Here is a 46430-nt window from a genome sequence, read left to right as displayed (position 1 = left end):
GTCGAGCGCAGCCGAGACATCTCGCGTGTGGTAGCAACTCAATCGTTGAACGATGCGAGCGAGATGTCTCGGCTGCGCTCGACATGACGGGCTACTAGTTTAGTTAATAGCATCATTAATCAGTCACCTCAATACTACCATGTCTGACAAGCGCTACGTCCTCAACCCCTCCCCTTTCATCGTGCCCACTACCGACGGCAAGCTCATTGAAGAGCACGTGGGCGGCGCCAGCACCGGCACGTCGGCCTACAGCTTGGCGCATATGGTAGCGCCGCCACATTGGAGCGAGCCCCACCAAACGCCGGAGTTCGATGAATTCACCATCGTGGTGCGGGGCCGCAAGCGGTTCGAAATCGACGGCGACGTGGTGGAACTGCAGGCTGGGCAAGCGTTGCTCATCAAGGGCGGGGCGCGGGTGCGATATTCCAACCCCTTCGATGCCGAATGCGAGTACTGGTCCATCTGCGTGCCGGCCTTCAACCCCGATACCGTGCACCGCGAGGAAGAATAACCCATCCCATGAGCGGAGAAACCAACTTAGCAAGGTTGCTGGCCACCATGCAGCCGGAATTACAGGCGGGAGAGTACGTATTCTGCACGGCTGGGCCGGACGCGGCCGTCTCGGGCGCACTGGGCTGGTTCCGGGAGGCTGAAGGCGTTTCCGTAATTCTGCCTCGCACAGAGGCGGACGCGCAAGGCTTCACCTACAGCTACGTGGCGGCTTGGCTAACCCTGACGGTGCAGTCGTCATTGGAGGCGGTGGGGCTGACGGCGGCCGTGGCCACGGCATTGGCCCGCGAAGGCATCAGCTGCAATGTGGTGGCTGCTTATTACCACGACCACCTGTTTGTAGCTTCGGCCGATGCGGAGCGAGCCTTGCGGGCGTTGCACAAGCTTTCCTCAGAAGCGGCACGGTAACTGTTTCGGCGGGGGACTGTTGCAGCCCCAACTCCCACCTCAAACGCTATATTTAGCCTCATGGACCAACGCATCATCAATCTTTTCGACGAGTACACCCACGCGCCTCTTTCGCGCAAGGACTTCATGGACCGGCTCACCAAGCTGGCCGGCAGTGCCGCCCTGGCCCTTTCGGCCCTCTCGGTGCTGGAGCCCGGCTACGCGGCCGCCGCCACCGTGACGCCCGAAGCCGACGACCTGGAAACCGAGGAAGTGACCTGGCCCGGCGACGGCGCTACCATGAAAGGCTACCTGGTGCACCCCAAGGGTAAAAAGAAGCGCGGGGCGGTGGTGGTCATCCACGAAAACCGGGGCCTGACGCCCCACATCAAGGACGTAACGCGCCGCGTGGCCCAGGCGGGCTATTTGGCGCTGGGCGTCGACGGCCTTTCGCCCCTAGGCGGTACGCCTGCCGACGAGGACAAGGGCCGCGAGCTCATCGGCCAGCTCGACCCGATGAAGAACCTGAACAACTACCTCGCGGCCCTCACCTACCTGCGCGGGCGCCCCGACAGCAACGGCCGGACTGGCGCCGTGGGCTTCTGCTGGGGCGGTGGCCTGGCCAACCAACTGGCCGTGCACGACCCCAAGCTGGACGCCGCCGTGGCGTACTACGGCTCCCAGCCCAAGGCCGAGGACGTGCCCAAAATCAAAAGCAACGTGCTATTGCACTACGGCGGGCTCGACCAGCGCATCAACGCCGGCATTCCGGCCTACGAAGCGGCCCTGAAAGCGGCCGGCACCAAGTACGAACTGTACGTGTACGAGGGCGTGAATCACGCCTTTAACAACGACACATCGCCGGCCCGCTACAACGCCGAGGCCGCCAAGTTGGCCTGGGACCGCACCTTGAAACTTTTCAAGGAAAAACTGGGATAGCTGGGCAACGAAGCGGCGCTGAGTGGCATCTTTGCAGGGTCCACCCGCCCTTCATGTCGAGTAAGAAGCTGCCCATTCTGCTTGCTGCGTTGTTGCTCAAAGCCACAACTAGCCTGGCCCAAAGCGCGTCACCCCCGGCGCGGCCCGCTCCCGCCGACCCCGACTACGAGGAGGTGAGCGTGGAAGTGCCCCGCGCCGTGACGCTGATTACCGACGTGGCCCGCGTGCTTTTCTCGCGCGACGACAGCAAAAGCAAGGTGCAGGCTATCATCGACAAGCGCCGCGCCCGCTCCGAGAAACGCGACCAAACGTTGAAGGTCACGGTTCCTAAAAACAGAATCACCCGGACGCTGGGAATAGTGGAGTAACATTGAGCTTTCACCAAAGAGAAGGCCCGGCCGAGTTTAACTCGGCCGGGCCTTCTCTTTGGATTCGCTTTTTCTGAAGTTGTATCCCTCAACCTTTATGATTTAGGTAGAACGATGTAGAGACGCATACTTGCGTCTCGTCGTTGAACGATGATGGCCTCGACGATTGGCTAATGGCTCTGACGAAGAGACGCAAGTATGCGTCTCTACACCGCTCAAGCATATTTTTTACTGAGCTGGTTTCACTGGCGTGGGCAGCGGCTTGCGGGGCAGTTTCTGGTCGCGCATGGCGGCGTTGTACACGAACGAAGCCACCACGACCGAAGCCTGCTTGAGGTCGTCGGCCACGAGGCGGTCGTAGGTGTCCTGGTTGGAGTGGTGGGTGCGGGAGAAGTAGTCCAGCCCGTCTTGAATGAACTGGAAGCCCGGCAGGCCCACGGCGTCGAAGGCCACGTGGTCGGTGCTGCCGGTGTTGCGCGAAGTCACGGTGCTGGCGCCCATTTCGGCGAAGGGCTGCAGCCAGGCGGTGAAAATTGGCTTCACGGCTTCGTTGCCCTGGGCGTAGATGCCGCGGATTTTGCCGGCGCCGTTGTCGAGGTTGAAGTAGGCCGACAGCTTCTCGTGCTCGGGCTTGAGCTGCATGGTGGCGGGGTCGGCGAAGTGGTTCTTCACGTAGTTGCGCGAGCCGTGCAGGCCCTGCTCCTCCTCACCCCACAGCGCAATGCGGATGGTGCGGCGCGGCTTCAAGCCGGTGGCTTTGAGGATGCGCACGGCTTCCATCATCACGGCGCAGCCGGCGGCGTTGTCGGTGGCGCCGGTGGCGGCGTGCCACGAGTCGAGGTGGCCGCCGAGCATCACCACTTCGCTTTTCAGCTTCTTGTCGGTGCCAGGGATTTCGGCCACCACGTTGTAGCCTTTCAGGTCCTGGGTTTGGAAACGGGTTTTGGTTTCCATTTCCACTTCCACCGGAATGCCGGCTTCCACCAGGCGAATGAGGCGCAGTTGGTCCTCGCTCGACATTTCCAGCTCGGGCAACACCGGCTTGGCATCGGCGGCGTAGGGCGCGCCGTTGGTGGTGAACACCGTGCCATCGGTGCCGCGGCCGGGGCTGAGGACGGCGGCCGCGCCCTCGGTCATCAGCATGGCGGTCATTTTCTGGCGCAGTTCGCGGGCGGCCATCATGGCGGCGCGGCGGGCTTCGGGGTTAGCGTCGGCGGGGCGGTTGGCGGCCGTGGGGGCACCGCCACCCGCGGGGGCTTCGGCTAGCTTGGCCAGGTCTTCGGCGGTGAGGCGCTTGGCGTCGGGCTCGAAGCTAGGCTGCAGCGGGGCAGCCACGGGCAGCAGCACGATTTTATCGCGCAGCTGGCCTTGGTATTTGGCCAGGTCAGCTTCGGTTTTCACGTTCACGTAGGCCACTTGCTTGCGCAGGTTGCCGGGGGTGCCGGGCGTCCAGGCCTTGGGCACGCCGATGAGGGCGTGGTAGTAAGGCGCGGTCATGGCCACGTACGATTTCTCGATGTCCCAGCCGCGGCCGAAGTCGCCCCAGGCCTCAATGTTGGCGTTGGCGAGTCCGTACTGGGTGAGCTGTTTTTTGGTCCACTCGTTGGCGCGCTTCAAGCCGTCGGAGTTGGCAAGGCGCGGGCCGGTCACGTCGGTAAGGTAAAAGGCCGTTTCCATCACCTTGGAGCGGTTCATGCCTTCGTCGCGGATTTTGCCAAGGGCGGCCGCGTCCATTTTTTCGGTGGTTTGGGCCACCGCGGGCGCCGTGCTGGCCAGGGCTCCGGCCAACGTGATGAGCACAAGTTTCTTCATATGAAAAGGGGGTTGCGTGATATTCAGGCACCTAAGGTAGGCGAAATGGCGGACGTGAGAACGGCTCCAGAATAGCCTTGCGGGCAATGAATGGCCGTTTATGGCCCAAACCAGGCGCCTCTGCTTGGGACTCGTCTGCTGATTGAGCCTTTTGGTCGGTTTATCCGGGCTTCCGGTCCAGCTTCTGGCGGTTGGGCAGCTGTGGCCCCGGTTTCGGCCGATGGTTTGCAAATGCCCTGGCAGAACAAGTCGATTCACTTTTTCTGGAGCCCGCTGCCTGCAGCATCCGAGCCCGCCTTCTTCCCAACCCATCCCTCACCCTCCCTCACTTCAGAAACCATGAAAGCTTCCTTGTTTTCCATCCTCGCCGCTGCCGCCCTTTTGGCTTCTTCCACTGCCTCTTTCGCCGCCGCTCCTCCCGTTGCTTTGTTCGGCAGCCACGACCCTTACGACCGCTACAACGACCGCAACAGCAAAGACTTCAACTACGGCTACGACCGCAACCACCGCGTAACTTCCTCGGAGCGCGCCCGCTGGGAAGCTGCTCACAAAAACGACCGCAACGACCGGAAAAATGACCGCAAAGACGACCGTCGGGATTACAAAGACGACCGCCGCGATGACCGCCGGGACTACAAAGACGACCGTCGGGATGACCGCCGCGACGGCCGCGACGACCGCAACAGCCGTGATTTCAACTACGGCTACGACCGCAACCACCGCGTATCGGCCCAAGAGCGGGCCCGTTGGGAAGCCGCTCACCGCTACGACAGCCGCCGCTAGTTTCCTTTCGTAAAGGCCCGGCGCTTAAACCAAGCGCCGGGCCTTTACTCTTACCATTTCATCCCAATTCGTTTATTTTTTCGTCAATGAAAACCTATTTATTGCCCCATTTGGCTGCTTTTGCTCTCACCGTAGGCACGGCCGCCGCCCAAACCACCACCCAAACCGCTCCCACCGTTGGCTCGACTCAGCAGGGACCGGGCCGCGGCTATGGCCGCATGCAGGGCTCGCCCGAGGAAATGGCCAAGCGCCGGAGCGAGCGCATGACCCAGGAACTAGGCCTGAGTGCCGACCAGAGCACCAAAATCCAGCAAATCTTATTGGCTCGTGGCCAAGAAATGCAGTCCATGCGTGGCCAGGCCCGCGACGCTGCGAACCGCGACCAAATGCGCGAGCAAATGCAAGCCAACCGTGCCAAGTACGACGCCCAATTCAAAGAAGTGCTTACCGCCGACCAGTACACCAAGTACACCGCCATGCAGTCTGACCGCATGAACCGCGGCGGTGGCCGTGGCGCCGAGCTGAAAGAAGCCAAGATTAAGACCGAAGACGGCGCCAAGCTGAAAGCCAAAGGCGACAAGAAAATCAAGGTTAAGAAAGCCGACAAGTAATTGTCCTTTCCCTTATTGCACAAAAAAGCCCCAGCCAAATGGCAGGGGCTTTTTCGTTGTTCGGAGATGTTGACTAGCAACAATTCCGCCCGGTCATGCAGCGCGCAGCGAAGCATCTCGCGTGGGGTGGTAATCAATGATTAGTGGTGGCACGCGAGATGCTTCGCTGCGCGCTGCATGACCATTTATGTGTTGACAGCAAGTGGAGTAGAAATGCAAAAGACGTTCCCGCTTCCTCCTAGCTCGTGAGTCCCGCTTTTATTAACTTGTCTGGCGTAATGGGCAATTCTCGAATGCGCTTGCCAGTGGCGTGAAACACGGCATTGGCTACGGCTGCTGCGAAGCCCACCAAGCCAATTTCGCCGAGCCCTTTGGCGCCCATGGGGTCGAGCAGGAAGTCGGGTTTGTCAATGAATTCGACTTCGATGTTGGCGGGCATGTCGGTGTGGACGGGCACGTGGTATTCGGCCAGGTCCTGGTTCACGATGCGGCCGTAGCGGTGGTCAAGCCGGGCATCTTCCATCAGCGCCATGCCGATGCCCCACGTCACTGCCCCATACACTTGGCTGCGGGCGGTTTTGGCGTTCAGCACCCGGCCGGCATCCACTACCGATACCACCCGCGTCACCCGCACCTCACCGCTGAGCGGGTGCACTTGCACTTCTATAAAATTCGCGCAGAAGGACTTGCCCACGTACTCCTTCATTTCCGCCGATTCCTGCGCTTTCTGCGTCACTTCCAAGGCAGGCAGGTTGTGTTGCTTCAGCACCTCAGCGTACGTCAGTTGTTTGCCTTGGCTGCCGGCTGAACTCACTACTCCGTTGGCGGCAGTGAGTTCTCCCGGTTTGGGTTTGCCCAAGACCTTGCTCGGCAGCTGCAACGCCAAGGCCAGCAATTGCTGCTTCACGGCCGCGCATACTTCGTGCACCGCCGTGCCCACCGAAGTGGCCGTGTGCGAGCCCGCCTGCAACGGCGCCTCCGGGTAGGCAGAATCCCCCAGCTCGAAGCGGATGTTGGCAGGTGCCACGCCGCTGGCGTCGGCCGCAATCTGCGTCATGATGGTGCCGGTGCCGGGCCCTGTATCGGCGGTAGCGCTTTGCACCAGCAGCGTGCCGTCGGCCAGCAGGCGGGCGCGGGCACTAGCGGCCTGCCGTTCCGATTTGTAGATGCCGGTGCTCATCCCCCAACCCATCAGCAGGTCACCGGCACGCATTGAGCGGGGTTCGGGCGTGCGTTTGCTCCAGCCGAAACGGGCGGCGCCCCGTTCGTAGCAGTCGCGCAGGTACTTGCTGCTCCACGGCTTGCCGCTTTCGGGGTCCATGTCGGCGTAGTTTTTCAGGCGCAGGGCCAGCGGGTCCATTTTTAGGGCATACGCCAGCTCGTCCATCGCCGACTCCAGGGCGAAGGAGCCACTGGTTTCACCGGGGCCGCGCGTCCAGGCGGGCGTGCTCATGTCCAGCGGCACTAGGCGGTAGCGGGTGTTGAGGTTGGGCGTTTTGTAGGCCGTCTTGGTGGGGTGAATGATGCGTTCGGCGAACTGCTCGTGGCGCGAGGTAAGCCCATACGCCAGGTGCGTAACGCCCACCAGCGTCCCATCGGTCGTCGCACCGAGGCCCATTTTCTGAATGGACTGCGGCCGGTAGCCCACCATATTAAACTCCTGGTCGCGGCGGGCCATCACCTTCACCGGTCGACCCACTTTTTTTGCGCCCAAAAGGGCGGCCACTTCCGGCGGCCAAATGCGCGACGAGCCCCCAAAAGCCCCGCCCACAAACGGCGAATGCACCTGCACATCAGCTGCGGGCAATTGAAACATGCGCATCAGGTCTTGCTGCGCCAGCTTGGGGCCCTGGGTTTTGTTGTACACCGTCAGCCGGTTGCCTTCCCACAGGGCGGTGGCCGCGTGCATCTCCATGGGGTTGTGCACGTGAATGGGCGTGCGGTATTCCTGCTCTATTCGAACTGGGGCCGTTTTGTAGGCATCGGCCTGGCCGCGGGCTTGGTCCTTTTCCTTGGTGGGCGCCACGTTGGCCTGCAGGTTAGCCGCCAAGTCCGTTTTGTGGGCGGCGAGGTCATATTCTACCCGCACCAAGGACGCTGCATGTTGCGCCTGCTCCAGCGTTTCGGCAATGGCCAGCGCCACGGGCTGGTTGTTGTAGTACACCTGGTCGTCGTAGAACACCCGGAACTCCTGGCCTTCCACGCGCGGGTTGTGGTTGGTTTCGGCGCTTTGGTAGCCGGGTACTTTGGGCGCGTTCAAGTGCGAGAGCACCGCCAGCACGCCGGGCACTTGTTCGGCCGCTGCGGTGTCGAGGCGCTTGATGCGGCCCCGAGCAATGGCGCTGGTCACAAGCACGCCGTGCACGCAGGCCGGCAAGCGGTGCTCGGCGGCGTAGCGGGCTCCCCCCGTTACTTTCAGAATGCCATCGACGCGGCCGAGTGGCTGGCCAATGCTGGGGGGTGGCTGGGGCTGCATAGCGGTTGTGCTTAAGGGCTTCACCCTGTACGGCCCCGAAATGCGTGCGTTTCAATGCCCTACTCCTTGCGCGACGGCTCGTCCACTCGGCAAGGCTCATCGCGGCAAAAAATCGGCGCAAAAAAGAAAGGGCTGCCGGCGTACCGGCAGCCCCCTGTCAAGTGCTAGATGAGAGCAGCTTTGCGCTACAGTGTGCCGCGACGCGAACGTGCGAACAAGCCACCTTGCCCCGAAGCGTGCCGCTGGGCACCTCCAATTTTCCGTTGCCGGCCAGGACCCCGGTATGTCTTGTACACGGGCCGGTAGTTGCCGGCCATGGGTTTGCGCTTGTGCAGCGGCCCTTTTGTGATTCCCGCAGACGCGGCATGAACATCGGCGCTGGCAAATCCCAGCAAGCAAACGAAAAGCAAAGCAATACGCAACATAAAAAAGAATTAGGTGACAACTGCAACTGGCTAATTAAGCCCGCCGTAGCAACTCGCTACTCAGTTATTAACCTCAATCACGGCATTATTATTATTAATTCCGAATCCTTTTTTATTAGCTACCGTACTCCGCCCAGCAATAATTATTGCTTTATCATTGATAATAAGATACTTACGTAAGATGTATTTGCTAATAATTAAACTTATTAATGCCCGAATTTTACAACTCATCAGCATTATCACAATTAATTTTCATCTATCAAATTAATACTTATCAACCTGAATATTCAAGTTACTTTCTTCAGCTTCTCTGGTTGCAATCTTAGTTTTGATAGAAAATAAGATGAATAGCCATTGGAATATGCAGTCTTTTTAAGCTTGTCGTAAAGCAGCAATTATTTCACCCAATTAAGCTGTGCAGATAACTAGAATAACAACGGTCATGCTGAACTTGTCGAGCAAATTTCCCGCGCACCGAAGTTGAATTAGTGTTGCAATGGAGATGCTTCGGCAGCGCCCAGCATGACCGGTTTTGCGGCTTTGTGCTGACTATTTACACAACCTCGTCGGGGTCATTTTTCTTAAACAGCAGAGCCAAAATCCGCGGAACAGCCGGGCGGACCTCGTCATCAAACAGCTCCCGCAATTCCACGCATTCCAGGCCAGTACGCTTGGCAGCGCTTATATAATCAGAGACGTGATGGGTGAACGTTTCTAATTCAACCACTGCGCCGCCGGCTGCAGAATTCAACCTAAACCGTTGCCAAAACCACCGCTCGCTACGGCTTAGCTAAGTTTCAAAAGTTCTTTTTTGATTCCATACCGGCCTTTCTGCCGCCCGTATAGCCCTGGCAGCAGTTACTGGAGTGCGGTATGGAAATTCTCATCATCTTGCTACTGGCCGTTCTGAATGGCGTGTTTTCCATGTCGGAAATTGCGCTGGTTTCCTCCCGGAAAAGTAAGCTGGAAACGGAAGCCAAGCAGGGCAATGCCCGGGCGCAAGCGGCTCTGAGCTTGGCCAACGAGCCCAATCGTTTCCTGTCAACGGTTCAAATTGGCATTACGCTCATCGGCATCCTGATGGGGGTATTTAGCGGGGCGGGCCTGACGGCCACGGTGCAACGCTGGATTGCCGGCTTTGAACCGCTCCGTCCCTACAGCCACAGCATCGCCGTGGTGCTCACCGTGGGGCTCATCACCTACCTCTCGGTGGTGGTGGGGGAACTGCTGCCCAAGCGCATCGGCCTCGTCAACCCCGAAGGCATTTCCAAGGCGATGACCAGGCCCATGTCGATGCTGGCGCGCGTGGCGGCCCCGTTCATTTGGCTGCTCGAAACGTCCAGCGACCTGCTGATGCGCCTGCTGCCCATCAAGCCCAACGAAAACAACGCCGTGACGCAGGACGAAATCCGGTCGATGGTGCGGGAAGGGGCCTCCGAGGGCACCATCCAGGAAGTAGAGCACAACATTGTCAACAACGTTTTCAACCTGGGCGAGCGGCGCGTGGGCTCGCTCATGACCGCCCGCCAAGACATGGTGTGGCTCAACCTGAACGACGACGTGGCCACCAACAAGCAAAAGGTGTTGGCGCGGGTTTCGTCGATGTACCCGGTTTGCCGGGGCACCCTGGACGACATGCAGGGCGTGGTCTACCTGGCCGATTTGCTCCAGCCCAGCCTCGAGGAGCAGCTGGGCCGGCTGCCCGAGTTGAAGCGCGACCCGCTCTACTTGCCCACCAACAGCAAAGCCTACCAAGCGCTGGAGCAGTTCAAAGAAGCCCGCACGCACCAGGGCATCGTGGTGAACGAGTTTGGCGACGTCATGGGCCTGGTCACCATCAACGACCTGTTTGATGCCCTGGTGGGCGACGTGCCCCTGCCCGACGAAGACGAGCCGGACATTGTGCAGCGCGAAGACGGCAGTTACCTCATCGACGCGCAACTGCCCTTTGAGGAGTTTGTGGAGCGGTTCGACGTTCCGGGCCCCGAGCGGGAAGGGCTCGCGGGTTTCCACACGCTGGGCGGCTTTGTGCTGCACGTGCTGAGCGCCGTGCCCAAAGCCGGCGAACAATTCACCTGGCAGGGCCACCAGTTCGAAATCATCGACATCGACAAAGGACGGATTGACAAAATTCTGTTTCGGGAGAAAGCCGAGGCGCCCGCTTTGGCAGTTGCCAAGGAATCCGCCAAGGCCACTTCCTAGCGCGCGGTGGTGAGTTTAGTAAGTCCCATCAGCCCGTCCTGCTCATGGGGCGTCCACTTGTTGATGCCTCTCTTTTGCGCCACTAATCAGGTTCAGGATTGCGGGAGATATGCTTCAACAAGCGGGTGTCAGATGAGCAGGACCTTGAATGGCTTTCGGTTGTTGACATAAATTGGGCTGCGCTAAACTTGCGTCATACCTGCCGATAACCGTTCCTCCCGCCTTGCCGTGGCCACCCTCGCCGACGCCCAACGCCCAATTAATGACTTTCTCATAGCCCGCTTAAAAGAGGCGGGCTGCGTGCGCGGCCGTTTTGCCGTGACCGGCGCAGCAGCCCAGTTCAGCCTGAGCGGCGAGCGGGCCGACGGCAAGTCCATGTTCTTCTGGGATTTCAACGACCGCCTCTTCAACCGCCTCGTGGGCGACTACCTCGAAGCCGGCTACCCCGCCGGCACCGCCCGCCTCACCGTGGATGTGGACGTGGCCACCGGCGGCTGCACTTACCAGCTCACCACCGAAACCCAGCAGGCCACGGCCTTGCTTAGCAAGCAAGAAAAGGAGCTACGCGCCAAAAAGAACCGCCGCCGCCCCCGCGCCCCTTACGGCCCCGAGCTGGCCGAGCAAGTAGCCGACGCCGTGGCCCAGGGCCGCACGCTGGCGCCCTACCACCGCGACTATTGCGGCATGGGCTTCGAGTACCGAAACCACGAATTCCGCTACGGCGAGGTCTGGGACGGCCACTACATGGAAGAGGCCAAGCTGGTTTTTGCCAGCCGTGCCGCCTTTGTGCAATGGCTGGCTCAGCAGTCGGACCAGTCCTTGGCGCGGGTGGAGGAAGCCGACCCGTGGTATTGGGACAACCAAACCGTGACCCGCGACCGGCTCCTGACGCTGGTGGGCCGCTTAGAATAGCAGGTTTCTGGGCAGCCCCTTGGCCCGGTAGCAGCAGCCCGGAGCGGGCCGATGCGAGGACGACTCAGGGGGCAATGTCACGTCGAGCCGGCGAGGTCCTGGCCGGGCAGAGGGGGCTACTATCTTCGGCTCATGCTACTTGTTCTACTCTGGCTGGGAATGGGCCGGCCGCCCGAGCCACCCACGGGCCCGTTCGGCCCGGCCACAACATATGCCGTGGGCCGCCAGCCCCGGGCCCTCGCGCTGGCCTACGCCAACGGCTACGGCCGCCCCGACCTGGTGGTGCTGGACCGCAACCTGAGCAGGGTGTCGGTGCTGCTAGGACAGTAGCGAAGTAGCGCGGACTTTGCAGTCCGCGTCCCCGGCGGGAACCTGAACGATGCCCGAACGGCGCGGGGACGCGGACTGCAAAGTCCGCGCTACGCTCGCATCAACGGGACGTTCTGCTGGGTTGTCTCAACCCTTTCCCTCGTCCTAACGTGAGCTCAGCGCAGCGTAACTGACTTGCCATAGCCTGTGCCTTGCCACAGCAGCGGTATAGCGAACCTCAGGTGCCCATGTACTGGTCGCTCTACGCTAGCACAGGCTCTCCTAGATGGTTCGTCACGAGTTGCGCTGCGCTAAACCCGCGCCAGCAAGGGCGTACGACTCAGAGAAGCCAATTGCTTCGCTAGATTTAAAGCATTATCCAACAGCGCTATTGCCATGAGCCTTTCGTCTGAAACCAAACCCGTGCCCACGCTCTACGAGTGGGCCGGCGGCATGCCCGCTTTCGAAAACCTGACGGCGGCTTTTTACAAGAAAGTGTTTCAGGACGAGCTGCTGGAACCCATTTTCCGGCACATGGCGCCCAGCCATTCGGTGCACGTGGCGCATTTTCTGGCCGAAGTATTTGGCGGGCCCGCGCAATACAGCGCCCACGAGGGCAGCCACTTTCTCATGATTCAAAAGCACTTCTCGCGCCACCTCACCGAGCAGCACCGGCGGCGCTGGGTGCACCTGCTGCTGGAAACCGCCGACGAGCTGCAACTGCCCGACGACCCCGAATTCCGCTCCGCCTTTGTGGCCTACCTGGAATGGGGCACCCGAATTGCCGTCATCAACTCCAATACCACCGGCGAAGTCGGCGTGGCGCCCGACGCGCCCATGCCCCGCTGGGGCTGGGGCGAGCCCGGCGGCCCGTATCAGGGCTGAAATTGAGTTGGTCACTGGCGCGCGTCGGCGTCGCGCGCCAGCGGAAGCGCCGCCACCAATCGCCCCATTTGCACTACAACGCCAGCAACGCGGCCAGCGCGGTGGCCTCTTCCTCCAGCAGCCGGAGGCACAGCTCCAGCAACCGGCGCGCCACGGGCGTGGGCCCGGCAGCGGCGGCGGTGTCGGCTTCCAGCCACGCCAGGCACTGGGCGTCTTTTATGGCGTTGCGGGGCGGAAAGGCGGCCAGCACGGGCAGCAGCGCGGCGTCCGGCTCCGGCAACAGCGCGGCCCGCAACACCCCCGCTGCCCACGCCTACCGGCGCTGCGCCGCGCCCCCCTGCTCTTTCAGAGTTGCACTCTGAAAGTGGCGTTGTAGCGGAGTTATACTCCGCTCGTTCGGCGTTCATCGTTCAACGAATGGAGACTGAAAGTCTCCAGCAGCCGTAGCTTCCGGAGTTGCACTCCGGAAGAGCGCGAAGACGAGGACCTGAACGCCAGCATCCGCCGCTGGGTCCAGACCCTGGCCCGCCGGTTCGGGCCCAGCCACGCGGCCCAATACCACCTGCTCCGCCTCCAAGCCGAAGCCTACGAAACCGAAGCCGCGGCGCTGGCGGAGTTGCTGGGTCGCGAGTAGCGCGGACTTTGTAGTCCGCGTCCCCACGCCGTTCGGGTGGATTTAACGGCGCGAGGACGCGAACTACAAAGTTCGCGTTACTCTCGTGCTGCCGGGGCGTCGCAGAAGGGCGCCAGCGGAACCTATTTTCGTTACCTTACCCCTAACAAACGTGCCTATTATGAATTGGGAAGAATTGAAAAAATACGTTTACTACACCGATGGCTCGCTACGTGACATCTATGTAGCTGACACAACTCGTGAAGATTGGAAAATATGGGCGGAGTATGTTAATAGTAGTTACCGTGTAGTTTCTTCTACAGAGTTAGGAAATGACGATGAAAAAGTAGCTTTCACAGCAGTAATGAAATACTGGGACAGCAACAATGAACAATCCAGTATGCCGCTAGCAACTATTTCTGTTGGAGCATTGTGCCTAGAGTGCTTTTTCTTTACCGCCGACGAAATTCAAAACACGGTTAATCCTAAGTACATTAATTCAATTGATGACCATAACCAACTGATTAAGTTTATGACCGACCTCTCTTACCTCCTTGACAAAGATGTAAAATTGATAATAGAGGAAGACATTAGGAACAATTCATTAATTACTGTTAGCAAAGACATAATCGAAATCAATCCTTATTATCAGCACTGTGATAATAAGGATTGATTTCTCGCCAAAACAACCCCGCCCCCGCCCTACTCGTCTAACCGGCTCCACCCACCGCCCCGCTTAGATGAGCCTCTGGCAGATTATCCAACGCCTCCTGCCCTTCGTGCGGCCCTACCGGCCGCTCGTCATTGCCACGCTGCTGCTCACGCTGGTGGGCTCGCTGGCCGCGCAGGTCACCCCCTTCGTGCTGCGCTACACCGTGGACACCGTGCAGGGCCTGCTCGACCGCAACCTGGGCCTGAACGCCGGCTGGACCATGCTAGCCTGGGTGAGCGGCATCCTGCTGGGCAAGGAAATCGTGAACACCTTCATCACCTTCGGGCAGAAGTACTACGGCGAGAAAATCCGCATCAATATTTCCAGCACCTTGTCGCAGACGGCGGTGAGCAAGATTCTGAGCTATGAACTCGGCTTTTTCTCCGACGAGGGCAACCAGACCGGCAAGCTCCAAACCCGCATCGACCGCGGCGTGGAGAGCCTCATGAAGCTGGTGCAAAACTTCTTCATCGACATCCTGCCGCTGTTTGCCAACGCCATTGTGGCCTTAGTGGTGATGTTCGTGGCCAACAAATGGGTGGGCATGGTGGCGCTGGCCATCCTGCCGGTGTACTTCTGGCTGAGCTTCCGGCAGGCCGACCGCCTACAGGGCGTGCGCCGCGGCCTGCAAAAGCTGCGCGAAAGCAAAAACCACGGCATCATCAGCATCATCGACAGCATTGTGGTCATCAAAAGCTTCGTGCGCGAAGAGTTTGAAGCCAAAAAGCAAGCCGACACCCAGCAAAAGCTGGTGAACGCGCAGCTCGTCACGCGCAAAACCAACTTCCGCTACGACGGCCTCAAAACCTTCGTCGAGCAGATTGGCGTGGTCGTCATCATCGTCCTCACGGCCTACCTCGTGCTCGACCGCCAGATTTCCATTGGCGCCATCATGTTCCACATCTTGCTGTTCAACAACGTATCGGCGCCCATCCGGCAGCTCCACCGCATCTACGACGAGATGAACGAGGCCCTCACCTACTCCGAAGGCTTCTTTGCCATCCTCGACGCCGACTCGGCCCTTGAAGAAACCGGCCCCATTCAGCCCGAACAGGTACGCGGCACCTTCGACATCTGCAACGTGGACTTCACCTACCCCAGCGGCACCCAGGCCCTGCACGACGTCTGCCTCACCATCGAAGAAGGCAAAACCACCGCCCTCGTCGGCCTCAGCGGCGCCGGCAAAAGCACCATCATCAACCTGCTCTGCAAGTTCTACGCCCCCGACTCCGGCCAAATGCTCCTCGACGGCAAGCCGCTGGCCGACTACGACACCCACGCCCTGCGCCAGCGCATCGGCCTGGTCCTCCAGAAAAACCACATTTTCAAGGGCACCATCGAAGAAAACATCCGCTACGGCGACTTCGCCGCCACCCAGGCCGACATCGAAGCCGCCGCCAAACAAGCCTACCTCCACGACCAAATCCTGGACCTGCCCCGCCAGTACCAGTCCGATGCCCAGCAGCTCAGCGGCGGCCAGCAGCAGCGCATCGCCATCGCCCGGCTGTTCCTCAAAAACCCGCCCATCATCTTCCTCGACGAGCCCACCGCCAGCCTCGACGCCATCGCCACCGAGCAAATAAAGAACTCACTCGACGCCATCAAGCAGGGCCGCACGGTGGTCATCATCTCCCACAGCCTCGCCCAAATCGTGGATTCGGACTGCATCCACGTCATGAAAAAAGGCCGCCTCGTGGAAAGCGGCACCCACGACGAACTGTACGTTAAGCACGGCACCTACCGCGAGATTTTCGACGCCTCCGCGCGGAGTCTCAACATTGAGAAACTAGCCAAAACCATGGCCGATGATGGGGACGAGGTGCTGGATACGGCTTCGTGAGGAAGTATGCATTTGCACTTCCATGAAAGTTTCTTTAAAGCTTTAATATAGATATTGTTTATCATGCGTTACTTTGTATCACAATTAAATAACTATCTCAAAATCATGACAAAAAATCCATTACGCTGTATCGCATTGGGGCTGCTTATGCTATGTGCATGCAAAAAAGAGAATAGTGAAGAAAGCCTGCCTACTTGGGAAGGTATTTACGAGTCCGAACCTACTATTTTATCTATCAACCCCATTATTATGTATACAGCAAATGGTGCAGTTAATAGTCAAAATACAATAGAAAAGTTTATAAGAAGAAATCTTTTACTTACATCCCCATTATTTTCTAGCACTAATACTCCGAACCCATCAGGGGAATCATATACCCTCACCATTATGCCGAACAATCAAGCAACAATAGCTTATAAGCACCCGCTAATAAGCGGTTCAGTCAGCTATGCCATTGCATCCAGAAGTAGAGAAAGATTGCACCTTCTTAGTGTTGATTCAACTTCAAACAATCTTTTCATTAACGCTAATAGATGCACGGTACTCAATCAAAATGTCCCCGCTGTTAGTACACCAGCACGTTGTATACCCGGAAGTCCTGGTGTTACGTTATTTTGCAAGTTCCGTACAAGCAAACTAATTAGTGTAGCCAATGGTCAGCTTTTCGCGCCTCAACTTAGTTGGTATGTAAAACTGCAGCAATCCCCAAATGCATATTGTTCATCAGGGTATGGTGGGTCTTGGAATATATTTAATCAATCCGTAACAAACCAGCTTATGGCTGGAGATACCATTCTAGTTCAAGAAAGAGCATTTGCCTTCCGAAAGAAATGACTTCATTTCCGCTTTCTGTCGGACAGAAAAGCACTCTATGACCATCGAAGACCTTCAAGCCCTTTGCCTGCGCCTGCCCGGCACCACCGAGGACCTGAAATGGGGCGTGCATCTGTGCTTCAGCGTGAGCGGCAAAATGTACGTCGGCACCTCGCCCGATGCCCTGCCGCCCACCGCCTCGTTCATTGCCTCGCCCGAGGAACCGGCAACACTGGGCCCGCTGGGCACTTTCGCCTTGACCCTTGCGTATCTTCCCTGACCTAACTGCCTATTGCCATGCATCTCCGCGCCCGCATCATCGACGACGTCAACTCCATTGCTGACCTGCAGCTGTTGCATCAGCTGTTCGACTACGTGCAGGTGATAAAGCGCACCGCTGCCCAAGTTGCGCCCAATCGGGAGGCCGTATTAAGCTTCGCGGGCACCCTCGATGATGCCGAAGCTCAGGCCCAGCGTCAGACATTAACGCAGGAATTTGGCCGCATCGAAGGCGAGTGGTAGCATGACAACCATTGCGCTAGACACCAACGTTGCGGTAGATTTATTGAATGGCAAACCAGGTATTGTAGAGCTACTGCGACAGTTCGACATCATCTACCTACCTGTCACCGTCAGCGGCGAATTGCTTTTTGGAGCTAAAAACTCCGCCAATCGGCTTCGCAATGAAAGCCGCTACCAAGCCTTTATTGAAAGCTGCATCTTACTCGACACGAATGCGCTGGTAGCCGAAACGTACGCGGAAATTCGCCTGTCGTTAAAACAAAAAGGACGGCCTATTCCGGAAAATGACATCTGGATTGGTGCCCTGTGTGTCGTACACGAAGTACCGCTGCTCTCGCACGACCGCCATTTCGAGTACATCGAAGGCTTGGAATTGCACAAAGTAGAATAGAGAGCCGCCTAACGTCCTCCGCCCCCGAACCGCCAATAGTCCTGCCCTACCTGCTTCACCAGCGCCTCCAGCAGTTGCCGCGTGCGAGCCAGCGCGAGGGTGGCCGCCTGCTGTAAGCGGGCCCGGTCGGTATGGCAGGCAGTGTGCGGCTTGCCGTCCTCGTCGCCTTCCAGGAAATACACCTTGTCGGCGGTGGCGTAGGCGCCGGCGGTCCAGCCCTGGTCCATGTCGTCATAGAGGAGGCCTTCGGGCATCGGGTCGGCCAGGCTTTTGAGGAGGGAGGCGCTTTCGGGAAACGTGTCGTACCACGGAAACGAGAGTTGTACCTCGCCGCGGCTCAGCAGCAGGGGCCGCATCCAGAAGTAGTGCGCTTGCTCTCGCAGCTGCTTGCGGTGCTTGGCCGCCGCCTGCACCACCGAGGTGTAGTAGCGTGCCAGCTCGCTTTCGTGGCCCTGCGCGGCGGCGCTCAGCACCAAATGCCCGGTGCGTGTTTGGCGGGGCTGGTAAAGCTTTTCCACCTTGTTGCGCATGTCATTCGGCTCGGGCTTGTTGAAATTGCCGTAGAAAAAATCCGGCCTTATCAGAAAAGCCACGTCGGGCGCCAAATCGGGCAGGTACTTGGAATTACGGGTAAACTCGGCCAGGTTATCGAAAAGCATGGGGGCTGAGCCGCCGGCAGTGAGGGGCACGGCGGCTCAGCCAATATACTCCGGTTAGCACGAGCCTCGCGCAGCGCAACACGACCAAGCCACGTCTAAAAACTACCCGTGAAACGGGCAGCCCGAAACAGCTGCCGCTACCGGCGCTTCCCGCTCCGGGGCCAGCAAGCGCACGTTGCGCATGATGAAGCCGCTGCGGGGCAACGTGGGCATGCGGGTCAGGTCGTAGCTCAGGTCTTGGGGCGGCACGTCGTAGCGCAGGCAGCGGGCCAAAAACAGCACGGCTTGCTTGATGACGGAGAGCGTAATCCACTCGCCGGCGCAGCGGTGGCCGCTGAGATAGTCGCCGCCGCCCTGGGGCAGCATGTCGAAGGGCGTGGGTTCGCGGTTTTCGAACCGCTCGGGCCAAAACGTGTCGGGCTCCTGCCACAGGCGCGGGTCGTGGTTGGTGCCGTAGATGTCGAGCAGCGTGAGCGTGCCTTTGGGGAAGCGGTAGCCGTTCCATTCAAAGTCCTCTTTCACCCGCGCACCCAGAAACGGGCCGAAGGGAAAATCGCGGCGCACCTCCTGCGCAAACAGGTGCGCGTAGCTGTCGTCTTGTTGCAGCAGCAGCCGGTACGGGGCATGCTCGGCCAACGCTTTGGCCCCGAAGGTAATGTAAGTGGCAATGGCCACGATGGGCCGCAGCAGGTTGATGATTTCCACGGCCGTCATCTGGGGGCTGAGCAGGCCGTCTTCGTTTTCAAACCAGATAAAAGCTTCGGCCGGCGAGTTGGGCTCCGCGCTGGCGCGCCCTTTGCGCACGTCCTTCACAAAGGCCCGCACCCAGGCTTCGGCGCGACGCCGGGCGCGCTTGCCCCGGCTGTGCCGGGCGCCTACCCCGCCAAAGGCATCCACCATGCGGCCAAAATCGCGGGCGCGCAACCGCACTTCGTCCTCGCGCAAGGGCATGCCCACCCAGGCGCAGGCCGCCCGGCAGAGAACATCCTGCGCGGCGGGAAACAGCTCCACCTCCGGCATGTGCTCCCACTCCCGGGCCGCCAGTTCCCATTCCTCGGCTAGTATCTCGAGCAGGTAGGTCACGCGGCCGGGCGTCATCAGGTCCATGAAGAGGCGTTTGCGGCGCTGGTGCGCGCCGTTGTCGAGCGTCTGAATGGCGTTTTGGCCCATGAGCGTGGTTTGGATGCGTCGGGGCACGGCGCCGGTGCGCACGAAGCGCGCGGGGTCGTAGAAGAGGGCGGCTGCTTCGGGGCCGTGCAGGCAGATGGTTTTCTGCAGCATCAGGCGCGTCTGGAAAACGTCGGTTTCCAATTGCTGGCAGCGGTTGGCGATGAACGTAAAGCCTTCGCGCAACACCGCCAGGGTGCTGTCGAAGCCGGGGGCTTGGGGGATTTTAGGCATGCGTAGAGGGGGCAGGGATGAGGCCTTTCCTACGCAGGCAAACCCGATGGGATGCAAGTGTCCAGGCTTAAAAAAAGCCGCCGCCGAGCTTTCAGTGCAGATAAGCCTAACCATAACCCCGGCAGAATACCAACGTTAGTAATTCTTCATCCTTCCCCTACATTTCACATCATGGCAACCCAAACCGCTCTCATTACAGGCGCCACCAGCGGCATTGGCCGCGAGCTGGCCAACTGCTTCGCGCAGGACAAGTACAACCTGGTCATTGTGGCCCGCGACCAGCAGGAGCTCGACCAAACGGCTTCGGAAATCAGCCAGCAATACGGCGTCGAAGTGCTGCCCATATCGGCCGACCTGTTTCGCAAGGAAGCGCCTTTTGAAGTGTACGACGAGGTCCGAGCCCGCGGCATTCAAATTGATGCGCTGGTGAACGATGCCGGCCAGGGCCAGTACGGCCTGTTCACGACCACCGACATCAACCGCGAGCTCGACATCATTCAGCTCAACATCGGGGCGTATGTGATTTTCACGAAGCTCTACCTGCAGGAAATGGTGGCCCGCAACGAAGGCAAAATTTTGCAGGTGTCGAGCATTGGCGGCGAGCTGCCGGGCCCGCTGCAGGCCGTGTACCACGGCACCAAGGCCTTCATCACGTCTTTCACCGCCGCCATCCGCGAAGAAGTAAAGGACACCAACGTGACGATAACCAACCTGGAGCCCGGCGTGACGGACACCGACTTTTTCAGCAAAGCCGACATGGAGCGCTCGAAGCTGGTGGCCAACGGCGCCAGCAAGGCCGACCCCGCCAAAGTGGCCAAAGACGGCTACGAAGCCCTGCTGGCCGGCAAAGACAAGGTCATCTCCGGCTTCATGAACAAAGCGCAGGTGCACATGAGCAACGTCACGCCCGACTCGCTGGTGGCCGCCGGCTTGCACAAGATGGGCGAGCCCGTGGACGGCGACGAAAGCGCCCACCAATGAGCCGCCGTGGCGGACCCAAAAAAGCCTGGCCGGTATTGGCCGGGCTTTTTTGTGCGTGTACGGACGGGAAGGACGCTTTATGACCAGGCGCAGCCACCGTTTGCGCTGGCTATAACAAGTAGATAAGCAGCGCTCTAAGCCCTGATATTGCTCTGATTTGGCACTACTCGCATCGGCTTGTCATCAGGAATACGCCGACGAGCGGCCGAAATATCGTCCGGGGCCCGTACAAGGCGCTTCACTCTTGTGTAGCCACCGCGGCTGCAACTTTGCCCCATGAAGCTTTTCGTTTTTTCGCCCCTGAGCGCCTCCGCCCGCACCCATTTAGAGCAGCGCCTCCCCGCCGACGTTGAGGCCACCTTCGCGGCCGACCTCGGTCGCGAAGCAACGCCGGCCGCCGTGCAAGCCGCTGAAGTGCTACTGGGCAACCCGCCGCCCGCCATGCTCACGGCCCCACTGCCCAACTTGCGCTTCTGGCAAATCGACTCGTCTGGCTTTGAGCGCTACCGCGAGGTGCAGCTGTCGGTGCCGGTGGCCAACATGGGCGACTTTTTTGCCTGGCCCTGCGCCGAAACCATGGTGGCGGGCTTGCTGGCGCTCTACCGCCACATTCCCGAGCTGGCCGTGCTGCAGGCGCAGAAAAAGTGGGTGGGCGGCGCTTTCGTGCGCAACCGGGCGCAGCTCTTGCGCGGCCGTCGCGTGGTTATTCTCGGGTCGGGGGCCATTGGCTTGGCCGTGCGTCAGCAGCTCACCGGCTTCGACTGCGCCGTGCAGCTGCTGGCCCGCACCGACCCACAAGCCCAGCTGCACTCCAAAGAAGAGCTGCTGCAAGCGCTGCCCGAAACCGACATCTTGGTAAACTGCCTGCCGGGCAGCGCCGAAGGTTTTTTCTCCGCCGACTTGGTGGCCGCCATGCGCCCCGGCAGCATGTACGCCAGCGTGGGCCGCGGCAATACCACCGACGAGCCCGCCCTGATTGCCGCGCTGCAGTCCGGCCGCCTCAGTGGTGCTGTGCTGGACGTGACGGCCACCGAGCCCCTGCCCCCCGACAACCCACTCTGGAGCCTACCCAACGTGCTGCTCACCCAGCACACCGGCGGCGGCCAGCCCGCCGAAGACGAAGCCAAAGCCGACATGCTGCTCCGCAACCTGGAGCTGCTGCGCAACGGCCAGCCACCGGAAAACCTGGTGGAGCTGAGCCGCGGGTATTGAGCGCTCTGCATGACGGCAATTCTGGTGCTTCGTGGTTATGCCAAACCCTACTTCTTCTTAGGCAGCCAAGTCTCCTTGCCTGCGAAAATAATTTTTAGCGTGTATTGCTTGGCTTCTTTAGCGGTGAGTTGCCGCGACCAAGCGGCCCGCTCTTGGGCATTAGCGCCGGGGCCAGTGGACTTGTATTCCGCAAAAAACGCCGTCTTCTCGTTTTCTGGTTTTTTCCAATTGTCCCAGCCCTGAGGCTCGATGTGGACGCCCATGTCGGTATTCAGATACACCACTTTGGCATAGGGGCGCCAGGGCCGGCCCAGGTATACTTTTTTCGCGAGCGCAGTATCGGCTGTGAGCTTGCAATTCAGGAACACAAAGCCGTAGCGCTGCTCAGCAGGAGTTGAAGCGGCCGTGATATACGAATTCTTCTTGCTGTTGATGGTGCAACGGTTGAACACGGCCGTGCTGGCCCCGAAAATAAAGTCGGTCGTGCCCTCGATGTAGCAGTCTTGGAAGTACTGTCGATTCCCGGCCGTGGCCACCAACAGCACGTCCTGGTTGCCCAGCAGGCGGCAGTGGCGAAAAGTGGCGCGGTCGCCCTCCACGTGCAGGGCCACGGCCTGGCCGGCCGTGTAGCCAGCAGCGTTTTCAAAAGTCAGGTTCTCGGCCTCGAAATCGGGAGCCTGCACCAGCACCGTGTGCGAAGTGAAGGTGTTGTGCCCGGCTGCATCGCCCGTGTGGTCGCTCCCCGTGATGACGGTGCTGGCCGCGTCCTCCCCCACCAGCCGCACGTGGCTTTTGCCAGCAGGCACCACCAGCTTTTCGCGGTAAACGCCTTTTTTCACCAAGATGGTAACGGGCTTCTGCGACTGGCTGGGGGCGGCGTCTACGGCTTCTTGCAGGGTGCGGTAGGTGCCCGAGCCGTCTTGCGCCACCACCACAGTGCTGGCTTTGGGCGTGCGTTGCGCCAGCGCCGGTCCAGCCGCCAGCAGCAAAACCCCATAAAGTATCGTGACTCGAAACATTGATTATTTGGCGGGCTGAGGGTCCCAGCCGTGCAGCACGTTCTGAAGGGTGTAGGTTTTGGCTTCCGCCTCCGTGAGTTGATGCGACCAGGGCACCCGCTGCTTCGGGGCCGCGCCCGGGCCGCGGCTTTGGTATTCGGCGTAGTAGGCGGTTTGCTTGTTGGTTTCCTTGCCCCAATGGTCCCAGCCCGTGGGGCCGATGATGGCGCCCAATTCGCAATTCAGGTACACCGTTTTGGCGTGCGGCCGCCAGGGCCGGCCCAGCAAGAAGCTGCCCGCCGGCGCATCGCCTCGAATGCGGCACTTATTGAACACGTAGCCAAAGCGCGTGGTGTCGGGCGTAGAAGCGGCGGTGACGTAGCCGCCCTTTTTGCAAAAAATGTCGCAGTTTTCGAACCAAGCGGTGCTGGAGCCAAAGATGAAATCCACCGTGCCCTCGATGTAGCAGTTCTTGTAAAACTGCCGGCTGCCGTAGCCATAGGTATACAGCGTGTCCTGAAACCCCAGGAAGCGGCAGTTCTCGAAGCGTGCCCGGTCGCTGGCCACCCACAAGGCCACCGCCTGCCCCACCGGCCCCGACGAGTTCTGAAACGTCAGGTTTTCAGCTGAAAAATCCGGGCCATATAGATAGCAACTGGCCGAGCCCGACGTTCCCTTGTCCTCGCCGAAAATGTTCTTCTTCTGGTTGTAGTCGTCGTAGGTCAGGATGGTTTTGTCGCGGTCCTCGCCAATGAGCGAGACGAAATGCTTGGACCCCGCCAGAATCAGCTTCTCCTTGTAAGTGCCTTTTTTGATGAAGATGGTAGTGACTTTCTTCCGGAAATCAGGCACCGCGTTGAAGGCTTCCTGCACGGTGCGAAATTTGCCGCTGCCGTCCTGCGCCACCACAAAATCGTAGCCGAAGGCCCGGCCCAAAGCGGCAATGCTTAGCAGCAAGAAAAGAAATAATTGCTTCATGGAAATGCGGGGTTGGAGGTGCAAACCTAGCAGCTAGGGCAGCCAAAACCACCGGTTTTTTGCGTAATCGTTGCCGGCCAAGCGCCGTCATTTCCTGTTGCCGCATGTGTAATCGGGCCACCGCGGGCATCAAAAAGGCATTACCACACTTCAACATGCCTTTATGCGACTACTCTTACTGCTCTGCGCCTGCCTGTGGTCTTCCCTTGCCTTCGCCCAAACCCCCATTTCCGGACGGGTGCTGGATGCAAAATCCGGCGATGGACTGCCCGGCGTCACCGTGTTGCAAACCGCCACCACCAATGGCACTTCTTCCGGTTCGGATGGATACTTCTCCTTCACCGTACCCAACCGGCCTGACAGCGTGGCGCTCACGGTTTCGTCCATCGGCTACGCTACGCAGCACTTGCGGGTGGCCGGCGGCAGCAACATCACGCTTCGATTGGCCGTCGACTTGAAGTCCATATCCGAATGCTGCTGTTTAGCGCCGCCCAAGCTCGAGGTTTCCCTAATCAGCGGCGTGCGCTACGCTGCTTTCGGCGCGGGCATAATGCTGCACGGCTCCCGTTTCATCCGCGTGCCGCTCACGGCCACCGCCAGCTACCAAACCAATTTAGCCCGCAATCACGCCCTACGCATTGGCCTGGTCCTGCCATCAATTCGGCGTTTCCGCGCCCCGAGCGTCACCGAAAACCTGGAATACCAACAACTGCGCGTACCCGCCGCCAACATGGCGTTCGATAGCTACACCGCAGACTTGGGCGTTTACGTTGGCTACCTCGGCGGCGTGCGGCTCCCTACCTTGGTGCTGGGCACGGGCTATGCACGCTGGCGCCCAACCGGTGCCGAAGTTTCCTCCACCAGCACGGGCTATGGCTACACGCTTGGACTGCGATTCAATGCTTTTCCGGCGCCGTTCAACGTGTATGCCTCGGCCCAGGCCACGCACTGGCCAACCTACTGGCAGTGGCAAGGACGCCTCACGCACGGCCTGCCCCGCCAGTTTGAGGCCAGCGTCGCGCTGAACCAGCTGCGCAACTATACCGAAATTTCCCTCCTGCTGAGCCGCTCTTTCCATTAAGCCAAACGCAAAAAAGCCCGGCTAACTAACTGGCCGGGCTTTTTCGTTCAATGAATCAGGCCGCGCCTATTCTTGCATGCCCGACACTTTGGTCAGCACGTCCACAATCTCAGCCGAGATGCCCGTGGTGCTGAAACCACCGTCGTGCATCAGGTTTTGCATGGTCACGTAGCGGGTCAGGTCCGAGAAGAGCGAGATGCAGTAGTCGGCGCAAGCCTCGGCCGGAGCGTTGCCCAACGGTGACATCATGTCGGCAAAGTTGTAGAAAGCATCGAAACCGGTGATGCCGGTGCCGGCCGTGGTTTTGGTGGGCGACTGCGACACCGTGTTCACACGCACTTTCTTGAGCTTGCCGAAGCGCTGGCCGTAGCTGCGGGCAATGCTTTCGAGCATGGCCTTGGCCTGAGTCATGTCGGTGTAGTCAAGGAAAGCGCGCTGGGCCGCGATGTAGCTCAGGGCCACAATGCTGCCCCACTCGTTCATGGCGTCCTGCCGCTCGGCCACGGCCATCATCTTGTGGAACGACAGCGCCGACACGTCGATGGTCTGGTTGAAGAATTTGTAGTCCAGTTCGCCGTAGTGCTTCTTTTTGCGTATGTTAGCGCTCATGCCGATGCTGTGCAGCACGAAGTCAATCTTGCCGCCCAACTGCTCCTGTGCGCCTGAAAACAGCGCCTCCAGCTCTTCCGTCGACGTAGCGTCGGCCGGGATGATGGGCGCGTTGCACTCCTCGCTCAGCTTGTTGATTTCGCCCATCCGCATGGCCAGCGGCGCGTTGGTGAGCACGAAGCGGGCGCCTTCGGCGTGGGCCTTTTGGGCCACTTTCCACGCAATGGATTGGTCGTTGAGAGCGCCGGAAATAATGCCGACTTTGCCGGCGAGGAGATTATTGGCCATATGGTGAAACGGTGAAATGGTGAAGTGTGAGCAACGTGCTGTCCAAAGGTTGGGCACAAACGCGTGGCAAGTTAGCAAACAGCCTTACCTCCCACCCATCAACTCACTATTTCACCACCTCACCACTCACCGTTTCGCCCCGCAATGCCAGCAGTTCGCGGGCGCTTTGGAAAGCATTCTCGCTCGGCTTGGCGCCCGCAATCATGTGCGCGATTTCCTTGATGCGGTCGTCCTGGTTCAACTCCCGGATGCGGCTCACGGTACGGTCGGCGCGGTCCTCTTTGTACACGAAGTAGTGCACGTCGCCGGCCGCGGCCATTTGCGGCAAGTGCGAAATGGCCACGAGTTGGTGCTTCTGCGCCATTTGCTGCATCATGCGGCCCACTTTCACGGCAATTTCGCCGGAGATGCCGGTGTCAATTTCGTCGAATACGATGGTGGGCAGGGCCGTCTTGTCAGCCAGCATGTACTTGATGCACAGCATCAGGCGCGAGAATTCACCGCCCGAAGCGGCTTTGCTCAGGGTCTGGGGCTGGGCGCCTTTGTTTGCCGTGAAGAGGATGCTCACCACGTCGGTACCACTCGCGGCAGGCGCACCGGTGCTGTGCTGCACCACAATGCGGGCGTGCGGCATGCCCAGGTCGGCCAGCAGCAGGCCCAGCTGCTTCTCGAAGTTCGGGAACGACTTACGGCGGCTTTCCGACAGCTTTGCGGCTTGCTTGGTCACGGAAGCAAGAGCAGCGTCCGAGTCTTTGCGCAGGCGGGCGATTTCTTTGTCCAGGCTCAACACGGAGCTTACTTTTTGGCGCAGTTCGTTGCGCACAGCAACGAGGGCAGGCAGGTCGCGGGCCTGGTGCTTGCGCTGCAGTGTATAAAGCACGTTCAGGCGGTCCTGCAGCTCCTCGGCGCGGGCGGGGTCGCCTTCGGTGCGGCGCTCGGCGGTTTCTACCTCGTCGGCGATGTCGTGCAGCTCAATCAGGCAGCTGTCCAGGCGCTCGCGCAGCTCCTTGAAGTTGTCGGCGTAAGTGGCGACTTGCCCCAGCAGCGTCACGGCTTCCTTGATGCTGCCCGTGGCACAGCTTTCGCTGTCGCGCAGGCCGTGGAGGGCCTGGCTCAGCTTGTACTTGATTTCCTCGGCGTGCTCGAGTTGCTTCACCTCCTGCTCCAGGGCGTCCTGGTCTTCGGTGTCGAGACGGGCCTCCTCCAGCTCGTTCAGCAGAAAGCTGTTGTAGTCGAGCTCCTTGCTGGCCTGCGCCGCCTGGCTTTCCAGCGTGTTCAGGTCGGCTTCGAGCTTGCGGTACTGGCGGAAGGCGTTGCTGTAGTGCGTGCGTTGCGGGACCAAGCCGGCAAACAAGTCCAACAGATTGAGCTGAAACACGGCATCACCCAGCAGCAGAGTGTCGTGCTGCGAATGAATGTCCATCAGGTTGGCGCCTATTTTCCGTAGCGCTTCCAGCGTCACGGGCGTGTCGTTCACAAAGGCGCGCGACTTGCCGTTGGGACTGATTTCGCGCCGCAAAATGCACTGCACGTCGTAGTCCAAATCTTCGGCCTCGAAGATGTCCTGCAGCTGATAATTGGCAATGTCAAACTGGCCTTCAATCACGCATTTGCGCTCGGTGTCGAACAGCATGCGCGAGTCGGCCCGGTTGCCGAGCAACAGGCCAATGGCACCCAGCATAATGGATTTGCCCGCACCGGTTTCCCCCGTAATAATATTCAGCAGCGGCGACGGACGCAACTCTAATTGCTCAATCAACGCGTAATTCTTGATACGTAAATCGACTAACATTATAGTAATTATGAATTACGAATTATGAGTTATGAATCACAAGCTGCCGTTCCAACAACTCATAATTCGTAATTCACAGCTCATAATCTATTTCAAAACTGTTTGGTACTTCGCCGAATTTCCGGGGTCCACTTCCGTGAGCATGGTCACGAGCTGCTGCTTGAGCTGCTGGTCCTGGCTGGTCCGAAAGATGTTGGCGATTTCGTCCGATTTGGCGTCGAAGAAAGCCCGGGTAAATAATGCTCCGGGCCGCGTCGTGACGGCCCGCTGGATGCCGTTCAAGGCCAACATCACCGAAACACGGGCTTCGTCGGGCTTCTCGATGAAGCGGTCCAGGCCCTGGCGGTAGTAGTTGTAGAGGCCCGTGCGGAAGGCTTCGAGCTGAGGGTCGGTCAGGTTGTCGAGCAGGAAGTGGCGTTCGCGGGTGCCCGTGCCGCGCCATCCTTCGTCGGGCTCGTTGGTGCTGGTTTGGTTGGCCGAATAGTTGACGACGTTCCGCGCTAGCTCATAATAGGGCGTGCCGCCCAGCTGCGCGAAGGTGTCACGGTCGATGCCAATCACCATGTAGGCGTAGTAACCCAGCAGCGACGACAGATTCGACACGAAGCTATTGGGCGAAAAGTCCAGCGGGTTTTGGGGCGAATAATTAAAATTGAAGCTGCGGTCGACCACGCTCACCACGTTCGTTTCGTACCCCGTGCCGTACACCGGACGCGTCGAAATCAGGCGCATGGTGGAGCTGTAAGTGCCGTTCTGCGGAATGGCCGTGATGCCGATGAAAACACGCAACCGAATTTTCTCCTCCGGCCGATACGTCTGAGTGGTCCAGGCGCGGGTGTTGAGGAAGTTGCGGATGTCGTTCTGCATCTGCGTCACCAGCGTGGGGTCGGTAATGGTCACGTTTTGGGTGGTCACCTGCACTTCGGCCAGCAGCTCTTGGGCCTTGGTGGGGCCTGCCAGTAGTAGCAACGCAACGAGGGGGAATACTGCGAGGAGTTTTCGCATCATGGGGTAAGGGTCAAGCGGGCCAAAATCTGGCTAACCAGTCCGCGGGCCACGTCGGCTTTGGACTGCAATTCAAAATTAACGATTTGGCCGGCGGCATCCAGCACGGTCACTTTGTTGGTGTCGTGGCCAAAGCCCGCGCCCGCGTCGCGCAAGGAATTCAGCACAATGAGGTCGAAGTTCTTGCGGTGCAGCTTGTCCTGGGCGTGGGCCAGCTCGTTCGTAGTCTCCAACGCAAAACCGACGGCAAATTGTTCAGCCCGCTTGCGTTGGCCGAGCGTGGCGGCAATGTCCACGTTTTTTACCAGCTCCAGGGTGAGTGTTTCGCCCGCCTTTTTGATTTTTTCGGTGGCTACCTGGGCGGGCCGGTAGTCGGCCACGGCCGCCGCAAACACCCACACATCGGCCTCCCCGGCCACTGCAGAGGCCGCCTCGAACATTTCAGCAGCCGTTTCTACCCGCACCGTGCGGATGCGTGCGCTGGCGGGGTCGGGCAGGTGGCTTGGGCCGCTCACCAGCGTCACGTCAGCGCCCTGCGCTGCAAAGGCTTCGGCCAGGGCGTAGCCCATTTTCCCAGTCGACCGGTTACCCAGGAAACGAACGGGGTCCAGCGGTTCATAGGTTGGGCCTGCGGTAAGAAGAACGTGCATTGAAGTTAATAAGAGTAGACGCTTCAAAGAACGTCATGCTGAGCTTGTAGCTTAGACGCCGTCAAAAAACCCTTCTAATTCGAGAACGATGTCCTCAGGCTCCAGCATGCGGCCGTGGCCGCTGAGGCCGCTGGCCAGCTCGCCGCTGGGCGAGTCGAGCACGTGGTTGCCGAAGGAGCGCAGTCGGGCCAGGTTCTGCGTCACGGCTGGGTGGGCAAACATGTCCAAGTCCATGGCCGGGGCCAGAAACACCGGGCAGCGCGCCGACAAATACACGGCGCTGAGTAAGTTGGGGCACAGCCCGTTGGCCAGCTGCCCAATGGTGTTGGCACTGGCCGGCGCAATGAGCAGCACATCGGCCCACAGGCCCAGCTCCACGTGGTTGTGCCACTGGCCAGAGGCCGCATCACGCAAAAAGCCCGTCAGGACGGGCTTTTTGGAGAGGGTACCAAGGGTAAGAGGCGTCACAAACGCTGCTGCTGCTTCGGTGAGAATGACCTGCACTTCGGCACCGGCTTTCACCAGCAAGCGCGTGAGTGCGGCCGTTTTGTAAGCGGCAATGCTGCCACTCACGCCCAGCAAAATGCGGCGGCCTTGGAGGACCGTTGGCTGCTCGCTACTCGGTGCCGGTGCAGACATAGAAACTGAAAGTTAAATAACAATAAGAACGTCATGCTGAGCGCAGCCGAAGCATCTCGCCCGCTACACTAAAATTGATTAGTACTGCGGTAGAGATGCTTCGGCTGCGCTCAGCATGACGTTCCTGAGTTGGGCAGAAGCCGCTTTCGCTTAGAACAGCTCGCGGGGAATCGGAACCTCTTCCGGCTCGGGCGTGGTGTACTGGATTTTACCCTGCAGAAACTCCTCGATGGCGAGGCTGGTGGGCTTGGGCATGCGCTCGTACTGCTTGGAAACCTCGATTTGCTCGCGGTTCTCAAACACTTCCTCGAGGTTGTCGACGGTAGAAGCAAACTCGGCCAGACGGTCGTTCAACTCTTCTTTGAGCTTCACCGACAGTTGGTTGGCACGCTTGGAAATCACGGAAATGGCTTCGTAAACGTTGCCGTTGTCACCGGTGATGTCCGCCACGTTGCGCGTGATGATGGAGCTCGATACAGTGTTGGGATTAGGTTTCATGGGCTGATATTAATTACAAATTAGTTAGATGCCGCGGCGGGCACGTCCTTGAGCTTCACAATTTGCGCTCGGCTGACGTCGTACATGTCCTGCGCGGCTTTCAGATTTTTGCTTTTCGGGAAAGCGTCAAGAAACTGCTGATAGAAGTTCACGGCCTCCAAAAACCGCTCCCGCTGCTTCGATTCCACGCTTTCCTGGGCCCAGGCGTACTGAGCCGTCAGGCGCAAGAACGCGGCCTGCTCGGCAAAGGCCGAAGCGGGGTACTGCAATTGAAAATTGGTGAGGGCCACCACGGCCGCCTGGTTGTAGCGGAGTTGGTAATAGAGCTTGGCGCTTTCGAAGGCTTTGTTTTCCAGCTTCTTCTGCAGCTCCTGGGCCATGTTGTCAGTTTCCGCCCGGAACTTGCTCTCGGGGTAGCGGTTCAGGAAATCCTGGATGGACTCGAGGGCCGACACGGTGTTGGTCTGGTCGAGCTCGAAGCCGGGGGAATCGAGAAACAGCGACTTGGCATTCAAGTACGTGGCCTCCTCGGTGTATTCCGAGTTGGGGTACGTGTCCATGAACTGCTTGAAGTAGAACGAGCTGAGCACGTAGTTGCGCTGCTTGTAGTTCGTGTTGGCGAAGTAGAACTGGGCCTTTTCGGCCTCGGGCCGGCCTTTCAGCAGCGGAATCAGGTCTTCGAGCAGGGTTCCGGCCCGGAAAAAGTCGCCCTTTTCATAGTACTGAATTGCGGCTTCGTACTTTTTGTTAACGTCGGTGCTTTTCAGCAGGCGCTGATAGCCGCTGGCGCATGAACCCAATATGAGCGTGCTAACGAGCAGAAACAGAACCGTGAGGCGGGAAATCGGCATAAGGGGTGCAAAGGTAACGATTTGAGCTGGCGAAGGCAAACGCGGCGCCGCTTCCGGCTAAGCCATCGGCAGCAAGAGTGCCCACAAGCGGCCAAAGGTTGCAGCTAGCGCCGCGTAGTAGGCGCGGCAGCCGGCGTTTTGAGGGGCAATACCGAGGCGGCTGGCGGGGCCGGCGCTACTACCGGTTTGGGCTTGGGAACGGCTTGCGGCTTGGTGGTTTTGGCCGGGGTTTTCTTAGGAGCGGCCTTGCTTTTGGCTTTGGTTGTGGTCGTGGTTTTGGTCTTTTTCTTGGCAACTGGCCGCTTTTTGGGCCGGTCGTCAAACTGTTTGCCCAACACCTGGCGGCGGGTGGGCCGTTCCGTGGCGCGCCACTTAAAGTTCTTCAGGCGCTCGTCGTCGGGCTTGAGTTCGTGGGGCGGAATGAACTTCGCTTCGGGGTTGGCCAGCACGGATATTTTGTTGAGCTTACTTTCCGCGAAAAGCAAGCGCATATTGGCCGACAGCACCCGGTTCATGCCTGTGGTGGCAGTGTCACCTTCCAAGGCATAGAAAATGCTCTCGGCGTTGCCCAGCACGTCCACCCGCCGCAGCTTGTTGTCGCGGAAGTAGGCCATCATGTTGCGGCCTTTGGTTTGGTTGAAGTTCAGCAGGGTGTCCTGGTCCACGGCAAAGGCGTTGGCATACAGGCGCATTTCGTCGATGCGCCCGCGCTTGGACCGTATCTGCATGGAATCGGCCGTGAGCTGGTTTTTGGCCTGCCACAGCACCGGGTCGCGGTTCAGGTAGATGATGCTGTCCTGCCGGTCGTAGGTGAGCGAGTCGCAAATGCCCTGCATGACGCCCCGAAAAATCTGCACCTTCGGGAAGGCATACAGCACCGTGCGCGTGGTGGTTTGGCCGGGCCGGGCTTCCACGCTCAGCAGGGTGTCGGCGGCCATGTACAAGGTGTCCTTTTCGCTGATGTTGCGCACCACCGGCCGGCCCCCATAGAGCTTGGTGCGGCCCAGGTTTCGCCAGTAGCGGCCCACGTCGCCGCGCAGGGTCAGGTTGTCCTTCTTCGAAATCAAACTCACGTGGCCCTTGGCGACGCCGTAGGCCTTCACTTCGTCATACACCAGCTCGTCGCCGCCCAGCAGGTAATTGGGCGTGTCAATCTTAGCATTCTTCTTGAAGTTCGACACCCGGGTAATGGTGTTGTAGTTTCCGCCCTCGGCGTAGAGGTTGCCGTCCTTCCCTTTGATGCGCGTGGGCCCATCAAAGTAGGCAATTTTTGTAATCGTGTTGTAGCGCAGCAAGTCGTTGTTCAGCTCCGAATCGGGCGTGACGAGGTGCACATTGTTGGTGAACACGAAGACCTTGGTATTGGTATCGTAGAAGCCCTGCTGGCTGTCGAGCGTGTTTTGCGGGTCGGTGAGGTGGCCGGTTTCGGTATAGGACGCGGTTTTGCGGTTCAGGTCGTACACCAGGCTGGGCGTGGTGAGGGTCATGCGGGTGTCGCGCATCACCACGTTGCCCGTCATGCGGGCGGTGCGCCGCTCGCCGTCGTAAAAGCCCCGGTCGCCGGTAATGGTCATTGTATCGCCCTGCACAACGCGCACATTGCTGAAAGCTTCCACTTCGTTGCGGTCCAGGTACTGATAAGCTGAGTCGCAGTAGAGAAACGTGTCTTCTTGCTGAAAGCTGACGTTGCCCAGCAACTTGCGAATTTTCACGCCGTTGAACTCCCCGCCCACCAACTCGCCAGTACCCGGAAGCAACTTAATAGGCGCCCCTTTAGCGGCTGGCGACGCAGCCCCGGCGCGGGGGTTACCCGGTGCAGGCCGAGTCGTTTGGGTCCGCCCCAGCAGCGGCAGCAGAAACAGCAGAAGAAAAAGGACGCGGGAAAAGGACATTCTGGGTTCAAAGGTACGGGGCCCCGGCTAACGGCCATCTTTGCAGCATAGTGCCCGGGACCGGTTTTGTTATTCTACTTCAGCCATGAGACTGCACATTTTTGGCGCTTCCGGCACGGGGGTCACCACCCTGGGGCAAGCGTTAGGCTCGACATTGGGCGTGCCCTATTTCGACAGCGACGATTATTTCTGGGAGCGTTCAAACCCGCCTTTCACCGTGCGCCGCCCACCGGCAGAGCGCGACGCGGCCCTGGCGGCAGACCTCGCCCAGCCGCCGCGCTGGATTCTGGGCGGCTCTATTGTTGGCTGGGGCCCGCAGTGGCTGAGAGCCTTCGACCTGGCCGTTTTCCTGTGGCTACCGCCCACCTTGCGCCTCCACCGCTTGCAACAACGCGAGCAGGAGCGCTACGGCGACGTTATTTTTGCCAATCCAGAACGGGCTGCGCAAACTCAGGCCTTCCTGGCCTGGGCCGCGGGCTACGACGACAACACCGCGGGCGGCAGCCGCACGCTGGCCAACCACACGGCTTGGCTCAGTCAGTTTAGTTGCCCGGTGCTGGCCTTGCGCGGCGACCTCACCGTAACCCAACGCCTGGGTCTTGTGCAAGCCAAACTGCGCGAAACCGGCCTGGGTTAATTTTCCTTTCATTCTCACTCGCGGGCCGTGCCCTGGCCGCCGAGGAGTCTTTATTCTATTCCATGCTTGACGCCGTTCGCCGCTTTATTGAGGAACACGACCTTTTCTCCATCGAAAACGATGCCATATTGGTGGCCGTCAGCGGCGGGCTCGATTCGGTGGTATTGTTAGACATTTTGCACCGATTGCGGGTTCAGGTGGCGGTGGCGCACTGCCACTTCGGCCTGCGCGGCGAGGATGCCGACGCCGACGAACAGTTTGTCCGCAAGCTGGCCAAGCAATACGGTCTCCCCTACTTCGCCGAATTTTTTCAGACCAAGGAATTCGCCGAACAGGAAGGCATTTCGACCCAAATGGCGGCCCGCTTCCTGCGCTACCGCTGGTTTGAGCAGGTGCGCCAGACGCAGGGCTTGGCCTACATCGCCACGGCCCACCACCAGCGCGACCAAGCCGAGACCATGCTGCTGAACCTGACGCACGGCACTGGGCTGGCGGGCCTGCACGGCATCCAGGTGAAGAACGGCCGCGTGGTGCGCCCCTTGCTGGGCCAGGGCCGCGACGACCTGCACGACTACCTGGTGGAGCGCGGCCTGCGCTGGCGCGAAGACGACAGCAACGACAGCCCCGTGTACCAGCGCAACCTTCTGCGCATTGAGGTGCTGCCCGTGCTGCGCGAAATCAACCCCAACCTCGACCAGACCATGCACGCCACCGCCGAGCGCGTGGGCGGGGCCGAAGAAATTGTGCGCCGCTACGTGGAAGACACCTCCGCCCAGGCCCGCCGCGACGAGGCCGAGGTGACGTACCTCAACATCTCCACGCTGCAAAAAACCGCGGCCACCACGCTGGTGCTACACGAACTGCTGCGCCCCTTCGGCTTTTCCTGGCTGATGGTGAAGGACATTGTGGCGGCATTTCCGGGGGAGTCGGGCCGGCGGTTTGACTCGCCTACCCACCGGCTGGTGAAAGACCGGGAGCACCTGGTCATCACGCCACGCCGGCTCACGCAGTTTGGTACGTTTCAGCTCGCGGCGGGCCAAACCGACCTGCTGGCCGACGGCATGCGCCTGAAAGCCGAGCTGCACGACGACGCCAAGCACTTCATCATTCCCCGCTCGAAAAGCACCGCCGCACTCGATGCCGACAAGCTCAAATTCCCCCTCACGCTGCGCAAGTGGCAGGAAGGCGACTGGTTTATGCCGCTGGGCATGAAAGGCAAGAAGCTGCTCAGCGACTTCCTCATTGACCAGAAAGTCCCGCTGAACCTGAAGGACGACGTGCGCGTGCTGACTTCCGGCGACGGCAAAATCTGCTGGGTGGTGGGCTGGCGCGTCGACGACCGATTTAAGGTGGAGGAAGCGACTGAACGGGTACTGACGGTGCAGCGACTCTAACCACAGCCGCGCCTTTAGCACGAGTACCCCGAAATTTTATTTCGGCCCTCCCAAACGACGCCAACCCGGGCCGAAATGAAATTTCGGGGTACTCGTTCTTGCGTTGCAGGCGTTACTTTTACCCGCGAAACTCCAACCCCCCAATCCTTTTCTTATGAAAGTTACCGTAGTCGGAGCCGGCAACGTGGGCGCAACCTGCGCCGATGTGCTCGCCACCCGTGAAATTGCCAACGAAATTGTGCTGGTCGACATCAAGGAAGGCATCGCCGAAGGCAAAGCCCTCGACATCTGGCAGAAATCACCGATTATCGGCTACGACTCGCGCACCGTCGGCGTCACCAACGACTATAGCCGCACGGCTGGTTCGGAAGTGGTAGTGATTACCTCGGGCCTGCCCCGGAAGCCCGGCATGAGCCGCGACGACCTGATTTCGGTGAACGCCGGCATCGTGAAGTCGGTGACGGAGCAAGTGGTGGCTCACTCCCCCAACGCCATCATCATCGTGGTGAGCAACCCGCTCGACGTGATGACCTACCAAGCCCACCTCACCGCCAAGCTGCCCCGCGAGAAGGTGTTCGGCATGGCCGGCATCCTCGACACGGCCCGCTACCGCGCCTTCCTGGCCGAGGCCTTGAACGTGAGCCCCAAAGACATTCAAGCCGTATTGATGGGCGGCCACGGCGACACCATGGTGCCCCTGCCCCGCTACACCACCGTGGGCGGCATCCCCGTTACCGAACTCATCGGCAAAGCTGAGCTCGACGCCATCGTGCAGCGCACCGCCGTGGGCGGCGGCGAGCTGGTGAAGCTCATGGGCACTTCGGCTTGGTACGCGCCTGGCGCGGCAGCTGCCCAAATGGTAGAAGCCATCGTGCGCGACCAGCGCCGTGTGTTCCCCGTGTGCCTGGAGCTGCAGGGTGAGTACGGCATCAACGGCGTGTACCTCGGCGCCCCGGTTATTCTGGGCAAAAACGGCGTGGAACGCGTGATTGAATTGCAGCTCAACGACGAAGAGAAGCAACTGCTCGAAACCTCGCGCGGCCACGTGAAAGAGGTAATGGACGCGCTGGACAAGATGGGCCAGCCGGCGTAGATTGCCCACCCTGAAGTAATTACCCGCAACGGTTTGGCTGTTGCACCGGGCCGCCTCACGTTTGTGGGGCGGCCCGTTTGTTTTGGGCTGATTCTGGTCAAAGCCAGTACCTTGCGGCCTGAATCATTTTCATGCACTTAACCCTTATTGACACCAACCAGGAACTAGTCGACGCCTGGGAGAAAGTTTTTGCCGACGTTCCGCAGGTCACCGTCCGTTTCGGCTCCATTTTCGATTTCCCGGCCGATGCCCTCGTCAGCCCCGCCAACAGCTTCGGCTACATGAACGGCGGCATCGACTTCGCCATTTCCAAAAATCTAGGCTGGCACCTGGAAAAAGACCTGCAGCGCATCATCCGCGAGAAATATTACGGGGAGCTATTGGTTGGGCAGGCCGAAATCATCCCAACGGGTCACGTCGATTTCCCTTACCTGATTGCGGCGCCCACTATGCGCACGCCCATGACCATCACGCGCGGGCCCAATGTGTACCAGGCCATGAAGGCCATCCTCCTATTGGTACGTTACGGCCGACTACTCACGGGCCAACCAGTGAGCGAGCAGGTAAAAACTGTGTCCATTCCGGGTTTAGGGACGGGGGTAGGACAAGTACGGCCGCTGGTGTGCGCCCGGCAGATGCGCCTGGCCTGGGAAGACGTGATGCACGAAAAATTTGCCACCGAAACCGGTTGGGAGCAGATGTGCGCCAACTACGCGTACTTCTATACTCATAACCGGCCTGACATCAAGTACGACATCTATTAAGCCAACAAAAAGGCCGGTGCAGCGTTGCACCGGCCTTTTTGTTGATATTAAGCTCTAAGGCCTACTGCTGGCTGGCCCGGAAAAGCTTTTGCTTTTCATCCTTGGACAAGCTCTCGTAGCCGGAGCGCGAAATTTTGTCCAGAATCAAGTCAATTTCGTCCTGCAAAGGCTGGTTGGCTGCGGCCGACTTCTTGCTGCCACCGGCCGACGTGGCCGTGACGGGCTCGGGGCGCCGGGTGGTGCTCACGCGCATGGCCGGCTGGCGGCTGGTCAGGCGGCTAAACCAGTTGCCCACGGCTTGCACCGGGCGGCCCAAGTCGCGGCCCGCCTGTAGCTGCTTAATGAACAGGAAGCCCAGCAAGGCCCCGCCCAGGTGGACAATTTCGCCGCCCGTATTGCCCCCGTTGATACCGGCCAGGGAAATCAGCACCAGCGCCAAAGCAATCCACTTGATTTTGACCGGGCCAATGAGAATCAGCATGAAGGTGTAGTCGGGCAGCAGCGTGGCCGCGGCCACAATGATGGCCGTGACAGCCCCCGAAGCGCCCAACACTGCTTGGCCAGCGGCGGCAGCGGGCTGCAGCACCGGAATCAGGTTGTAGGCCAGCAGGAACACGGCGGCCCCGGCCAACGCCCCCAGAATGTAAATACTCACCAGGCGACGGTCGCCCAAGTACTCGCGCAACAGTTGACCAAACCAGTACAGGTTCAGCATGTTGAATAGAATGTGGAAGAAGCCTTTATGGACGAAGGCGTACGTGAGCACAGTCCAGGGATGGCGGAGCAGCACGGACAGGTTGGCCGACAGTTCCAGCTGGCGCATTACCAGCGCGCGCACCTCGAACGTTTGCGAGAGGTAGGTAACGGCTTCGAGCAGCACCACCGCCGCAAACACCAACACATTCAGCATGATGAGCTGCATGAGGGCATTGTCGCGGCGACTGAAGGCCGTACGGATATCTTGAACGATGCTCATAACGCTAATTAAACGAGGTGCTTGTTCGCACGAAGTAAGTTAAGAGAAGAACGCAGAGCTTAGTAAAACCGCTCCCGGCTTTCCTGCCAAAATTTCAAAACAATAAACCCAATCAATAGTCCCCCGAGGTGGGCAAAATGCGCCACGTTGTCGCCCGGCGTGCGATGAATGCCCTGGTATAGCTCCAACATCGTGTACCCAAAGACGAGGTACTTGGCCGCAATTGGGACAGGCAACGGAAAGATGAACAACTTGGTGTTGGGAAAAAGGTAGGCGAAGGCGAACAGGATGCCGAACAACGCCCCCGACGCGCCCAGCATGCCGCCCCGGCGCGAGTTGGTGACTTCGTCCACCACGCCGTCAATGGCCTTGGTGGTCGCCTCAATGTACTCGGGGTTGTTGGGGTCGCGCGCCAACGCATTCGCCAGGGTTTCGTACCCTTGGGCTTCGGGCAGATACTTTTCGAAGAAATTGGCAAAGTCAGCGCCGCTCGGCGACTGGTGAAATTCCTGCTGCGCCTGTTCCATTCGGTGGGTTTCGTAGGCCCGCACGCCTTGGTGCAGCACGCCGGCTCCCACCCCGCAAATCAACCAAAAGGTCAGAAAGCGCGACGGCCCCCAGCGCTGCTCCAGCAAGGGCCCAAAAACAATCAGGCCAAACATGTTGGAGAAAAGGTGGCCCCAGCTGCCGTGCAGGAACATGTAGGTAAAAAACTGCCACGGATAGAAATAGGGCGAGCCAATGGGGTATAAACTCCCCACTTGCGTGAGCAAGGGCAGCAGGCTGGTTTGAGCTAAAAAGAACACCAAATTGGCAATCAGCAGATTGCGAACGGTGGGAGTGAAATTGAACATGAAGCGAAATTAGAGCGCCGCAGAAGCTTCGCGGCCAAGCCTTACTTACGGAAAAAATCGGCGAGTTGCTGCCCGTCGAGTAGCACCAGCGTTTTGCGCCCATCGGGCGTGTAGCCGGGCACCTGGCAGGCAAAGAGCCGGTCGGCGAGGGCGCTAAGCTCAGATTCGGGCAAGCGGGCACCCGCAGTGCTGGCCGCAACGCGCCGGGCCAGCGCCCGGGCCAGGCTTTCGCTCCGGTCGAGCTTGAGGGGGCCGGCGGCGGTGCGAAACTGCTCGATGAGGCTTTCCAGCAGCTCCTTTTCGTCCTGGGCCGGCATGCCGGCCGGAATGGCTTCCACGGCAATGGTGCTGGGCCCGAACTCAGTGAAGATGAACCCCAGCGCGTGCAGCGGCTCGGTCAGCTCGCGCAGCACGGCAAAGTCGGCGGGCGAGAACGTGACGGTGCGCGGAAACAGCAGCGTTTGCGAGGTGCCCACGGCCCGGGTCAGCTCCTGCCGGTACTGTTCGTAGAGGATGCGCTCGCGGGCCGCTTCCTGGTCGATGAGCAGCACCCCCGACTTGACGGGCACCAGCACGTAGCGCTGCTGCACTTGCACGGCGCGGCTGCCGCCGCCCTCGCGGGCCGGAGCGGGCGCAGCCGATTGCGGCTCTGGCTGCATGAAGCCGAGCGACAAGGCACTGTTTGCAACGACCGGCATTTCCGGAACAGCCTGGTTTTCAAAGTCAGCGGGCACGAAGCTGCGGGCCGTGGCTTGGTCGGCGTCGGCCGCGCTGGGGTCGCGCACGGGCTGGCCCAGCTCGCGGTAGAACGCTTCGAGTTCGCGCCGGGCCTGCTCGGTGGGGCGCGAGGGCAAGCCGCGCTCGTAGCCATCACGGCGGCTGTCGGCGTCGAAGCTGGAGAAGCCGGACGACGACCGGGTAGCGGCTGAGGAAGCAGCGGCCGCCAGCGCGTCGGGGCGGTAGGCGTCGCCGCTGGCGGCAGCACGGGCCGCGGGCGAGGCCGCTGGCAAGTGGTCGTCGGCTTCGGTGGGGTTACCGCTCCCGCCTTTGCCAGCGCGCAGCGGCCGAATGGGCGCAAAGTTCACGTCTCCGTCGAAGTCGAGGGAGGGCGCGATGTTGTGAAGACCCAGGCTTTGTTTGACGGCGGCACGCACCACGGCGTAGACGGTTTTCTCGTCCTCAAACTTGATTTCCGTCTTGGTCGGGTGCACGTTGATGTCGATGGCCTTGGGGTCGAGCTCCAAAAACAGCACGTAGAACGGGTGCGTGTCGCGGGCCAGCAAGCCTTCGTAAGCCGCCAGCACGGCGTGGTTGAGGTAGGCCGAGCGAATGAAGCGGTTGTTGACGAAGAAGAATTGGTCGCCCCGGCTTTTCTTCGACGACTCCGGCTTGCCCACGAAGCCGCGCACCGAGATAGAGTGCGTCACTTCCTCGCAAGCAGCCAGCTGCTCCTTGTACCCGTTGCCCAGCAGGGCCACAATGCGCTGGCTGAGCTTGCCCGCGGGCAGCCCAAATACCTCCAGCTCATTTTGGTACAGCGAAAAGGCAATTTGCGGGTTGGCCAGGGCCACGTGCTGAAACTCGTCGAGAATGTGCCGCATTTCCACGGCGTTGCTCTTGAGGAAATTGCGCCGGGCGGGCACGTTAAAAAACAGATTTTTTACCGCGATGCTCGTGCCGTCGGGGCAGGCGGTGGGCTGCTGGCTGGTCACCTGCGAGCCTTCTACCAGCAGCAGGCTGCCCGTATCGTGCTCGCGCTGCTTGGTGCGAATTTCTACCTGCGCCACGGCCGCGATGCTGGCCAGCGCTTCGCCCCGAAAACCCAGGGTGCGAATGCGAAATAAATCTTCGGTCGAGCGGATTTTGCTGGTGGCGTGGCGCTCGAGGCTCATGCGGGCGTCGGTGGGCGACATGCCGGCGCCGTTGTCTACTACTTGCACGAGCTGTTTGCCGGCCTCTTTCACAATGAGTTGAACCTGGGTGGCGCCGGCGTCGACGGCATTTTCCAGCAGTTCCTTCACCACAGAGGCGGGGCGTTGCACCACTTCACCGGCCGCAATCTGGTTGGCGAGGTATTCGGGAAGCAGGTGGATGATATCGGGCATATGCAAGGCGCATGCTTCAGCTTGCGCAAGAGAGTCAGAGAGAGCTAATGGGCACGGCTACAAGCCGAAACGTGCCCAACAATAACCAAAAACCACTGGCGTTGTAAACCCGCGACGGGGTTTTCTGCGTACCTTCGCGCTTAAATAGCGGAGTCCCAGCCTGAAATTTTACGGTCCAAACCGCAAGTTTTTCACGCCGCGGCCGGCTACGTTTGGAACCTCCAAACCTAGCCGCTGGGTTCCGTTGTTACCCACGACAAAAGTACGGCCCCCGCGGTCCGTTTGCCTCTTGAACCACCCCACCACCCCCAAGGGGCTGACGCGCATCCCCTTCCAGCTTGGCTTCGCCGCGATGCTGCTGGCGGCGGGCTTGCTGCTGTCGTTTGCCAAGCTGCCCAAGCTGCCCGCCGACCCGTTTGTGGCCTCGCCCGCCGAAGCGGCGTGGGTCGACAGCGTGTTTGCCTCGCTCACGCCCGAGCAGCGCCTGGGCCAGCTGTTCATGGTGGCTGCGTATTCCAACAAAGACCGCAGCCACGCCGACCGCATCGAGCGGCTGGTGCGCAACCAGGCCATCGGCGGGGTGATGTTTCTGCAGGGCGGCCCCAAGCGCCAGGCCCTGATGACCAACCGCCTGCAGGCCGCTGCCAAAGTGCCGCTGCTTATTGCCATGGACGCCGAGTGGGGGCTCGACATGCGCCTCGATTCGTCGGCCCACTACGCCAAGCAAATGACCCTGGGGGCCATGGACGACCCCAAGCTGGTGTACCAAATGGGCCGCGACATTGCGCGCAAAATGCGGGCCCTGGGTGTGCACATCAGCTTCGCGCCGGTGCTCGACGTGAACTCCAACCCCGGCAACCCCGTCATCGGCAACCGCTCGTTTGGCGAAGACCAAAACCGGGTGGCCGCGCTCGGCATTCAATACATCAAGGGCTTGCAGGAAAGTGGCGTGATGGCCGTAGCCAAGCATTTCCCCGGCCACGGCGACACCGACACCGACTCGCACGTGTCGCTGCCGGTCATAAACACCGACATGTCGCGCCTGGCGAAAGTGGACCTGGTGCCCTTCCAGCAGTCCTTCGAAGCCGGCGTGATGGGCGTGATGGTGGCCCACCTCTACATGCCCCTCTTCGACACCACCAACGCCAAAACGACCACGCTTTCGCGGGCCCTGGTAACCGACCTGCTGAAGGACAAGATGGGCTTTAAAGGCCTGACGTTTACCGATGCGCTCAACATGAAGAGCGTGAGCAAGCTCTATAAGGACGGCGAACTGGACGCCATGGCGTTGGCCGCCGGCAACGACATTTTGCTGTTTTCGGAAGACGTGCCCGCGGCATTGCAGCGCATCCAGGAAGCCGTGACGGCCGGCAAGCTGATGCAGGAAGATTTGGACCTGCGCATCAAGAAGATTCTGCGGGCGAAATACTGGGCGGGCCTGGCCACATACAAGCCAGCCAACACGGCGGTGCTGCGCGACAGCCTGAACCAGCCCATGACCAAGGTGCTGGCGCAAAGAATTTTTGAGCACGCCGTAACGGTCGTGAAGAACGACGACAAGCTCCTCCCCTTCCAGCGGCTCGATACGCTGCGCATTGCGGCCATCACCATTGGCACGCAGGCCGAAGGGCCGTACGGCACCATTTTCAACAAGTACCAGCCCGGCCCGGTGTACGCCGTGCCCAACCGCTACGCCGACGACAGCACGTTTGCCCGCATTGCCGCCCGCCTGACCGGCTACAACGTGGTGGTGGTGAGCCTGCACAGCATGAACAACACGCCCAGCCACAGCTACGGCCTGGGCGACGGCGCGCTGAAATTCATCAAGCGCCTCAATGCCGACCGCAAGTTTAAGACGGTGGTGGTGGCCATGGGCAACGCCTACGGGCTGAAATATTTGGAAGAAGCCCGCACGCTGGTGTGCGGGTACGAGGACCACTACGCGGCGCAGCTGGTGGTGCCCCAGGTGCTGTTTGGCGCCTTGCCGGCCCGGGGCAAGCTGCCCGTCACGGTGTCGCCCACGCTGAAAGTAACGACCGGTATTGCCACGCCTGACCTGAAGCGCCTGCGCTACGGCATTCCCGAAAGCCAGGGTTTGAGCTCCCGGGTGCTGGCCCAGATTGACAACATCGCCCTCGAAAGCCAGACCTACGCCGCGGCCCCCGGCTGCCAGGTGCTGGTGGCAAAAAACGGCACGGTAGTGTTTGACCAGAGCTACGGCTACTGCACTTACGACCAAAGCCAGCCCGTGACCAGCAGCACCCTGTACGACTTGGCTTCGGTGACGAAAGTGGCGGGCACCTTGCAGGCCGTGATGTACCTCAAAGACCAGGGCAAGCTCAACATTGAGGCGAAAGTATCGGCTTACCTGCCCGAGCTGTTGCGCACCAACAAGCGCGACATGACCATCCGGGACGTGCTCATGCACCAGGCTGGCCTCAAGCCCGGCATCCCGACCTGGGAACGCACCGTGACTAGCCGCGGCCTCAAGCCCACGTTCTACGCCAGCGTGCGCTCGGAGGAGTTTCCCAATGAAGTAGTACCCGGCGAGTACAGCACCAAAGCCGCCGACGACTCGGTCTGGGCCTGGACGATGCGCTCAAGCCTGATGCCCAAAATCAAGGGCAAGTACCCCATCGAATATTCCGACCTCAGCTTCATCGTGATGAAGCGGGTGTGCGAAAAAATACTGAAGCAGCCGCTCGATAATTTCCTGCAGGACAATTTTTACCGTCCGTTGGGCTTGGGCAGCATGACCTATAACCCCTTGCAGCGTTTCCCCAAGAGCTGCATTGCGCCCACCGAAAACGACACCTACTTCCGCAAGGGTCAGCTGCAGGGCACCGTGCACGACCAAATGGCCGCCTTGGTGGGCGGCGTGGGTGGGCACGCCGGGCTTTTCGCCACGGCCAACGACCTTGCTGTATTGATGCAGATGAACCTGCAAAACGGGCGCTACGGCGGCTCCAGCTACTTCCAGACGCCCGTCGTGACCGAGTTTGCCCGCAGCCGCGTGGCCGGCAACCGCCACAGCTTGGGCTGGGACCACGGCGACCCCAGCAAGCCCTCCGGGCCGACCAGCAACCTGTCGCCGGCCACCACCTTTGGCCACACCGGTTTCACCGGCACCTGCGTGTGGATGGACCCCGAGAACGAAATTCTCTACATCTTCCTCTCCAACCGCGTGTACCCCGACGCCGGCAATAACAAGCTGCGCCAGTACAACATCCGCACCCGGATTCACGAGGTGATTTACAAGTCGCTGGCGGCGGGTAGCGCGAAGAACTAGCTCGGCGCAACCATTGAGAGTGGCAGGCGGTCAGGACAGTAGTTCTCACCTAATTGCCCCTTCCAATGGCACGCATTCCGCTGCTTTTTCTAGTTGTTTTCTTGTTGAGCGCGGCGACTGCTGCGGCCCAACCCACGTTCCGCTTCGGGATGCGCGGAGGCTTTAATCGGGCTACATCCACGGTGGAGGCGTCTCATACCTCCCCCAGTTCTGCTTATTACTATTTGGCCACTAAGTCTCCTATTCATACCTGGCAGGGCGGCGCGGTACTGGAGGTGGCGTTTCGTCGGTTTTCGTTGCAGCCGGCCTTGTTGTTTTCGCAAAAAGGCGAACGGCTTGGGGCCACTACCTCCATCAGTGGCTTTGCGGGCGTAAGCAGCACGGAGGTATCCAGCGTCAAACGCTTTAACTGGCTGGAGCTGCCGGTGAACGTGGTGTACGGGCTGCACAATTTCCAGGTGTTCGCGGGGCCGTATGTGGCGCTGGGCGTGGGTGGCCGGGAGCGCGGCACCCAGCGGCAGGCCTCGCCTACTGCCAAATATGCTCGTATCGAGTTCACCAAAAAAGTCCAGTACGGCTCCAACACGGAAAACCGCCGCCTCGATGCTGGCGTCAATTTTGGCCTAGGGTATCGCAAGGGGCCGTGGCAGGTGCAGCTTGGCTACGGAGTGGGGCTGCTCAACCTACACCAAGTCGACCCGGATTACACCGTCGACTCCGTACACAATTTTGGGGAAGATGCCGCTTACAACCGCGTAGCCCAGCTGACAGGCACCTATTTTTTCGAGTTGTAGCGCCCAATGAGTAAGGCAGCGGGCGAGCTGGTTGAAAGCGTACGTCCGGGCTGGGCGCATGCCGTGCAACGCTAGTGAATGAAAAGTGTATTTGGTGTGACTTCTGACCTCGTGCCAACATCGCGGCGCAATTTCGGTTAAGCAGAACGCGAGGCTCATTTTCGCGTTAGCTCCCTTATGAATATCGGCATCGTCTGTTACCCTACGTTTGGCGGCTCTGGCGTAGTGGCCACGGAATTGGGCAAAGCCCTGGCGCAACGCGGCCACCGCGTGCATTTCATTACCTACAGCCAGCCCGTGCGGCTCGATTTCTTCAACGAGAACCTCTTCTACCACGAGGTGTACGTGCCCGCGTACCCGCTCTTCCAATTCCCGCCCTACGAACTGGCGCTGACCAGCAAGATGGTCGACATCGTGCAGAACGAAAAACTCGACGTGCTGCACGTGCACTACGCCATTCCGCATGCGTCGGCCGCCTTCATGGCCAAACAGATTTTGCGCACCCGCGGCATCCAAATTCCGGTGGTGACGACTTTGCACGGCACTGACATCACGCTGGTGGGAAAAGATGCCAGCTTCGAGCCGGTGGTCACGTTCAGCATCAACCAGAGCGACGGGGTTACGTCCGTGTCGGACGACTTGCGGCGGGAAACCTACGAGTACTTCGCCATCGAGAAAGACATCACCGTCATTCCCAACTTCATCGACCTGCAGCGTTTCAGAAAACAGGAAAAAAGCCACTTCCGGGCCGCTATTGCGCCGGAGGGTGAAAAGCTGCTCATCCACACCAGCAACTTCCGCACGGTGAAACGGGTGGAAGACGTGCTGCGCATTTTCGTGGGCGTGCGGGAGCAAATTCCGGCCAAACTCCTGCTGGTGGGCGACGGCCCCGACCGGAACCGCATGGAAAAGCTGGCCCGCGACCTCGACGTGCACCGCGACCTGCGTTTCCTGGGCAAGCTGGAAGCCGTGGAAGAGGTACTGAGCGTGAGCGACTTGTTCCTAATGCCCTCCGAAAACGAAAGCTTCGGCTTGGCTGCTCTGGAAGCCATGGCCTGCGAAGTACCGGTGGTAAGCACCAACGCCGGCGGCATCCCCGAACTGAACGTGCACGGCGTAACGGGCATGATTAGCGACATCGGCGACGTGGCCGACATGGTGAAAAACGCCCTGTACATCCTCGACGACGAGAACCTGTCGCGCTTCAAAGCAGCTGCTCGTGCCCGCGCCGAGGAGTTTGCCGTGGAAAAGATTGTACCCAAGTACGAAGACTGCTATCGCAAGGCCATGGACGCAGTGAGCGTGGCGGTGTAACGGACGCTGTGCTCAATGAGGAATTGTCATTGCGAGCGCAGCGCGGCAATCCGTCCTGTTCTCAGCGACCAGCTTAAGGTTGTGACAAATACCATAAAAAAGCCCCGCCTCTATTTCAGAGCCGGGGCTTTTCACTTCTTTAACGTATCTGGTTTCACCAGGAAGG

45 protein-coding genes are annotated in these 46430 nt (G+C 59.9%); 27 read left to right on the top strand and 18 right to left on the bottom strand.

The window, feature by feature from the left end:
• The first annotated feature begins 139 nt into the window (after positions 1-139).
• Genes VF629_RS13685 through VF629_RS13670 form a run of 4 tightly spaced genes read left to right on the top strand, consistent with a single transcriptional unit; the run spans position 140 to position 2204 of the window.
• Entirely contained in the window at positions 140-511 is a 372-nt protein-coding gene (locus tag VF629_RS13685) for a cupin domain-containing protein (protein WP_331059050.1), read from the top strand.
• A gap of 8 nt (positions 512-519) precedes the next feature.
• Entirely contained in the window at positions 520-918 is a 399-nt protein-coding gene (locus VF629_RS13680; RefSeq protein ID WP_331059049.1) for an ACT domain-containing protein, read from the top strand.
• A gap of 60 nt (positions 919-978) precedes the next feature.
• Positions 979-1836 (top strand): dienelactone hydrolase family protein, encoded by an 858-nt coding sequence (locus VF629_RS13675; RefSeq protein WP_331059048.1) that lies wholly within the window; start codon positions 979-981, stop codon positions 1834-1836.
• A 53-nt stretch (positions 1837-1889) separates the two neighbouring features.
• The gene (locus tag VF629_RS13670; RefSeq protein ID WP_331059047.1) at positions 1890-2204 is read left to right on the top strand and encodes a hypothetical protein; all 315 of its coding nucleotides are present in this window, start codon (positions 1890-1892) and stop codon (positions 2202-2204) included.
• Positions 2205-2432: 228 nt separating this feature from the next.
• On the opposite strand, the gene VF629_RS13665 is transcribed toward VF629_RS13670, so the two are convergent.
• Entirely contained in the window at positions 2433-4016 is a 1584-nt protein-coding gene (locus VF629_RS13665) for a M28 family metallopeptidase (RefSeq protein ID WP_331059046.1), read from the bottom strand.
• A gap of 339 nt (positions 4017-4355) precedes the next feature.
• On the opposite strand from VF629_RS13665, the gene VF629_RS13660 reads away from it, so the two are divergent.
• Both VF629_RS13660 and VF629_RS13655 read left to right on the top strand, forming a co-directional pair.
• Positions 4356-4799: a hypothetical protein gene (locus tag VF629_RS13660; protein ID WP_331059045.1), complete on the top strand. Its 444-nt coding sequence runs from the start codon at positions 4356-4358 to the stop codon at positions 4797-4799.
• A gap of 86 nt (positions 4800-4885) precedes the next feature.
• Complete coding sequence (locus VF629_RS13655; RefSeq protein WP_331059044.1) at positions 4886-5410, top strand: DUF4890 domain-containing protein; 525 nt, start codon at positions 4886-4888, stop codon at positions 5408-5410.
• 238 nt (positions 5411-5648) lie between these two features.
• Here VF629_RS13655 and VF629_RS13650 read toward each other — a convergent pair whose 3' ends face one another.
• Positions 5649-7886, bottom strand: coding sequence for a xanthine dehydrogenase family protein molybdopterin-binding subunit (locus VF629_RS13650; RefSeq protein ID WP_331059043.1), 2238 nt, complete (start codon positions 7884-7886; stop codon positions 5649-5651).
• A gap of 236 nt (positions 7887-8122) precedes the next feature.
• Between VF629_RS13650 and VF629_RS13645 the strand changes: the two genes are divergently transcribed.
• The 5 genes from VF629_RS13645 (at position 8123) to VF629_RS13625 (ending at position 12619) form a co-directional block, all read left to right on the top strand.
• A complete protein-coding gene (locus tag VF629_RS13645) occupies positions 8123-8491 on the top strand; it encodes a hypothetical protein (RefSeq protein WP_331059042.1) in 369 nt (122 codons plus the stop codon).
• A gap of 693 nt (positions 8492-9184) precedes the next feature.
• Complete coding sequence (locus VF629_RS13640; protein WP_331059041.1) at positions 9185-10513, top strand: hemolysin family protein; 1329 nt, start codon at positions 9185-9187, stop codon at positions 10511-10513.
• 228 nt (positions 10514-10741) lie between these two features.
• On the top strand, positions 10742-11425 hold the full coding sequence (locus VF629_RS13635; RefSeq protein WP_331059040.1) for a hypothetical protein: 684 nt from the start codon (positions 10742-10744) through the stop codon (positions 11423-11425).
• Positions 11426-11557: 132 nt separating this feature from the next.
• Positions 11558-11755, top strand: a complete 198-nt coding sequence (locus VF629_RS13630; RefSeq protein ID WP_331059039.1) for a hypothetical protein — start codon at positions 11558-11560, stop codon at positions 11753-11755.
• A 375-nt stretch (positions 11756-12130) separates the two neighbouring features.
• Entirely contained in the window at positions 12131-12619 is a 489-nt protein-coding gene (locus tag VF629_RS13625; RefSeq protein WP_331059038.1) for a group II truncated hemoglobin, read from the top strand.
• A 73-nt stretch (positions 12620-12692) separates the two neighbouring features.
• Here VF629_RS13625 and VF629_RS13620 read toward each other — a convergent pair whose 3' ends face one another.
• The gene (locus tag VF629_RS13620) at positions 12693-12899 is read right to left on the bottom strand and encodes a hypothetical protein (protein WP_331059037.1); all 207 of its coding nucleotides are present in this window, start codon (positions 12897-12899) and stop codon (positions 12693-12695) included.
• Positions 12900-13413: 514 nt separating this feature from the next.
• On the opposite strand from VF629_RS13620, the gene VF629_RS13615 reads away from it, so the two are divergent.
• From VF629_RS13615 to VF629_RS13590, 6 genes are all read left to right on the top strand, one after another.
• A complete protein-coding gene (locus VF629_RS13615) occupies positions 13414-13905 on the top strand; it encodes a hypothetical protein (RefSeq protein WP_331059036.1) in 492 nt (163 codons plus the stop codon).
• Positions 13906-13972: 67 nt separating this feature from the next.
• Positions 13973-15784, top strand: coding sequence for an ABC transporter ATP-binding protein (locus VF629_RS13610; protein WP_331059035.1), 1812 nt, complete (start codon positions 13973-13975; stop codon positions 15782-15784).
• A gap of 63 nt (positions 15785-15847) precedes the next feature.
• Complete coding sequence (locus VF629_RS13605) at positions 15848-16618, top strand: hypothetical protein (RefSeq protein ID WP_331059034.1); 771 nt, start codon at positions 15848-15850, stop codon at positions 16616-16618.
• Between the two features lie 37 nt (positions 16619-16655).
• Complete coding sequence (locus VF629_RS13600) at positions 16656-16877, top strand: MmcQ/YjbR family DNA-binding protein (protein WP_331059033.1); 222 nt, start codon at positions 16656-16658, stop codon at positions 16875-16877.
• 17 nt (positions 16878-16894) lie between these two features.
• Positions 16895-17119, top strand: coding sequence for a hypothetical protein (locus VF629_RS13595; RefSeq protein WP_331059032.1), 225 nt, complete (start codon positions 16895-16897; stop codon positions 17117-17119).
• A 1-nt stretch (position 17120) separates the two neighbouring features.
• Complete coding sequence (locus tag VF629_RS13590) at positions 17121-17510, top strand: type II toxin-antitoxin system VapC family toxin (RefSeq protein WP_331059031.1); 390 nt, start codon at positions 17121-17123, stop codon at positions 17508-17510.
• Positions 17511-17518: 8 nt separating this feature from the next.
• Here VF629_RS13590 and VF629_RS13585 read toward each other — a convergent pair whose 3' ends face one another.
• Together VF629_RS13585 and VF629_RS13580 are read right to left on the bottom strand one after the other, a co-directional pair.
• Positions 17519-18169 (bottom strand): hypothetical protein, encoded by a 651-nt coding sequence (locus VF629_RS13585; protein ID WP_331059030.1) that lies wholly within the window; start codon positions 18167-18169, stop codon positions 17519-17521.
• A gap of 102 nt (positions 18170-18271) precedes the next feature.
• The gene (locus tag VF629_RS13580; protein WP_331059029.1) at positions 18272-19570 is read right to left on the bottom strand and encodes a cytochrome P450; all 1299 of its coding nucleotides are present in this window, start codon (positions 19568-19570) and stop codon (positions 18272-18274) included.
• A gap of 171 nt (positions 19571-19741) precedes the next feature.
• Here VF629_RS13580 and VF629_RS13575 point away from each other — a divergent pair, with 171 nt between their 5' ends.
• Positions 19742-20551 carry an SDR family oxidoreductase gene (locus VF629_RS13575; RefSeq protein ID WP_331059028.1) on the top strand — a complete coding sequence of 270 codons (810 nt, stop codon included), beginning with the start codon at positions 19742-19744 and terminating at the stop codon, positions 20549-20551.
• A gap of 276 nt (positions 20552-20827) precedes the next feature.
• The gene (locus tag VF629_RS13570) at positions 20828-21763 is read left to right on the top strand and encodes a D-2-hydroxyacid dehydrogenase (RefSeq protein WP_331059027.1); all 936 of its coding nucleotides are present in this window, start codon (positions 20828-20830) and stop codon (positions 21761-21763) included.
• A gap of 47 nt (positions 21764-21810) precedes the next feature.
• On the opposite strand, the gene VF629_RS13565 is transcribed toward VF629_RS13570, so the two are convergent.
• Entirely contained in the window at positions 21811-22752 is a 942-nt protein-coding gene (locus tag VF629_RS13565; RefSeq protein ID WP_331059026.1) for a pectinesterase family protein, read from the bottom strand.
• 33 nt (positions 22753-22785) lie between these two features.
• Positions 22786-23739 (bottom strand): pectinesterase family protein, encoded by a 954-nt coding sequence (locus VF629_RS13560; RefSeq protein WP_331059025.1) that lies wholly within the window; start codon positions 23737-23739, stop codon positions 22786-22788.
• 163 nt (positions 23740-23902) lie between these two features.
• Here VF629_RS13560 and VF629_RS13555 point away from each other — a divergent pair, with 163 nt between their 5' ends.
• A complete protein-coding gene (locus tag VF629_RS13555) occupies positions 23903-24820 on the top strand; it encodes a carboxypeptidase-like regulatory domain-containing protein (protein WP_331059024.1) in 918 nt (305 codons plus the stop codon).
• A 66-nt stretch (positions 24821-24886) separates the two neighbouring features.
• Here VF629_RS13555 and VF629_RS13550 read toward each other — a convergent pair whose 3' ends face one another.
• The 8 genes from VF629_RS13550 to VF629_RS13515 all read right to left on the bottom strand — a co-directional run bounded on the left by VF629_RS13550 (position 24887) and on the right by VF629_RS13515 (position 33044).
• Entirely contained in the window at positions 24887-25717 is an 831-nt protein-coding gene (locus VF629_RS13550; RefSeq protein ID WP_331059023.1) for an enoyl-ACP reductase FabI, read from the bottom strand.
• 106 nt (positions 25718-25823) lie between these two features.
• The gene (gene recN, locus VF629_RS13545) at positions 25824-27509 is read right to left on the bottom strand and encodes a DNA repair protein RecN (RefSeq protein ID WP_331059022.1); all 1686 of its coding nucleotides are present in this window, start codon (positions 27507-27509) and stop codon (positions 25824-25826) included.
• An 87-nt stretch (positions 27510-27596) separates the two neighbouring features.
• Complete coding sequence (locus VF629_RS13540) at positions 27597-28517, bottom strand: DUF4835 family protein (protein ID WP_331059021.1); 921 nt, start codon at positions 28515-28517, stop codon at positions 27597-27599.
• A complete protein-coding gene (locus VF629_RS13535; protein WP_331059020.1) occupies positions 28514-29164 on the bottom strand; it encodes a phosphopantothenoylcysteine decarboxylase in 651 nt (216 codons plus the stop codon). Before VF629_RS13535 ends, VF629_RS13540 begins: the two co-directional genes overlap by 4 nt.
• Positions 29165-29215: 51 nt before the next feature.
• Positions 29216-29803 (bottom strand): flavoprotein, encoded by a 588-nt coding sequence (locus VF629_RS13530; RefSeq protein WP_331059019.1) that lies wholly within the window; start codon positions 29801-29803, stop codon positions 29216-29218.
• Between the two features lie 150 nt (positions 29804-29953).
• Positions 29954-30301, bottom strand: a complete 348-nt coding sequence (locus VF629_RS13525) for a DNA-directed RNA polymerase subunit omega (protein WP_331059018.1) — start codon at positions 30299-30301, stop codon at positions 29954-29956.
• A 20-nt stretch (positions 30302-30321) separates the two neighbouring features.
• Positions 30322-31152 carry an outer membrane protein assembly factor BamD gene (locus tag VF629_RS13520; RefSeq protein ID WP_331059017.1) on the bottom strand — a complete coding sequence of 277 codons (831 nt, stop codon included), beginning with the start codon at positions 31150-31152 and terminating at the stop codon, positions 30322-30324.
• A gap of 104 nt (positions 31153-31256) precedes the next feature.
• Entirely contained in the window at positions 31257-33044 is a 1788-nt protein-coding gene (locus VF629_RS13515; RefSeq protein WP_331059016.1) for an OstA-like protein, read from the bottom strand.
• An 85-nt stretch (positions 33045-33129) separates the two neighbouring features.
• Here VF629_RS13515 and VF629_RS13510 point away from each other — a divergent pair, with 85 nt between their 5' ends.
• The 4 genes from VF629_RS13510 (at position 33130) to VF629_RS13495 (ending at position 36932) form a co-directional block, all read left to right on the top strand.
• Complete coding sequence (locus VF629_RS13510) at positions 33130-33681, top strand: adenylate kinase (protein WP_331059015.1); 552 nt, start codon at positions 33130-33132, stop codon at positions 33679-33681.
• Positions 33682-33743: 62 nt separating this feature from the next.
• The gene (gene tilS, locus VF629_RS13505; RefSeq protein WP_331059014.1) at positions 33744-35075 is read left to right on the top strand and encodes a tRNA lysidine(34) synthetase TilS; all 1332 of its coding nucleotides are present in this window, start codon (positions 33744-33746) and stop codon (positions 35073-35075) included.
• A gap of 154 nt (positions 35076-35229) precedes the next feature.
• Complete coding sequence (mdh, locus tag VF629_RS13500) at positions 35230-36168, top strand: malate dehydrogenase (protein WP_331059013.1); 939 nt, start codon at positions 35230-35232, stop codon at positions 36166-36168.
• 131 nt (positions 36169-36299) lie between these two features.
• Complete coding sequence (locus VF629_RS13495) at positions 36300-36932, top strand: macro domain-containing protein (RefSeq protein WP_331059012.1); 633 nt, start codon at positions 36300-36302, stop codon at positions 36930-36932.
• A 61-nt stretch (positions 36933-36993) separates the two neighbouring features.
• Here the strand turns inward: VF629_RS13495 and VF629_RS13490 are convergent, their stop codons facing one another.
• From VF629_RS13490 to mutL, 3 genes are read right to left on the bottom strand one after another with little or no spacing between them, the layout of a single operon-like run.
• Positions 36994-37908 carry a rhomboid family intramembrane serine protease gene (locus VF629_RS13490; RefSeq protein ID WP_331059011.1) on the bottom strand — a complete coding sequence of 305 codons (915 nt, stop codon included), beginning with the start codon at positions 37906-37908 and terminating at the stop codon, positions 36994-36996.
• 59 nt (positions 37909-37967) lie between these two features.
• A complete protein-coding gene (locus VF629_RS13485) occupies positions 37968-38762 on the bottom strand; it encodes a rhomboid family intramembrane serine protease (protein WP_331059010.1) in 795 nt (264 codons plus the stop codon).
• A gap of 41 nt (positions 38763-38803) precedes the next feature.
• Positions 38804-40867, bottom strand: coding sequence for a DNA mismatch repair endonuclease MutL (gene mutL / locus VF629_RS13480; RefSeq protein WP_331059009.1), 2064 nt, complete (start codon positions 40865-40867; stop codon positions 38804-38806).
• A gap of 289 nt (positions 40868-41156) precedes the next feature.
• Here mutL and VF629_RS13475 point away from each other — a divergent pair, with 289 nt between their 5' ends.
• The 3 genes from VF629_RS13475 (at position 41157) to bshA (ending at position 46264) form a co-directional block, all read left to right on the top strand.
• Complete coding sequence (locus tag VF629_RS13475; RefSeq protein ID WP_331059008.1) at positions 41157-44156, top strand: glycoside hydrolase family 3 N-terminal domain-containing protein; 3000 nt, start codon at positions 41157-41159, stop codon at positions 44154-44156.
• A 65-nt stretch (positions 44157-44221) separates the two neighbouring features.
• Positions 44222-44950: a porin family protein gene (locus tag VF629_RS13470; protein WP_331059007.1), complete on the top strand. Its 729-nt coding sequence runs from the start codon at positions 44222-44224 to the stop codon at positions 44948-44950.
• Positions 44951-45127: 177 nt separating this feature from the next.
• Positions 45128-46264 (top strand): N-acetyl-alpha-D-glucosaminyl L-malate synthase BshA, encoded by a 1137-nt coding sequence (gene bshA / locus VF629_RS13465; RefSeq protein ID WP_331059006.1) that lies wholly within the window; start codon positions 45128-45130, stop codon positions 46262-46264.
• Positions 46265-46430: the final 166 nt, after the last annotated feature.

It is taken from the genome of Hymenobacter sp. (genome assembly GCF_036388155.1).
Classification (GTDB): domain Bacteria; phylum Bacteroidota; class Bacteroidia; order Cytophagales; family Hymenobacteraceae; genus Hymenobacter.
Note: the sequence above shows the minus strand (reverse complement) of the source record. Positions and strands in the feature narration are given on the sequence as shown.

Excerpts from the sequence above, each read along its gene's own strand:
- VF629_RS13600 (WP_331059033.1), top strand. The coding sequence starts at position 16,656 with ATGACCATCGAAGACCTTCAAGCCCTTTGCCTGCGCCTGCCCGGCACC.
- VF629_RS13580 (WP_331059029.1), bottom strand. The coding sequence starts at position 19,570 with ATGCCTAAAATCCCCCAAGCCCCCGGCTTCGACAGCACCCTGGCGGTG.
- mdh (WP_331059013.1), top strand. The coding sequence starts at position 35,230 with ATGAAAGTTACCGTAGTCGGAGCCGGCAACGTGGGCGCAACCTGCGCC.
- VF629_RS13560 (WP_331059025.1), bottom strand. The coding sequence starts at position 23,739 with ATGAAGCAATTATTTCTTTTCTTGCTGCTAAGCATTGCCGCTTTGGGC.
- VF629_RS13605 (WP_331059034.1), top strand. The coding sequence starts at position 15,848 with ATGCGTTACTTTGTATCACAATTAAATAACTATCTCAAAATCATGACA.
- VF629_RS13495 (WP_331059012.1), top strand. The coding sequence starts at position 36,300 with ATGCACTTAACCCTTATTGACACCAACCAGGAACTAGTCGACGCCTGG.
- VF629_RS13530 (WP_331059019.1), bottom strand. The coding sequence starts at position 29,803 with ATGTCTGCACCGGCACCGAGTAGCGAGCAGCCAACGGTCCTCCAAGGC.
- VF629_RS13640 (WP_331059041.1), top strand. The coding sequence starts at position 9,185 with ATGGAAATTCTCATCATCTTGCTACTGGCCGTTCTGAATGGCGTGTTT.
- VF629_RS13520 (WP_331059017.1), bottom strand. The coding sequence starts at position 31,152 with ATGCCGATTTCCCGCCTCACGGTTCTGTTTCTGCTCGTTAGCACGCTC.
- VF629_RS13595 (WP_331059032.1), top strand. The coding sequence starts at position 16,895 with ATGCATCTCCGCGCCCGCATCATCGACGACGTCAACTCCATTGCTGAC.
- VF629_RS13470 (WP_331059007.1), top strand. The coding sequence starts at position 44,222 with ATGGCACGCATTCCGCTGCTTTTTCTAGTTGTTTTCTTGTTGAGCGCG.
- VF629_RS13675 (WP_331059048.1), top strand. The coding sequence starts at position 979 with ATGGACCAACGCATCATCAATCTTTTCGACGAGTACACCCACGCGCCT.
- VF629_RS13585 (WP_331059030.1), bottom strand. The coding sequence starts at position 18,169 with ATGCTTTTCGATAACCTGGCCGAGTTTACCCGTAATTCCAAGTACCTG.
- VF629_RS13555 (WP_331059024.1), top strand. The coding sequence starts at position 23,903 with ATGCGACTACTCTTACTGCTCTGCGCCTGCCTGTGGTCTTCCCTTGCC.
- VF629_RS13665 (WP_331059046.1), bottom strand. The coding sequence starts at position 4,016 with ATGAAGAAACTTGTGCTCATCACGTTGGCCGGAGCCCTGGCCAGCACG.
- VF629_RS13485 (WP_331059010.1), bottom strand. The coding sequence starts at position 38,762 with ATGTTCAATTTCACTCCCACCGTTCGCAATCTGCTGATTGCCAATTTG.
- mutL (WP_331059009.1), bottom strand. The coding sequence starts at position 40,867 with ATGCCCGATATCATCCACCTGCTTCCCGAATACCTCGCCAACCAGATT.
- VF629_RS13670 (WP_331059047.1), top strand. The coding sequence starts at position 1,890 with ATGTCGAGTAAGAAGCTGCCCATTCTGCTTGCTGCGTTGTTGCTCAAA.
- VF629_RS13630 (WP_331059039.1), top strand. The coding sequence starts at position 11,558 with ATGCTACTTGTTCTACTCTGGCTGGGAATGGGCCGGCCGCCCGAGCCA.
- VF629_RS13680 (WP_331059049.1), top strand. The coding sequence starts at position 520 with ATGAGCGGAGAAACCAACTTAGCAAGGTTGCTGGCCACCATGCAGCCG.
- tilS (WP_331059014.1), top strand. The coding sequence starts at position 33,744 with ATGCTTGACGCCGTTCGCCGCTTTATTGAGGAACACGACCTTTTCTCC.
- VF629_RS13625 (WP_331059038.1), top strand. The coding sequence starts at position 12,131 with ATGAGCCTTTCGTCTGAAACCAAACCCGTGCCCACGCTCTACGAGTGG.
- VF629_RS13650 (WP_331059043.1), bottom strand. The coding sequence starts at position 7,886 with ATGCAGCCCCAGCCACCCCCCAGCATTGGCCAGCCACTCGGCCGCGTC.
- VF629_RS13685 (WP_331059050.1), top strand. The coding sequence starts at position 140 with ATGTCTGACAAGCGCTACGTCCTCAACCCCTCCCCTTTCATCGTGCCC.
- VF629_RS13490 (WP_331059011.1), bottom strand. The coding sequence starts at position 37,908 with ATGAGCATCGTTCAAGATATCCGTACGGCCTTCAGTCGCCGCGACAAT.
- VF629_RS13660 (WP_331059045.1), top strand. The coding sequence starts at position 4,356 with ATGAAAGCTTCCTTGTTTTCCATCCTCGCCGCTGCCGCCCTTTTGGCT.
- VF629_RS13590 (WP_331059031.1), top strand. The coding sequence starts at position 17,121 with ATGACAACCATTGCGCTAGACACCAACGTTGCGGTAGATTTATTGAAT.
- VF629_RS13655 (WP_331059044.1), top strand. The coding sequence starts at position 4,886 with ATGAAAACCTATTTATTGCCCCATTTGGCTGCTTTTGCTCTCACCGTA.
- recN (WP_331059022.1), bottom strand. The coding sequence starts at position 27,509 with ATGTTAGTCGATTTACGTATCAAGAATTACGCGTTGATTGAGCAATTA.
- VF629_RS13535 (WP_331059020.1), bottom strand. The coding sequence starts at position 29,164 with ATGCACGTTCTTCTTACCGCAGGCCCAACCTATGAACCGCTGGACCCC.
- VF629_RS13610 (WP_331059035.1), top strand. The coding sequence starts at position 13,973 with ATGAGCCTCTGGCAGATTATCCAACGCCTCCTGCCCTTCGTGCGGCCC.
- VF629_RS13515 (WP_331059016.1), bottom strand. The coding sequence starts at position 33,044 with ATGTCCTTTTCCCGCGTCCTTTTTCTTCTGCTGTTTCTGCTGCCGCTG.
- VF629_RS13575 (WP_331059028.1), top strand. The coding sequence starts at position 19,742 with ATGGCAACCCAAACCGCTCTCATTACAGGCGCCACCAGCGGCATTGGC.
- VF629_RS13550 (WP_331059023.1), bottom strand. The coding sequence starts at position 25,717 with ATGGCCAATAATCTCCTCGCCGGCAAAGTCGGCATTATTTCCGGCGCT.
- VF629_RS13510 (WP_331059015.1), top strand. The coding sequence starts at position 33,130 with ATGAGACTGCACATTTTTGGCGCTTCCGGCACGGGGGTCACCACCCTG.
- VF629_RS13525 (WP_331059018.1), bottom strand. The coding sequence starts at position 30,301 with ATGAAACCTAATCCCAACACTGTATCGAGCTCCATCATCACGCGCAAC.
- bshA (WP_331059006.1), top strand. The coding sequence starts at position 45,128 with ATGAATATCGGCATCGTCTGTTACCCTACGTTTGGCGGCTCTGGCGTA.
- VF629_RS13570 (WP_331059027.1), top strand. The coding sequence starts at position 20,828 with ATGAAGCTTTTCGTTTTTTCGCCCCTGAGCGCCTCCGCCCGCACCCAT.
- VF629_RS13540 (WP_331059021.1), bottom strand. The coding sequence starts at position 28,517 with ATGATGCGAAAACTCCTCGCAGTATTCCCCCTCGTTGCGTTGCTACTA.
- VF629_RS13615 (WP_331059036.1), top strand. The coding sequence starts at position 13,414 with ATGAATTGGGAAGAATTGAAAAAATACGTTTACTACACCGATGGCTCG.